The organism is Delftia sp. RIT313 (genome assembly GCF_000632165.1).
GTDB classification, from domain to species: domain Bacteria; phylum Pseudomonadota; class Gammaproteobacteria; order Burkholderiales; family Burkholderiaceae_C; genus Comamonas; species Comamonas acidovorans.
The window spans coordinates 111,768-168,901 of the sequence record NZ_JFYT01000046.1; the positions used below are offsets into that span (position 1 = coordinate 111,768).

Genomic DNA, 57,134 nt, shown 5'->3' on the forward strand with positions numbered 1-57,134 from the left:
GCTGGTGGGGATGGCTGTCCGCGAAATCCTCCAGTCCCACCAGGCGCAGGGCCTCGTCAACGCGGTGCGCCTGGCTGTCCAGCAGTCCGCGTGCCTGCAGGCCCAGGGCCACGTTGCCGCGCACCGTGCGCCAGGGAAACAGCGTGGGGTCCTGGAAGACGACGATGCGCGAGGGATCGGGCTCGGTGATGGCCGTGCCGTCCTGCGCCACGGCGCCGGCCGTGGGCGCGTCCAGCCCGGCCACCAGGCGCAGCAGCGTGGACTTGCCGCAGCCGCTGGGGCCCAGCAGGGCCACGAACTCGCCAGGCCGCACCTGCAGGCTGACCTCGTCGAGCACCTGCAGCGCGCCCTGCCCCTGGCCGAACCAGTGGCTGACGGCCTGCACATCGATGGCCGCGCCGGCTAGGGCCGCCCCGGCGATGGCGGGCGTGGCTGCGGCGTTGGCGGCGTGTTCTGCGGCAATCACCATTTGACGGTTCCCTTCTGCCACGACAGCGTGCGGTCGCGCACGGTGAACAGCAGCGTGATCAGGCCCGAGCACAGCACGGCCATGACCAGCAGCGCCGTGTACATGTTGGCGTAGGCTGCCCAGCCCTGGGCCCACTGCAGATACCAGCCCAGGCCGGCCTTCACGCCCATCATCTCGGCCGTAATCAGCACCGAGAACGAGGCGCCCAGCCCCATGAACAGGCCCACGAAGACCTGTGGCAGGGCGGCCGGGATGGCCACGCGCAGCACCAGGAACCAGGGCGATGCGCCCAGCGTGCGCGCCACGTCGTAGTAGCTCTTGCTGACCGATGCCACGCCCGACCAGGTCAGCACGGCCACCGGAAAGAACGTGGCCAGCGCCACCAGGAACACGGCTGCCGAGTAGCTGGACGGCGCGAAGAAAAAGGCCAGCGGCAGCAGGGCCGAGGCGGGCACCGGCCCCAGGAAGCGCAGCAGCGGATGCACCCAGTAGCCCGCGATGCGCGACCAGCCTATCCACACGCCCGTGAGAAACCCGATCACCGCGCCGAACACGATGCCGTTGAGCAGCAGCCGCAGCGAATACAGCGTGGACAGGCCCAGGCGCTGCCAGTCCTCATGGACCACGTCGATCAGGCTTTGCGGTGGTGCAAAGAAGGGCGGCGGCAGCGCGCCGAGCTTGGCCGTCAGCGTCTCCCACAGCGCCAGCAGCAGCGGCGCCGCCACCAGCCAGGCACCGGCCGGGCGCAGCCAGCGGTCGATGCGCCGTGCTGCCCGTACGGGTCGCACAGGCAGCACGGCCGATGCCAGCAGCAACAGGGCCACGATCAGGGCGGCAATGCCGAACTCCTGCGTGAACGCCCATTCGCTGAAGCCGATCTCCTTGTTGGGCCACAGCAGGGTCAGCATGCCCAGGCCGGCCCAGGCGGCGGCGGCCAGCAGGCCGGTGCGCCAGGGGCCGGCCTTGCGCGTGCCCTGCGCCTGTTCCCGCTCCAGGCCGGGTGCGGCATCCGTGGCGCCCAGGCGCCAGCGTGGTCTTGCGGTGCTCATGCGAGGACGTCCAGCGTGATGTGGCTGGCAAAGCGGCCAGGGTCGGTCTGCTTCTTGAGCACGCCGGCCGTGCGGAAGTCGGCCGCAAAGGCCTGGACCTCGTCGCGCAGCGGCTTGCCGTGCGGATGGTGCTTGAAGGTCAGCTCGGCCAGCAGGCGCTGCAGGTCCTCGACGGGCACCTTGGGCGAGTACTTGGCAAAGATCTTCGCCGTTTCGTTGGGGTTCTCGGCGATGTAGTCCGAGGCCTGGGTCAGCGCGCGCACCACGCTGGCCGCTGCGGGCTTGTTGGCCCGGGCGAACTTTGCGCCTGCGCCGATCACGCAGCAAATGCTTTCGGCGTACTCGTTCTTGGCGCTGTTGCCCAGTTCGAGGAAGGTGCCGGGGTTGCGTTTCTCGATCAGGTAGAGATTCGGGTCGCCGTCGGCAATGGCCTGGATCTCGCCCTTCTTGGCGGCCACATCCAGCAGGTCGGCCGGGTAGACGCGCCATTCGATGTCCTTGTCCACATCCAGGCCGCGCTTGGCCAGGTGGATGGAATAGAACTGCTTGGCCGGGCTGTTGAGGTCGGCCACGCCGATGGTCTTGCCCTTGAGCGTGCTGGGGTCCAGCGTGACGCCGGCCGACTTCAGGCCCACCAGGCGCAGGCAGCCGCCGTGCACGCTGCCGATGAGCTTGACATCCAGCCCCGCCTCCAGCGGCTTGATCCAGCGGTGGATCAGGCCCGCGCCCGCATCGGCCTTGCCCGTGGCCAGCGCCTCCAGCAACTGGTCGGCCGAGCCGCCCCAGTTCAGCAGCTCCACGTCCAGGCCGTTGCGCTCGAAGAAGCCGCGCTCCAGCGCCACGGGAATGGGCGAATGGCAGAAGCTGGCCTGGCTCCAGGCAAAGGTGATCTTCTGGCGCGGCTGCGCCCCGGCGCGGCCGCTGAACCAGGCGGCCGATCCCAGCGCGCCGGCTGCGGCGCCGGCGCGGATCAGGGTGCGGCGCGAGAGCGAGGGCTCGGATGCCTCGGGAGCATCGAGCGCCCCGAAAGCACCGCAATCGGCGCCATGGGCGCAGCGGCTGTCCTGGGTCCTGTCGATCTCGGTCTGGGTCTTGCGGGTCATGGAACTCCCTCCAAAGCAGTTTCGGGACTGCCGATGCTGTCCGCTGAGTGCCGTGTTTCCAACGACGCAAAACGCGCATCCATATGTGCGTGGCAACTAGGAAGGGCGCGGCCCGGCGACATGCGCAAACCGAATAAGCGAACGCGTTTTTCTTCGTAGTGCGCAGGGCGCGGGCTTCGAATAATGGGCTGCATCGACCACTCATACGGAGTCCATGCATGACCTCAGCGACCGGCACCGAGTCCGCCCCGCACGACGCAGCCAGTGATGCGCTGTGGCAGCAGGACACCCAGGCCCTGCACGCCGGCTACCGGGGGCGCGAGCAGCAGCGCAGCGCGGCCGTGCCCATCTACCAGAGCACCTCCTTCGTGTTCGACAGCGCCCAGCACGGCGCCAACCTGTTCGGCCTGGTGGAGGAGGGCGATGTGTACTCGCGCACGGCCAACCCCACGCTGGCGGTGCTGGAGCAGCGCATTGCGGCTCTCGAAGGCGGCGTGGCCGCGCTGGCCCTGGCCTCGGGCATGGCCGCCATCGACGTGGCGCTGGCCACGCTGGCCAGTGCGGGCGACCATGTGGTCGTGGCCTCGCAACTGTATGGCGGCACGCACAACTTCATCGCCCATGTGCTGGCCTCGCGCGGCGTGCAGAGCACGGCCGTGGCCAAGGATGATTTCCAGGCGTTGCGCCGGGCGATAGGGCCGCGCACCAAGGCCGTGTTCGTGGAGTCCGTGGGCAATCCATCGGGCGGCATTGCCGACCTGCGCCAGCTGGCCGACGTCAGCCATGCGGCCGGCGTGGCGCTGGTGGTGGACAACACCGTGGCTTCGCCGCTGCTGCTGCGGCCCTTCGACTGGGGCGCCGACATCGTCGTGCATTCGGCCACCAAGGCCATCGGCGGCCACGGCAATGTGCTGGGCGGGCTGATCGTGGACAGCGGTCACTTCGACTGGGTGGCGCACGCGGGGCGCTACCCGCAGTTCAGCGCACCCGAGCCGGCCTACCAGGGCTTTGTCTTCACCGAGAAATTTCCCGACCGGGCCTTCATCGCGCGGGCCCGTGCCGTGCTGCTGCGCAACTGCGGCGCGGCGCTGGCGCCGCACAGCGCCTTCCTGCTGCTGCAGGGCCTGGAGACGCTGGGCCTGCGCCAGGAGCGCGCCAGCCGCAACACGCTGGCCGTGATCGATTTCCTGCAGCGCCATCCGTTGGTGGAGCGCATACACCACGCCAGCCAGAGCGGCCACGCCGACCACGCGCTGGCCCTGCGCCAGCTGCGCGGCGGGCATGTGCCGGCGCTGCTGGGCTTCGAGCTGCGCGGCGGCCGGCCGGCGGCGCGCGCCTTCTATGACGCGCTGCGCCTGTTCCTGCGCCTGGTCAACATCGGCGACAGCAAGTCGCTGGCCGCCATTCCTGCCGAGACCACGCACAGCCTGCTCAGCGACGACGAACTGGCGCGCGTGGGCATTGCGTCCGGGCTGGTGCGCCTGTCCATCGGCATAGAGCATCCGCAGGACCTGCTGGCCGACCTGGCGCAGGCGCTGGACCAGGCGCAGGGCCATGCGGTGTTGGCTGCCGAACGCGAACAAGACCGCGAACAAAACAGCGAGCAAGACCGCGATCAGCGCCTGGCGGCCTGAGCGCCCCTTCCTTCCCACTTCCCTGGCAGCACAGCATGAGCACCTTGACAGCATCCACTCTCGACGCGCCCGCCGCCAAAGCGGCAACCCCGGCCCTGCCCGTCATCGATCTGCAGGCTCTGCGCGACCCGGCCACGCAGGCCCAGGCGCTGCGCCAGCTGGCGCGCACGGCACGCGACACCGGCTTCTTCTACCTGGAAGGGCACGGCATAGGGCGGGACGCATGGCAGGGCATACAGCGGCGCGCCCGCGAATTCTTTGCGCAGCCGCTGGCCGACAAGCAGGCGCTGGCCATTGCCAACACGCGGCACTTCCGGGGCTATACGGCCGTGGGCATGGAGATCACGCGCCAGCGGCCCGACCAGCGCGAGCAGATCGACCTGGGCGAGGAGTCGCCCGAGATTCCCGCAGGCCCCGGCGTGCCGGACTGGAAGGGGCTGCAAGGCCCCAACCAGTGGCCGCAGGCCCTGCCCGGGTTCCGCGAGGAAGTGCTGGCCTGGCAGGCGGCAGCGCATGGCGTGGCGCTGGAGCTGCTGCGCCACTTCGTGGCCGCGCTGCAGCTGCCCGAGGGCGCGCTGGACGCCCTGGTCAGCGGCCTGCCTGCGCACCGCATCAAGATCATCCACTACCCGGGCAGCGAGCTGGGCGCAGCAGGCCAGGGCGTGGGCGCGCACAAGGACGGTGGCCTGCTGACACTGCTGCTGCAGGACGAGGTGGGCGGGCTGCAGGTGGAGACGCCGGCCGGCTGGGTCGATGTGCCGCCGCGCGACGGGGCCTTCGTCATCAACATCGGCGAGATGCTGGAGCTGGCCACCAACGGCTATCTGCGCGCCAACGTGCATCGCGTGCTGGTGCCGCGCGCGGGCGTGCAGCGCTACTCCATCGCCTACTTCCTGGCGCCGCGCCTGGACCTGGGCCAGGTGCCGCTGCTGACCCTGCCGCCCGAGCTGGCCGTGCTGGCCACGGGGCCGCAGAGCGACCCGGACAACCCGCTGTTCAGCCATGTGGGCGAGAACGCGCTCAAGGGCCGCGTGCGCTCCCACCTGGATGTGGCCCAGCGCTTCTATCCCGAGCATTTCGCCCGCCTGCAGGCCCAGGCCCGCGCGGCCGGCCGTGAGTTGCACCCTGGTGCCTATTGATTCTTGAAAGGACTGTGCGATGGACAAGCGAGTATTTCTGCGGGGACTGGCGGCGGGGGCCTCGGTGGCGGCGATGTCAGGCGCCATCCGGGCCGCGCAGGCCGGCCCGCTGCGCGTGGGCGTGCGCGGCGGCGTGGACGAGGAAATCTGGGAGGTGGTGACCCGCGTGGCACGCGAGCAGGGGCTGCAGGTCAAGCCCGTGGTCATCAGCGGCGCGGCCAGCCCCAACGAGGCGCTGAACAACGGCGACATCGAGGCCAACTCCTTCCAGCACGTGCCGTTCCTGCGCGACCAGAACCAGCAGCGCGGCTACAGGCTGGTGGCGGCGGGCGACACCTACATCTCGCCCATCGCCTTCTATTCGAAAAAGCACAAACGCCTGGCCGACCTGCCCGCTGGCGCGCGCCTGGGCATTCCCAACGATCCCAGCAACCAGACGCGCGCGCTGGTGGTGCTGCAGGACCAGGGCATCCTGAAGCTGCGCGAGGGCTTCGACCCCTTCAAGGGCACGGCGGGCCTGGCCGACATCGTCAGCTACCAGAAGAAGGTGCAGCTGGTGGAGGCCGCCTCGGTGGTGCTGGCGCGCTCGCTGGACGATCTCGATGCCTCGGCCATCGTCAACAGCTTTGCCTACCAGGCCGGGCTCATCGCCACGCGCGATGGCATTGCCGTCGAAAGGCGCGAGCGCAATCCCTACGTGAACATCATTGCCGTGCACGAGCGCGACCGCGCTGCACCCTGGGTCGCGGCCCTGCTGCGCGCCTACCAGTCCGAGCCCGTGCGCCAGTTCATCGTGAGCAGGTACCAGGGCTCGGTGCTGCCGGCCTTCTGAGGCGTGTAAGGCAATGAAGGTGGAACAGGCGGCGGCCGGCGAGCCCCATGCAATCGATGCGCTGCAGCGGCCGCACATCGTCTTCGAGGGCGTGCGCAAGCACTACCCGGGCACGGGCACGGGAAGGAGCGCGGGCGAGCCCGTGCACGCACTGCAGGCGCTGAGCTTCGAGGTGGCGCGTGCCGAGGTGTTCGGCATCATCGGCCGCAGCGGCGCCGGCAAATCCACGCTGCTGCGCACCATCAATGCGCTGGAGCGGCCCAGCAGCGGCCGCGTGCTGGTGGACGGCACCGATGTCGCCACGCTGGACGAGGACGCGCTGGTGGCGCTGCGCCGGCGCATCGGCATGATCTTCCAGCACTTCAACCTCCTGTCCTCGCGCACGGTGTACGAGAACGTGGCCCTGCCGCTGCAGGCCGCAGGCTGGCGGCCCGCGCTCGTGCGCGCGCGGGTGGATGAGCTGCTGGCCCTGGTGGGGCTGGCGGACAAGAGCGGCGCCTATCCGGCCCAGCTCTCGGGCGGGCAAAAGCAGCGCGTGGGCATTGCACGCGCGCTGGTGCACGAGCCCGAAATCCTGCTGTGCGACGAGGCCACCTCGGCCCTGGACCCCGAGACCACGCAGTCCATCCTGGAGCTGCTGCGCGAGATCAACCGCAAGCTGCGGCTGACCATCGTGCTCATCACGCACGACATGGCCGTGATCCGCGAGGTCTGCGACCGCGTGCTGGTGCTGGACCAGGGCCGGCTGCAGGAGATCGGCGAAGTCTGGAAGCTGTTTGCGGCACCGCGCTCGGAGGCGGCGCGTGCGCTGCTGCGGCCGCTGCGGCAGGCCTTGGCGGCCGACCTGGAACTGGTGGCGGCGGCCGATGGCCCGGAGGCCGTCGCCGTGCTGGCCATCGGATGGGCCGACGGCGGCAGCCAGCAGGGCCTGCCGCTGGCGCAGCTTCAGGTGCTGGGCCCGCGTGCCCGCTTGCTGCAGGGCGGGCTGGACTGCATGCGCGGGCGTTCGCAGGGCCGCCTGCTGGTGGGCGTGCCGGTGCAGGATCTGCCGTCGGCACCCTCGCCGCTTTCACCGCTCTCACCGCTCTCACCCCTTTCACCGGCCGCGCTGTCTTCCCTTCAACAGGCGCTGGGCGCCGATTCACTGCAACTGCTTGGCCATGTCCCTGCCCCCGCTCGATAAATACCTGCAGGCCTTTCTGGAAACCCTGCTGATGGCGGGCGCGTCCTCGCTGATCGCCATCGTTGCCGGGCTGGCGCTGGCCATCGTGCTGCACACCACGGCGCCGGGCGGGCTCTATGCCAGGCCGCGGCTGTACCGGGGGCTGTCGGCGGCGGTGAACATCGGCCGGGCCATTCCCTTCATCATCCTGCTGGTGGCCCTGCTGCCGGTGACGCGCGCCATCGTGGGCACCACGCTGGGCACCTGGGCGGCGGTGGTGCCGCTATCGGCCAACCTGATTCCGTTCTTTGCGCGCATCGCCCAGGTGAGCCTGGGCGAAGTGGACGGCGGCCTGGTGGAGGCGGCGCGCGCCATGGGCCTGCGCCGCCCGCAGATCGTGCGCCAGGTGCTGCTGCCCGAGGCGCTGCCGGGCCTGATCGGCGGCATGACCGTGAGTGTGATCGCCATGGTCAATGCCTCGGCCATGGCGGGCGCCGTGGGGGCGGGCGGCCTGGGCGACCTGGCCATCCGCTACGGCTACGAGCGCTATGAGACGCGCGTGATGTTCGAGGTCATCGTCATCCTGGTGGCCCTGGTGTCGGTGCTGCAGTTCGGCGGCGAGTGGCTGGCGCGCCGTGCCGACCACCGGCGTTCGATCTCTTGAGATGATTTAGAAATAACAGACTGAATTTTTATTATTTTTGGTTTTTTCGACTTGTCTCGACAATGGCCTGCAGCAGCATTCGGGCTGCTGATTCTTTTCCGAGACGCTTCGATGACCCACACCACACGCCCCGCCTGGCCTTCCCCTCTTGCCGGCCGCACTGCCATGAAGCCGGGCGTGGCCATCGTCTGTGGCGTCCACCATGTCCAGCTGTCCTTCCCGGCGCGCGCCCAGGCGGCCATGGAGCGCTTTTATGGCGAAGTGCTGGGCCTGTCTGCCCTGACCGTTGCCGGGCGTCCGGGCCTGAGCTTTCTGGCCGGCGGGCAGCGCATCGATCTGGTGCCCTACAAGGGGCAGTCCGGCGGCACCGAGCGCGCGGCGGGCAACCTGGTACACCTGGCGCTGACGGTCAGCGACGTGGATGCGCTGCGCCAGCAGTTGCTGGTGCACGGCGGCCTGGCGCTGGAGGTGGCGCCCGTGAGCGAGGGCCGGCGCTGCTATGCGCGCGACCCCGCAGGCAATCTGATCGAGCTGCTGGAGCTGCCCCGCGAGGCAGCGGCCGATGCCCCGGATGAGCCGGCCGTGGCCTGTTCGGCCTGAAGCCTCTCGCCGTTCCCCTCTCTCTTTCCTTCCTGCTTTTGCCTTCCACAGGCCCGGGCCGCACCGGCCCCGGGCGGAGCCTTGCCCATGAACTTCCAGCAACTGCGCTATGTGCGCGAAACCGTGCGCCGCGGCTACAGCCTGACCGAGGTGGCCCACACGCTGCACACCTCCCAGCCCGGCGTGAGCCGGCAGATCCGCGAACTGGAGGAAGAACTGGGCGTGGAGATCTTCATCCGCGCAGGCAAGCGGCTGACCGGGCTGACGCCGCCCGGCGAAGCGCTGCTGCCCATCGTCGAGCGCCTGATGCTGGAGGCCGACAACCTGCGCCGCGTGGGCGCCGACTTCAGCGCCAGCGAGCAGGGCCGGCTGTCGATTGCCGCCACCCACTCCCAGGCCCGCTATGCGCTGCCCCACGTGGTGCGTGACTTCCGCCAGCGCTATCCGCAGGTGCGCCTGCACCTGCACCAGGGCTCGCCCGAACAGGTGGCGCAGATGCTGCGCAGCGGCGAGGCCGACATCGGCGTGGCCACCGAGGCGCTGGCCGGCTATGAAGGCCTGGTCGCGCTGCCCTGCTACCGCTGGACGCATGGCGTGGTCGTGCCGCCCGGCCACCCGCTGCTGCAGTCGCAGCATGCGCTGACGCTGGAGGCGCTTTCGCGCTTTCCCATCATCACCTACGAGCAGGGCTATACGGGCCGCGCCCACATCGACGAGGCCTTTGCGCGCGAGGGCCTGGAGCCCGACGTGGTGCTCACGGCCATGGATGCCGACGTGATCAAGACCTATGTGGAGCTGGACATGGGCGTGGGCATCGTCGCCTCGGTGGCGCTGGATGCCGAGCGCGACCAGGGCCTGCGCACGCTGGACGCCGGCCACCTGTTCGAGGTCAACACCACGCGGCTGGGCCTGCGCAAGGGCGCCTGGCTGCGCGGCTATGCCTATGCCTTCATCGAGACCTTCGTGCCCACGCTGACGCGCGAGGTGGTCGAGCAGGCCGTGCGCCAGGGCGTGGAGCCCGAGTAGGCAGACGAAGGGGGCCGGCCTCAGGCCGGCTCGCGCGCCATCTCCAGCAGGGTGTCGCCGGTCACGCGGTAGCGGATCCACTCGGTCTGGGGCAGGGCGCCCAGGCGGTCGTAGAACTCGATGGAGGGCAGGTTCCAGTCGAGCACGCTCCACTCGAAGCGGCCGCAGTCCTTCTCGACGGCGATCTGCGCCAGGCGGCGCAGCAGCGCCGTGCCCGCGCCCAGGCCGCGCGCCTCGGGCGTGACGTAGAGGTCTTCGAGGTACAGGCCGTGGCGGCCCTGCCAGGTCGAGTAATTGAAGAAGTAGACCGCAAAGCCCACGGGCTGGTCGCCATGCAGGCAGATCAGGCCGAAGACGGCGGGGTTGTCGGCAAACAGGGTGCGCTTCACATGCTCTGGCGTGGCCAGGACTTCATGCTCGGCTTTTTCATAGACGGCGAGTTCGCGCACGAAGCGGACGATGAGCTCGGCGTCATCGGGGGTGGCGGGTCGGATCTGTAGGGTGGTAGTCATTCAAACGCGGGGGAACACGGGAAACACGGTATTGCGGCGCAAGATGGCGCCGCAATCTCCGGTTTTAGCCGATTTTCGCGCCCGTGTCCGCCAGGGGCTGTTGCACCGGAAGGGGCAGGAACTGGCGCAGGATCTGGAAGTGGTCCTCGAAGAACGCGCTTTCCATGGCGGGCAGGTCGCAGACGGCCACCCAGCGCGCCAGTGCCGCATCGTCGCCGCCCTGCACGGGCGGCAGCGAGGGCAGCACGCCCAGGTCCAGGTAGTGCACATGGGTGATGGTGCGCCCGCGCAGGCTGCGGTCGGGGTGGTCGAAGACCTGCACGGACTGCAGGGCGGCCTGCAGATCGGCCTCGCTGAGCGTGGAGCAGGTCTCCTCGCGCAACTCGCGCAGGCAGGACTGCCACAGCGTGTCGCGCGGCTCCAGGAAGCCGCCCGGCAGGGCCCACAGGCCCAGGCCCGGGGCATGGCCGCGGCGTATCAGCAGGATGTGGTCCTGTTGCGCGTCTTCGTGCGGCACACGGCAGCGCAGCAGTGCGTCCACGGTCACGAAGACGGGCGGGTAGGGCGCCGCAGCCCAGGCCTGGCGGTACCGGGCCAGCATGCGCCATTCCTCGCACATCTGCGCATGGACGGGCGTGGTGGCCCAATGCCGCAGGAACTGCAGGGTGGCGGGAGGCACCTGGGCGGCCAGGGCCTCGAAGTCCACGCCGGATTCGCCGAAGTAGATGTCGCGCAGCGGCGTGGCGTCGAACTGGCCCAGGCGCGGCAGGCTGATCAGCTGCCAGCGCGGAAAGCGCGCAAGGTAGCCGCTGGTCGCATCCTTGAAATGGCCGACCAGGGCCACGCTGGCGCCTTCGGGCACGCAGGACTGCACGGCCTGCTGCACGGCCTGTACCCACAGCGGCTCGTTGTAGTAGTCGCGCACGGGCACGCAGTGCAGGCGGGCCGCGTCCGCGGGCGGCAGCGCCTCGCGCAGCATCTGCGCGCGTTCCTGCCAGCTGAAGGGGTTCTTGGGATTGGGCGCCTGCCAGGCGCTGCCCAGCACGACGACGATCTGCTCGGCACGCTCCAGCGCCGCACGCAGCAGTGCCATGTGGCCGTTGTGCAGCGGCTGGAAGCGCCCGATCAGCACGGCGGTGTGCACGCGCTCGCTGGTGGCCGGGGTTTCGGTGGGGGCGTCCATGGCGGCAGTCTCTTGCATAAACAGGCTCGGTGGCTTCACTCTGGCTTCATTCGTAGTGGGCGGCAATGGGCATCTGGCGGCCCGTGCCGAAGGCGCGCGGGCGCACGCGCAGTATGGGCGGGGCCTGCCGGCGCTTGTACTCGCTGCGGAAGATCATGCGCTTGACGCGGTCAACCAGCTCGGCCCCGCCGGGTTGGCCCAGCAGCTGGGTCACAAAGCGCTCGGCCGTGCCGTATTCGGCGGTGGACAGGTGCCGGCCCTCGATGGCGTATTTGAGGATTTCGTCCAGCACCGCATAGGGCGGCAGGCTGTCCTCGTCCTTCTGGTCGGGCGCCAGCTCGGCCGAGGGCGGCTTGTCGATGATGGCCTGGGGAATCAGCTCGCGGCCGGCACTGCGGTTGATGTGGCGCGACAGCTCGAAGACCTCGGTCTTGTACAGATCGCCCAGCAGGCCCAGGCCGCCGTTGGTGTCGCCATACAGCGTGCAGTAGCCCACCGAGATCTCGGACTTGTTGCCCGTGGTCAGCAGCAGGTGGCCGAAGGCGTTGGAGTACTCCATCAGCGTGGTGCCGCGGATGCGTGCCTGCAGGTTCTCCAGCGGCAGGCCCTGCAGCGGCTGGCCGAAGCTGGCCTCGAACTGGCGCGCATAGCCGTCGACCAGCTCGCGGATCGGGTGCTCGTGCAGCGTGATGCCCAGGTTGCGGCACAGGATCACCGAGTCATCGACCGAGCCGCTCGACGAAAAGCGCGAGGGCATGGTGACGGCCACCACGTTGTCCGCGCCCAGGGCCTCGGCCGCCAGGGCCAGGGTCAGCGCGCTGTCGATGCCGCCCGAGCTGCCCACCACCGCGCGCGTGAAGCCGCAGCGGCGCGCATAGTCGCGCAGGCCCAGCACGATCTGGCGGCGGTAGAACTCCATGGTGGGCAGGCCTTCGGCCGTCACGCTCATGCAGGGCTGGCCGGCCGCGTCGAGGAAGCGCCCGTCGTCGAACTGCAGCGTGCGCAGGTCTTCGACAAAGCGCTCGGCCTCGAAGACCACGCCGCGCCCGGGCTCCACCGCGAACGAGGCGCCGTCGAACACGATCTGGTCCTGGCCGCCGATCTGGTTCACGTAGAGGATGGGCAGGCCGTGGCGCGTGGCCGCCTGGCCGAAGATCTCGTGGCGCTGCTCGCGCTTGCCCAGGTGGCTGGGGCTGGCGTTGATGCTGACCACCAGGTCGGGGGCGGCGTCGGCCATGCGCGCGAAGGGGTTGGTGGCGTAGTCGGCCCCGGCGTCGTTCCAGCCGTCCTCGCACACCAGAAAGCCCACCTGGGCCTGGCCTATGCGCAGCACCTTGGCCGCGTCGGGGCCGGGCTCGAAGTGGCGGCGCTCGTCGAAGATGTTGTAGGTGGGCAGCAGCTGCTTGTCGTAGCGCAGGCGCACGGCGCCGTCCTTGAGCACCAGCAGGCTGTTGTGCAGCGGCTTGCCGGGCCCGCTGGCGCGCGTGGGTGCGCCGATGACCCAGTGCAATTGCGGCCACTGGCGCGTGGCCTGCAGCAGCTGCTGCAAGCCTTGCTCCAGGCGCTCGCGAAAGGCGGGCTCGTCCAGCAGGTCGCCAGGGTAGTAGCCGCACAGCGACAGCTCGGGAAAGACCAGCAGGTCGGCCTGCTCGTGCGCGGCGCGGGCAGCGGCCTCGGCCATGCGGGCCACGTTGCCGGCGATGTCACCGACGGTGGGGTTGAGTTGGGCAATGGTGATGCGCAGCATGAATGGAGCCTTGGCGGTGTCAGGCGGTGTCAGACGGCGACAGGCTGGGCCAGGCCGAAGACCTGGCGCAGATAGGCCAGATAGGTTTCGTCGTTGCACAGCGTCTTGCCCGGCGAGTCCGAGATCTTGGCCACGGGCTGGCCGTTGGCGTGGGTGAGCTTCATCACGATGTTGATGGTCTCCAGCCCCATGTCGTTGGTCAGCCGCGTGCCGATGCCGAAGCCCAGCTGTATGCGGTCGGCAAAGCGCTGGTACAGGGCCAGGGCCGTGTCCAGGTCCAGCCCGTCGGAGAACACCAGGCGCTTGGCCTGAGGGTCTATGCGCAACTTCTGGTAGTGGGCGATGGCCTTCTCGCCCCAGGCATACGGGTCGCCCGAGTCGTGCCGCAGCCCGTCGAAGAGCTTGGCGAAATACATGTCGAAATCGGCCAGGAAGGCATCCATGCCTACGGTGTCGGTCAGGGCCACGCCCAGGTCGCCCCGGTACTCCTGCACCCAGTCCTCCAGCGCGGCGATCTGGAAGTCGCGCAGGCGCACGCCCTGGGCCTGGTAGCTCTGCAGGTACTCATGGGCCATGGTGCCTATGGGCACGATGCCGAAGTCGCGCGCCAGCAGCACGTTGGACGTGCCCTTGAACCACTGCGCCGTCTGCGTGGCAAAGGCCTGGACCACCTCGCGCTGCCAGGCGCCCGAGAAGCGCCGGCGCACGCCGAAGTCGAACAGCTCGAAGGGATTGCGCAGCCTGGCCTCGCAGGCCAGGTGGCGCAGGCGCTCGATCTTGCCGGCCAGGCGCCTGCGGCCTTCGGCCAGCGCCGCCTCCGCGTCGAAGCGCCGGAAATACAGCTCGTTGACGATGGCCAGCACATAGATCTCGAAGCCCATCACATGGACCTGGGGGCCCTTGGCCTCGATGTGCAGGGTGTCGCCATCGGCCCAGGTACGGATAAAGGCGCGCTGGAACTGGAAGATGCGCAGAAAGTCGATGAAGTCGCTCTTCATGAAGCGCAGCCCGCCCAGGTAGGCCAGGTCTTCGGGCGTGAAGCGCAGCGCGCACAGGGCGTCCAGCTCGCGCTCCACCTCGGGCAGCAGCTCGGCCAGCGGGAAGGCCGTCTTCGTGCGGCAGACGAATTCGTACTCGGCCTCGGTCTGGGGATTGCGGTGCAGCATGGCCTGCCACATCGTGAATTTGTAGAGATCGGTGTCGAGCAGGCTGGTGATGATGGGAGCCATGGTGCGATGCTGGGGAAACAGGAAAGGGGGCTGCGCGCGGGACGGCGGTCCGGCCCCTACAGGTGGAGTTCTTGGCTGGAGGCCAGCCGCAATCCGCGGGCCTGCATGGCTGCCAGGAAATCACGGTGCGCGGACTCGAAGCCCGGCACCGGGCTCATGGCGTCGTGCATCAGCACGATGCGCTCAGGATGGGGAAGGTGCTCGACCAGATGCTCGACCGTGGAGCGCACGCAGTGACTGCTCGCCTCGCCTGCGACCACCAGCAGCCCGGCGCGGTCCAGCCGCTCCAGCAGGCCGGTGTTCAGCAGGGTCGCCGGATCGGCAGGGTCCGGCACCTCGGCCTGCAGGGCGCTGTAATGCTCGGTCCAGGGATTGAGCCCCTTGAAAACGTTGTACACGGCGCGCTGGCGCTGCTGCTGCCAGTCGCCGCAGGCCGCCAGCACATCGGCATGGATACCGTGGCCCCAACTGCCCACTTCGCAGTGCACGGGCCAGACCATCAGCGTGTAGCGGCTGTTGGCTTCGAGTGCATCCAGATAGTCCAGGCTGCGCTGCAGCGCCCCGGCGTTGCGCGGCCGGAACACCCCCGCCCGCACCTGCGCCGCCGTGATAGGGGTGAACGGCGCCACATCGCCGCTGTCGTCGCCATCGCCCTGTTGCCAGAAAGCCGGATGGGCAATGTCGTAGCGCTGGTGCGAGTCCAGCGTCACCGTGATGGCGTCAATTCTCGCCCCCTCGCGCCGTATCCAACCTGCAAGCCGCTGCATGTCGGCATGGGCGCCCGCCACGGGAAGGCTGGGACGTTGCCCGCCAGGACACCAGTCGTCAGGCAGATCGCAGAAATCGTTCTGGGGGTCTATGACCAGGAGCTGGGTGGTGGAAGATGGCATATATGAGGGTGCACGCAAGCAACAGTGCTTGGCAGGTGCATCAGGTCAATGCTTCAGTGTAGTGCTGCAGGAACCTCGTCTGTCACCAAGGCTTGATCCTGCCGCTTCTGCAGGAGCTGTGAAATACGGCGCCACATCCCTGTCAAGGCCAGGGCGAAACGAGAAGGGGAAGCGACTTCGGAACATGATGCGGAACCTACAATGGGAGGTTTTACGTATTCCCTGGGTGGTTTGGACCGTTTCATACGGCAATAGCGCTGGTTTCGGGCGTGCCCTGCATCAACCGAATGCGTTCATTCGGTAGCTTTTGATTATCAATATGGCTTCCCTTCAGGTAACAACGACTTTCATGGGCATAGGGTTGGCCGCGCTGATCCTGTACCTGATTCGGCGCGACCACCTCTATCTCATGCACGGCCTGTTCTGGGTGGTCGTTGCCGTGGCTGCCGTCGTGCTGGGCGTCTGGCCCGGGATGATCAACCGCCTGGCAGCGGTGCTGGGCATCAGCTATCCACCGGCCATGCTGCTGCTGCTGGCCAGCATCGTCCTGCTCATCAAGGCCTTGCATGCCGACATGGTCAACACCCGCATCGAGCGCGATGTGCGGCGGCTGAACCAGCGGTTGGCAATGCTGGAGGCCGATGCTGAAAATCTTCGTCACGCTTCTTCTGACTCCTCGTCCTCATGACCTCTCCTCTGCTTCCCGTTATTTTGTGTGGGGGCTCCGGCACCCGGTTGTGGCCGCTCTCGCGTGAAACCTATCCAAAGCAGTTCCTGGCACTTGGCGGTGACGGGGTATCCATGCTGCAAGACACAGCGAAGCGATTGGATGGTGTGGCCTCCCATATCCCGAAGGCCCCTCCTATCGTGATCTGCAATGGCGAGCATCGCTTTCTGGCTGCTCAACAGTTGCATGAAGCAGGTATCGAAGGAGCCAGGCTGGTGCTGGAGCCTGTGGGCCGCAATACGGCTCCTGCGTTGACACTTGCCGCCCTTGTGGCAGAGCCGCACGCGGTAATGCTCGCAATGCCCGCTGACCATGTGATGAACAATCTGACCCAGTTGCATGAAGCTGTGCAGACAGCGTGGCAACTGGCCAAGGACGGGGCCATGGTGACCTTCGGCATCGTGGCCAATCGCCCGGAAACAGGTTACGGCTACATCCAGAAGGCTCAGGCGATTGAAGGCCACGCAGCCTTTGCCATCATGAGCTTTGCTGAGAAGCCCAGCCTGGAGGTGGCACAAACCTACCTTGAAAGCGGCAACTACCTGTGGAACAGCGGACTGTTCATGGTCCGCGCGGACCAGTGGCTGAAGGCCATGGCCGCACTGCAGCCTCAGATGCTGCAGGCCTGCCAGGCTGCCATCGAAAAAAGCTGCCAGGATCTGGACTTCATCCGTCCCCACAGCGAAATCTTCGCCAGTTGCCCCGCTGACTCGATCGACTATGCGGTCATGGAGCACTTGCCTAGCAATCATGACCTGGGGATTCCCGCTCGCGTGGTGCCCCTGGATGCCGGCTGGTCCGACCTTGGCGCCTGGGATGCCTTGTGGGACGTGCTGCCGCGTGATGCCCAAGGCAACGCTCACGCGGGCCAGACGTTGGCAATCGATACGAAGAACAGCTTGCTGTTTTCCGAGACATGCCTTGTGGCTACTGTGGGAGTGGACAACATCGTCGTGGTGGAAACCGCCGATGCCATCCTGGTGGCGGATAAGCGCCGGACACAGGATGTCAAGAAGATCGTGGCTGAGCTGAAAGCTCAAAAGCGCAAGCTGGCCTCCTCGCATCGCAAGGTGCACCGTCCCTGGGGCTGGTACGACAGCATCGACAGCGGCGAGCGCTTCCAGGTCAAGCGCATCGTGGTCAACCCCGGTGCGCAGCTCAGTCTGCAGATGCACCATCACCGGGCAGAGCACTGGGTGGTGGTCAAGGGAACGGCGGAGGTGACAAATGGAGACAAGACCTTCCTGCTGGCGGAAAACGAATCCACCTTCATCCCGTTGGGCCATACGCATCGCCTGGCCAACCCCGGCAAGGTTCCGCTGGAAATCATTGAAGTCCAGTCGGGCAGTTATCTGGGGGAAGACGATATCGTTCGATTCGAGGATACCTATGGCCGATTAGCGACGGCATTGGAGAGTAATTGAGTATGCCAGGCCTTGCCATGCTACGAGCCCTATGGGTGTATCGCGGCTTTGTATGGAGCAGCGTCATGCGGGAATTTCATGGGAAATATCGTGAGTCGCTGCTGGGTGCGTTCTGGTCAGTGGCCAATCCACTGACCATGATCATCATCTATACCGTGGTGTTTGGTCAGCTCATGCGTCCGACGCTTCCAGGGCATGAGCAGATGCCGTTTGCTTTCAGTATTTATTTATGTGCAGGAGTGGTCACCTGGAATCTGTTTGCGGAGATGCTCGGTCGATTGAATGGCGTATTTCTTGAAAATGGAAATCTGATCAAAAAATCCAATTTCCCGAGAGTTTGCCTACCTGTCATTGTTACGATTTCCGCACTTATAAATTTTGGTATTGTCTTCGGATTTTACTTAATATTTTTGATGATTATTGGACATTGGCCAGGTTGGGCCATATTGGCATTTCTACCCTTGCTTTTGCTTCAGTTGTTGTTTACCTTGGGATTGGGGATATTCCTTGGTACGCTCAATGTTTTCTTTCGTGATGTAGGGCAATTCACCGCCGTGATCTTGCAGTTTTGGTTCTGGCTTACACCAATAGTTTATACATTGCCCGCATTGCCTGAAAAATTCCGCAGATTGATTCAATACAATCCCATGCAGGCTCTGATATCAGCATATCAGGATATTTTCCTTGCCAAAGCTATGCCAAATCTGCTTTCATTGCTTCCGTTGGTAGGCTTTACGGTGATATTTCTGCTGCTCGGATCGTATTTTTTTCTCACCCGCTCGGGTGAACTCGTGGATGAACTCTGATGGAAATCTTAGTCGTTTCCAATGTGGGAAAAGCATACAAACGCTATGCAAGAAAATGGTCTCGTGTGCGTGAATGGCTGACTGATAAGCCAAATCATGAGAAAAATTGGGTTTTGCGCGATCTCAATTTCAGCGTTAATCGCGGAGAGTCTGTAGGTATTTTGGGTGTCAATGGTGCTGGTAAAAGCACTTTGTTGAAAATCATAACAGGAACCACTCAACCAACAACGGGCTCCGTCACTATTCATGGCCGTGTTGCCGCATTGCTTGAGCTTGGCATGGGTTTCCATCCTGATTTTACTGGGCGGCAGAATATATTCATAGCTGGTCAATTGCTGGGTCTGCGTTCCGATGAAATTGCAGCAAATATGAATAATATAGAAGCATTTGCCGAAATTGGTGACTATATAGATCGACCAGTAAGAACATATTCCAGTGGAATGCAGATGCGATTGGCGTTCAGTGTTGCGACCGCTGTAAGACCTGATGTGCTTATCGTAGATGAAGCGTTGTCCGTGGGAGATGCGTACTTTCAGGCAAAGTGTTTCCAGCGCATTGCGTATTTCAAGGAGCAAGGCATGACATTGCTCCTCGTATCCCACAGTCCGGGTGATGTTGTCAAACACTGTGAGCGCGCCATTCTTCTCAAAGATGGTCGCATAGAACAGGATGGTTCCTCCCGGTCGGTAACAAATGTGTATCTCGATGAGCTATTTGGTAGAAAAAAGGACATCGGGACGCAATCATCGGTGGTAGCTGAGGATTCTGCGCAGAAATTGGTGAGCGGTGGAAATCTTGACGTTTTTCATACACGTCCTGGATACCATAAACAAGAACATCGCTGGGGGCACGGTGGTGCCGTTATCCTGGATTATATATTTTCATCTAATGGGGAAGATTATTCTTCAAGGTTAGAAAGTAATTCTGTCACAGACTTTTATTTTAAGGTTAGATTTGAATCGGATTTTGATAGTGTCGTTCCTGGGTTCCTGATAAAGACCTTGGAGGGAATTTTCCTGTATGGGACCAATTCCTTTGTTTCCACTGGAGAAGAAGAGAGTATTTCCGTCTCTGCTGGTGAGATCAAGATATTTCAATTCTCACTGCCGTTGTCGCTCAATGAAGGACACTATATGGTGTCTTTTGGTATTTCATCTGGCCTCCCTTTGCAAGAATTGACTCCTCTTGATCGTCGCTATGACGCTCTGATGATCAACATTGGGCGTCCACAGAAGTTCTGGGGAATTGTTGATTTGAAAGCCTCTTTCCATTGCCATGAATCGAAATCGGAGGCATTTGTCGCATGATTGAGCAGCTTGTATCGCGACTCCCAGAAATTTATCAGCCTATATTTGGGCATCCAGAATTATCAGGGCAGGTGTCTCGTCCTTGCATAGATAGACTGGCCAAGATAGTGCAAATCCATGATGGATTATGCCATGTACTTGGTAGACAGCTAAATGTACTTGATCTCGGGTGTGCGCAAGGTTATTTCAGTCTTAGTTTGGCCAAACAAGGCGCTAATGTCTGTGGCATTGATTTTCTTGATAAAAATATAGATGTCTGCAACGCCTTGGTAAAAGAGAACCCAGGGTTGCAGGCTAGATTTGAAACTGGCCGTGTGGAAGATGTTGTGGACCGGCTGGAATCAGGTCAGTATGACTTGGTTCTGGGTCTTAGTGTCTTTCATCATATTGTTCATGAAAAGGGAATTCCTACAGTTAAGGCCCTATTGGAGCGTATTGCAGCTCAAAGCGGGGCTTTGATTGTTGAGCTGGCATTGCGGGAAGAGCCGCTGTATTGGGCGTCGACGCAGCCTGATGATCCATATGAGCTAATAGAGGGGATAGCATTTGTGCATGAAGTGGCTCGTTATGCTACTCATCTCGCTCCAATCCCACGGCCACTATTCGTTGCCAGCAGTCAATATTGGATTCTTGGCGACAAGGCAGAAAAATTTGAAGATTGGGCCTGCGATCCACACGCTTTGGCGAATGGAACCCATCAAGGTAGTCGCCGCTATTTCTTTGGTAAAAATAACTTCTTGAAAACATATCGAATTAATCATTCGAGAGGCGAATTCAATAGGTCTGAATTTAACAAAGAGGTTGAATTCATAAGTAATCCCCCTGCAGGGTTTCTTGTTCCGAGATGCCTATATGTAGGGGAGAATGAAAGCACCGCATGGATTGTCACGGAGCGGCTCCAGGGTGAGTTACTGTTGGATTTTTTGCGCAAAAACGTAGATTTTGATCGAAAAGCTCTGTTGATTGCTGTGCTGGAGCAATTGTCTATATTGGAAAGCTCTGGGCTCTATCATAATGACGTGCGCGCCTGGAATATAATAAGAAGAGAAGACGGTGTTGTCTATTTAATCGACTGTGGCTCTATAACTTCCGAAGCGCGGGATTGCGTATGGCCAAGCAATATTTTTCTTTCCTTCTTTATTTTTGTGAAAGAAGTTGCTACGGGGTTAGTAGAAAATCCGAATGACAGTTTGCGGGAAATTTCCATTAGCCCATTTGGTCTGCCGCAGCCCTACCGTGCATGGGCTGAGGGAATATGGAGATTGCCGCCATCCGAGTGGTCCTTTGGGAAAATGTCTGAAACACTGTCGGATTTGAAAATAGATAATCTGCAAGTCCTTGCCTTGCAAGATTCTATGAGTATATGGATGAGGGCTATCGAAGATGCGATACAGGAACAAAAGGTATTAAATAAGCGTATTGCATCCAGATCGGATGACGATAAGCAGCGGCTATATGATGAAATTAAAAAGATCATCGACGCCCAGGCGGCAGAGATAAAAGGTGTAAGTGATTCCTTAGCAAAGTTCGAGATATTTTTAAGAGGCCAAATTCCGGAGATAGGTATTCTTCAACAGCGTATTGCCGGTACGCAGCAGCAATTTGAAGATGCTGAGGTAAAGCTTAGTGCCATAAAGCAAGAATCTGGCGAATTTGAGCGACGTGCCATTTTTGCGGAAAAAAGTGTCCAAGAACAAGCCAAAAAAATTGATGAACTTTCGGTAAGTTCCCATTATTGGTGGGAGCAATGCAATGTTTTAAAAGAGAGTTGGTCTTGGCGTATTACAGCACCCTTGCGATGGATGGCTTCCGGTCGTATTTCCGTCGTGATTAATCAGGCGTTTCGTAAGGTTGCAAACGGTTTTGTCCGAAAATCAATTATTCTCTTCCGCAAGCCTCTATCCTGGTTGATGGCACTTGTACTGCGCTATCCTCAATTGAGCTATCGCATAAATCGTTGGTTGCTGAATGAATATCCGGCACTACACCAGCAATTGCTTGGTGCGGCAAGACGCGATGGTGTAGTTTCTCCAGCTTCTGACCATCCTTCTCTGCCAAGGATGGTTGCAAGTCCTAGTGGCGAGCATCTGGTGAACGTCTCTCCATATGCCTGTCAGATATATATGGATCTTCAAACGGAAATTAAAAAAACAAAAGGGACGATTGATGCGAATTGTAATTGATATGCAGGGGGCTCAGACTGAGAGCCGATTTCGCGGTATTGGCCGTTATACGCTTGCCTTCTCCCTGGCAATCGCAAGAAATCGCGGAAAAAACGAAGTAATTTTGGCGCTGAATGGCATTTTTCAGGAGTCAATAAATACTATACGCGCAGCATTTGAGGGCGTACTGCCCCAAGAGAATATCCGTATCTGGAATGCGCCTGGACCGGTTCGAGACGACTCCGATGAAAATCAGAATCGTCGTGAAGTCGCTCAACTAATTCGTGAAGAATTTTTGCTTTCATTGCGGCCTGATATTATCCATGTGTGCAGCCTCTTTGAGGGATATGGAGATGACGCGGTTACCAGCATAGGGCTTTTCGACAAAAAAACAAAAATTAGTGTAACTGTTTTTGATTTTATTCCGCTACTGCACTCTGATCAATACCTTTTGCCGAATCAGAGCTATAAGAGTCATTATTTTAGGAAAATTGACTCCTTACGCAAGGCTGCGTTATTTCTCGCTATCTCGGAATCTTCAAAAGAAGAAGCATTGACTAATATGAATTTGCGAGAGGCCGTGGTGTTGAACGCCAGTCTCGGAGCCGATGCTATTTTTCAAGTCAGAGAAATCAATACTCTTGACGCGAAGTCATTGCAAGAAAAAATCGGAATCACTCGACCTTTTGTTTTGTACACAGGTGGGGCTGATGAACGAAAGAATTTAAAGCGTTTGATTGAAGCTTGGTCTTTACTTCCCACTGAATTGAGACAGCATCATCAGCTGCTTTTTGCAGGACGTATGCCAAGTGGTTTGATGCTCGAACTACGGGATGCTGCAAAGACATATGGATTGGCTTCAGATGAGTTGCTATTTAGTGGGTATGTGGATGATGAAGAGTTAGTCAAACTTTATAATCTTTGCAAATTATTCGTCTTTCCCTCTCTGCATGAAGGATTTGGTCTTCCTCCACTAGAGGCCATGGCATGTGGAGCTGCTGTAATTGGATCTAATAGCACAAGTATTCCAGAAGTCATTGGACTAGAAGCAGCCCTATTTGACGCGTCTGATGTCATGGATATACAGCGTAAGATCAGTGAAGTGCTTGTGGATGAAAATTTTTTAAAGAGTTTGCGCCAGCATGGATTGATTCAATCCAAGAAATTCACCTGGGATCGTTCCGCCGAATGTGCTATGAAAGCCTGGCAGGATGAATTGAATAAAAAAGACAGCCAACCAGAATATCCGTATACACGCGTTGATCTTCTGAGTTCGATTGCTCCCTTTCTGGGCGCGGCAAAAAATGAAGAGTTGCTGCGTTTGGCAACACAGATTGCAGAGAATCGGGCTGCTGGAGATGAGCGTCAGCTATTCTTGGATATTTCCGAACTTTGTAAAAATGATGCGGCTACTGGTGTTCAGCGCGTTGTACGAAGCTATCTGCTTCATCTCTTGAATAACCCTCCACCGGGATTCCGGGTGGAGCCTGTTTATGCCGTGATCGGAGAGAATTATCGCTACGCGTATTCCTATTCTGCAAACGTTCTGGGTCGACCTGCACCAATTGAGCAAGATCCACTTTTGAGATGGCAGCGTGGAGATATTTTTTTTGGTTTGGACATGCAACACCATGTTCAGCTCGAGCAAGCCGATTTCTATTCTCAACTAAGGAGAAATGGGGTCGTTGTAAAATTTCTTGTTTATGACTTGCTTCCAATTCAGTTGGCAGATTTGTTTCAGGCAAACGAATTGAAAATATTGCATGAGCAATGGCTGGAGATGATTGCGTCTCAGGATATGGCGATATGCATTTCCAAGGCTACAGCCAATGCCTATAAAAACTGGATAAAAGAAAAAAATATCCTATGTAATCCCGCGCTTGTCATTGACTGGGTACACATGGGGGCAGATATTGATGGCTCTCTTCCTTCCAAAGGAATTCCAAAAGATGCCCAAAGTGTTTTGCAAAAACTGAAAACTCGCCCAACTTTCCTTTCTGTATCCACACTTGAGCCACGTAAGGGGCAAGCGCAGATTTTGGATGCAGTGGAAAAATTATGGGCTGAAGGTGAAGATGTCAATTTGGTCTTTGTTGGTCAACTGGGATGGAAGGTTGAATCACTGGCTTCGCGCCTTAAATGTCATTCACAGAATGGTCAGCGACTTTTCTGGCTTAAAGGCATTAGTGATGAGTATTTGGATCAAATATATGCATGCAGTACTTGCTTAGTTGCAGCTAGCCTCAACGAGGGTTTTGGTCTACCACTTATTGAGGCCGCACGCCATGGTATTTCCATTGTTGCAAGAGATATCCCTATTTTCAGAGAGGTTGCAGGAGAAAATGCTCATTATTTTGAAGGCTTGACTGGTGATCATCTTGCTTCTTCTTTAAAGATATGGTTGAGAGATCATAAAAATGATGACTTCCCGAAATCTACGGCTATAGAGTGGCTGTCTTGGAGTGACAGTACAGCGGTACTCAAGAATAAACTCGTTCACGAAAACTACAAGCGAAAGCAGTTGTTAGTAGATGTTTCCGAGCTAGTTCAGCATGACGCCAGAACAGGCATTCAACGAGTTGTCCGAGCCATTCTTGGTGAGTGGCTACGCAATCCACCAGAAGATTACCGAATCGAGCCGGTGTATGCAACATCGAATCAGGGGTACCGCTATGCTCGCATATTCACCTCGAAATTTACCGGTCAATCGGATAGGAACTTGGTAGATGAGGTTATAGATTATTCGCCAGGAGACATATTTTTCTCGCTTGATCTTAATCATCATATTCCTAGAATACATCAGTCTTATTTGGAAAAGTTATATGCATCTGGGGTTGATGTTCGTTTCATGGTTTATGACTTGCTGCCAATTCAATTCCCACAGTTCTGGGATCAGAAAAACAGCATCTATGAAATCGTAGAAGATTGGATGCTAGCAATTGCGAGTTTTGGCGGAGTGGTGTGCATTTCCCGGACAGTGGCTGAAGATATGGAAGAGTGGATTAATAAAAAGGCTATTCGCCGCAGTCGCTCTTTCAAAATTGACTGGTTCCATCTGGGCGCTGATGTTCATCACTCTCTCCCAAGTCGAGGTTTGCCACACAATGCAAATAAGGTTTTGGAATTACTTCGTAGTCGTATCAGTTTCTTGATGGTCGGTACGCTCGAGCCTAGAAAAGGGCATCGCGAAGTATTGGATGCATTTGAGCAGCTATGGGATGCTGATGTTGATGTGAATCTGGTCATCGTTGGAAAAGAGGGCTGGATGGTAGATACTTTTGTAAAGCGTCTGCGTGCACACTCAAGATTAAACAAAAAATTATTTTGGTTAGATGAAGCCAGCGATGAATATTTGGAAGAAATTTATAATAGCAGTGCATGTTTAATAGCGGCATCGTACGGAGAAGGATTTGGTCTGCCACTGATTGAAGCAGCTCAACACAATCTTCCCATAATTGCCAGAGATATAAAAATATTCCGTGAAGTCGCGGGTGACCATGCATTCTATTTTGGTAGAGAAGGTTCTGAGAATTTGATGAAATCCTTGGAGGCTTGGTTAGATTTATATTGGGCGAAAAAACATGTGTTTGCCAATAAAATGCCTTGGATGACTTGGAAGGAGAGTGCAGGGAAGTTATTGGAGATCGTGAAAAATGTGGGTTGAAAAAATAAAAAAGATACACGTTTTCCTTTTTTCTTTGACATGTTATTACTTAATTCATAGACTGACTGATTTATTTCCTGTCAACGGTGGTGCTGGATTTGATGGGTCAGTTTATCTTGAATACATATTGAAGATAGCTGCCGGTGTAGATATACACAATGATCCGTACCGGCTGATGAGAGTTTCAGGATTCATTCCAGCCATTTTTATGGCTTACCTTGGTTTGGGAGTGCGTGAATTAATTCTGTTTCAGGCTATATTGAATTCTGTCATGTTGGCTATGGGGGCCGCTATTTTTTTTAGCACGTGCCAACAGTTGACAGGAAAAAAAACTGAATCATTAATTGCGACGGGCACATTATTTTTTAGTTGGCCATATCTTGTGATGCCAATTTATTATCCAATTTTGAGTGACCATATTGCATTGCTTGCTTCCATATTGGCTCTATGGGCGTGGGCGAGATCTTCTTGGGTTCTTTTGTGCGTAATCATATTTTTTTCGGTATGGTTAATGCCAGGTCTTTTTATTGTTCCCTTATTGTTGCTGGCTTTTCCTCGAGAGGGCGGTGATTTTAATATGGGGCAGGTTTCCCGAAATAGTGTTATTCGCAGTGTTTTGTTTTGTATTTTTCTAAGTGCTTCTGGATATTCTATTTATCGCCTGAATGGATTGTCTAATTCTGAAATAAATATGCATCCTCCAGGGTTTGATATTGGAATGGATGATTTAAAGGCGTGGTCTATTGTCCTTGTGGGTGTACTGATGGCTTGCACCGCATTTTCATGGTCATGGATTTTTTCTAGAAAGGAATTTTGGAAATTGATTTCTGTGAAACAATTAATGCTGGGACTGTGTATTGTTGCCTTGGGTATTATTTCCATAAACGCGATTATTGATTGGAGTTCTGGAAATCAAGGCCCTCCATTGTTCTATTTTCTGTTGCTGCAAGCCTCGGCGGCCCCTTTGAAGCCAATAGTGGCTCATTTCTTGTACTATGGACCCATATTTATTATGGCCTTGTGTTTTTGTCTTTTTTTGAATTATAAAATAAAGAGTAGAGCTGAGTTTTCTTTGCTCGTTGCGATTTCTGCGTATCTTCCATTGCTTATTTTTGGATCAGAAAGCCGCCAATGGATTGCTATATTTCCCGTTGCAATAACTTTCTTGATTCTTGTTGAGAAGAGAGTGAGGGTGCTTTTGCTTTTACTTGCTGGTGCACTTCTTCTTTGCTCTCCGGCGATTTTTTTAAAATCAGAAATAAATGCGGCAGTACTTAGCGGTTCAAATTATCTTAGTAATGAGTGGCAGTTGTATTTTGGACGTCAAGGGCCCTGGATGTCGCCTCGAATTTATATAATTGGTTTGATTTCGATGCTTACGTTCTTTGTGAGCTACGTAGCTGTGAGTCGGGATAAGACATAATTTAGTATATTTTTTACGGACGGAACATGGTATGCAAATAAACAATCTTTCTGAGAAGATAAACGCCTATGAGGCAAAGATCAAGGCGGCAACAAGTCGTGTAATAGATAGTGGTTGGCTTGTCTTGGGTCCTGAGGTCAAACGATTCGAGAATTTGTTCGCTGAGTACCTTGGTGCGCAATACTGCGTTAGCTTAGCTAACGGGACAGATGCCATTGAACTTTCCTTGAGAGCGCTGGGGGTGGAAAGCGGCGATATTGTTGCGACAGTTGCAAATGCTGGAATGTATACCACGACCGCACTCCTAGCGATTGGCGCTATTCCATTTTTTATTGACGTGGATCTCACGACAAGAAACACGACCCTCAAAGAGGTTCAAAGAGCACTTGATGCTGGAGTGAAAGCAGTCGTTGTCACTCATCTTTATGGCCGTGCAACGCCAGAAATCAAAGAGATTGCACAGCAGTGTGCATTGCATGGCGTTCCATTGCTGGAAGATTGCGCTCAATCGCATGGTGCATCCATTGGTGATCAGCGAACTGGTACCTTCGGTGATGCCAGTAGTTTTAGCTTTTATCCCACCAAGAATCTAGGGGCCCTGGGAGATGGAGGGGCTGTAGTTACCAACCGGAACGATATTGCTGAAAAGGTCGCGCGGTTACGCCAGTATGGTTGGTCTTCTAAATATTGTGTTGAATATGGGGGGGCTAGAAATAGTCGCCTTGATGAGATTCAAGCTGCTATATTGGCGGTATTTTTGCCAGACTTGGATGCTGCCAACGAACGCAGACGTCATATTGCCAAACGATATTCTTTAGAGATTAAGCACACAGAAATAACCTTGCCACCTATAGGTAGTGCTGATTATGTCGCTCACTTGTATGTTATTCAAAGCAGCAAACGAAATCTACTGCAGGCATATTTGAAGGGTTTCGGTATATCGTCAGATATACATTATCCAATACCAGATTACCGCCAACCTTTATTTAAAGATAAATTCGCAGAAATAGGGCTGAAGAATACTGAGAGACTTTGCAGTGAAATCTTGACCTTGCCATGCTATCCAGAAATGAATGATTCATTGGTGGACCAAGTTATTTCTGCGGTCAATGCGTGGGAAATATGAAATATACGGTAGTTATACCCGTTTATAAAAATGAGGCTTCGATCCCAAGATTGCTAGAGGTCTTGTCAGATATGGGGCATCAACTTGGCAGGCAGATGGAGGTTGTTTTCGTTGTCGATGGCAGCCCAGATCAGTCATTTGCGATGCTCAAAGCATCTTTGCATCAGCTCGATTTCCCTGCACAATTGCTGCTTCATTCGCGTAATTTTGGATCATTTCCGGCTATCAGAAGCGGGCTTGCAGTTGCAAGGGGAGAATATTTTGGAGTGATGGCAGCTGATCTACAAGAACCTCCCGAACTATTGATCGCATTCTTCGTCGCGCTGGCGAATGAGGAATATGATGTAGTTATTGGTACGCGTGAGAGCCGCAACGATCCATATTTTTCGCGGATAGCTTCCGGGATATTTTGGTCTTTGTATCGGAAGATGGTCGTTCCCGATATGCCGGAAGGTGGAGTTGATGTGTTCGGATGTAACCGTGCATTTCGCGATCAGTTACTGAAATTGGAGGAATCTCGTTCATCATTGATTGCGCTTATCTTCTGGCTTGGATTTCGAAGGAAGCTGGTCAGTTATGAGCGCTTGATACGCCAAGAAGGGAAATCAAGCTGGACTCTGAAAAAGAAGATTGACTATATGATGGATAGTATCTTCGCCTTTACCGACTATCCTATTAGGTTATTGATTCGTATTGGCGTGCTTGGCTGTATTATGTCAATGGCTTTAGGTGCTGGTGTATTTATTGCTCATGTATCTGGGCGCATCAATGTGCCTGGCTATGCGGCCACCATGCTTGTGGTTTTGTTTTTTGGCATGCTTAACCTTCTTGGGCTGGGACTTGTCGGCACCTACGCATGGCGGGCATATGAGAATAGCAAACAACGTCCGCTTGCCGTGGTGGCATTGAATATATCGAATAGCAGGGAAGGAGCGCTCTCATGGTGAATAGTGAGTCCATTGAAAGATCGTTCTTCTATTCGCCCTTTAGCTTTATAAGAGGTGTGGCTGACCTTGGCGAAGAATGGCTTGATGAATTGAAGGCTGCGACAGAGAGGGGGGGGATACAGCGATTTGTAGATGTGTCTGGTATTGTAATATTCTTCAAGACATTGAAATGGGATAGCGATTTTTTTGGGATTCCTTTCTTTAAAGTGGAATTTGTAGATTTCCCCGAAAAATCAGATCTCCAGTTGCTTCAAAATTCTTTTTCAAATTTCCGTAAATGGATAGCTTCTTCAAATTCGGAGTTCTACATATTTGCTGAAATTCCCTGTGAAGACACTGGTGTTGTTGCAGGGATGACTGGGGCGGGTTGGAGGCTAGTAGAAACTAGGGTTACTTGTTTTCGAGACGATTTGCAGAAATTTTCTTTTCCTAGAAGAAGCTCAGTTCGCAATGCCTCGTTATTAGATATCAGTGCCTTACGCAAAGCTGCTGTTGACGCGGTAAATCATTATGATAGATTTCATGCTGACGATTTTTTTTCCGAGAAAGAATCCTCGGATTTTCTTGGAATATTTATAGAGAACTCTGTCAAAGGTTTCGCAGACGAAGTTATTGTCCCCTCCGAAGGAGAGGCAAATGCATTTCTTACGGGAAACTATGTTGTATCGCCTTTATCTCTTTCTAGGAAGAGAATTGGAAAGATGGTTTTGTCTGCCGTGACCGGCGAGCGAAAAGGTTGGTACACCAGGCTGATTTCCGAACTGAGCTATAAGTTCAAGGATAAAGGTCTGGATACTGTTTTCATGACAACGCAAGCAACTAACCGTGCTGTTCTGAAAGTTTGGGCTCACCATGGCTATCAATTTGGACGGTGCTCTCACATCTTCTCTACATATTCAAGAATTAAATAAAAATATGCCAATATCAACCTTTTCAGTAGTCCATGTAGGTGCCATTGTTCCTGATTCCGTAAATTTGGGGGATTTTGTATCTGTTCACGCTGGTGCATTGTTGGCGGAGAACTGCACAATTCATGGATTTACTCAGATATGGTCTGGCACAAAAATTGGAGAAAATACGTGTTTCGACACAGGTGTTTCTTTAGAAAGGCCAGATGATAAAAAGAATTTAGGAATTTCATTCGGGGCCAATTGTCAAATAGGGGCTGGTGCCGTAATCCGTCAAGGGCTCAGCATCGGTGAAGGAGCCATTGTTAGACCTGGAAGTGTCATTGAGCAAAATGTGCCTCCCTACGCAATTGTGTCTGGTGTCCCTGCTCGGGTTTTAGGCTATCGAGAAAGTCAGTTGGAGAGCTCAGCGAATTTTGCATTTCCAAAAGCAAACTTCCCAGCAAAAGAGTCTGTTGAATCGCTGGGTGTTGGAGGTGTGACATTGCATACATTGAAGAAGGTATGTGACCCCAGAGGAGATTTGTCGGTTGGAGACTTCGCCAAGAATATCCCATTCGATCCAAAAAGATATTTCCTGGTCTTCAACGTGCCTAGCGAGAAGACTCGCGGCGAGCATGCCCATTACGAATGCCATCAATTTCTAATTTGCGTTAAAGGAAGTTGTGCTGTAGTTGCTGATGATGGTTTATCTCGACGGGAAGTGTTGCTGAGCTCTCCGGAGATGGGCGTTTATCTTCCGCCCATGACTTGGGGAATTCAATATAAATATTCCAACGATGCAGTATTACTTGTTTTTGCATCCCATTACTATGATTCCGCGGACTATATTAGAGATTACTCTGAATTTGTTGAAGCTGTCCGCCGACAGGGGCGCTAATGTTGAACTGGATAAGAAATAAAAATATCCAGCGTTGGCTGATTTTTGTCGTTGGAGGAGGCATTAATACTGGATTCACATATTTTTTATATCTGCTGCTAAAGCTGATGCTTGCTTATCAGTGGGCATATGCTATATCTTACGTGTCAGGTATTTTCTTCTCTTATTGGTTCAATTCTGTTTTTGTTTTTCGATCAACCTTGTCATGGAAAGGCATTTTTGCGTACCCTTTGGTCTATGTTGGACAGTATTTGGCATCAGCTTTTTTTCTAGCGGGACTCGTTGAGTACTTGGATGTAAGCCAAAATATTGCACCTATCCTTGTGGCAATCGTGCTGCTTCCCATTACCTATTTGTTGTCGAAGTTATTGCTGGGAAAATCAAGTTCCAGAAGAACTCCAAGATGAGTCGTATCTTTATGAAACTAGCTAACACCACTGGTACTGAAGGACAATCTTCGCCATGGAAAGTTTTTTCCTCAGAATGGCCGTGGTGGACTTGCGGCTTCATTATTTCATTTTTTTTGGCCAGTCTTCTGATGACGGGATGGCCTGAGGGAATTTTTCCTAATCTGTCTTACCCCTATACATATTCCGGCGATGGCTTGAGCCATTCCTGGATGACCTTGAGGGCGATAGAGGGATGGGTCTTTGAAAATGATCGAAGCGGTTATCCGTTCGGTTCTTCTTTTTTTGACTACCCTGGCTCGGATTTTGGGAATTTGGGGGTTTTGAAGATTCTTGGATGGATTACTGGAGAGTATCACTCTGCAATCAATCTATTCTTCCTGCTCAGTTTTTCCATAGTATTTGTCTCTTCATTTTGCGTTTTGCGTGCTTTTGGCTTGCGTCAGTTATTGGCAGTATGCGCCTCTCTGTTGTTTTCTTTTTTGCCATTTCATTTTCTCAGGTTGGGTCATTTATTTTACCTCTGGTATTTTGTTGTTCCTTGGTTTTTTTATATTTGCTTTATCTTGTTTTTTCGTGCCGATGAAACATTTGCTTCCTCGACGTTAATCAGAAAAAAAATGTTCTTATGGTCGACCATAATCGTGTTGGCCAGCTTTGGCGTCTACTACGCACTCTTCGGTGTTCTGATGCTGGGCATCGTTGCACTTTCCGTTGGAATAAGAACGAGTAGCATGCGAAAAATGGCCCCAGCCCTGTTGGCCGCGGTTATTATCACAGTGGGCGTCATCATAAATGTGGCTCCTAATATAGTCTATAAGAAGCAAAATGGAACGAATACCGAGGTGGCTGTGCGCTCTCCGTCGGAAGCAGAGGTATATGGATTCAAGCTGATGCAGCTTCTTATGCCACGACCCGGGCATCGCAGCGAATATCTTGCAAGTTTATCGGCTACTTACGGCCGTGACTATCCTTTGGTTAATGAGAATTCAACGGCATCTCTGGGACTCGTTGGTTCTTTAGGTTTTATTTTTGTATTTTTTATCATGCTTGCCAGATTCTCTGGAAAAGCGGTGGACATCAGGCTGTCATTTTTATCATTGATCGTCATTTTTCTTTTTCTTTTGGGGACGATTGGTGGGCTTGGTGCAGTTTTTTCTGCATTTTTATCATCCTCCATTCGTGGGTGGAACCGGATTAGTGTTTTTATTAGTTTTGGGGTGATTGCAGTTTTTTTTCTGGTTGTTCAGAATTTTATAGAAAGAAATTTTTCTCCTAGACGTTCAAGTTTTGTAATATCTTTTTTGGCTTTTGGTCTATTGATTTTGGGTATGTTCGATCAGACAACGCCAGCGTGCCATTCCTGTAATGAGAAAACAAAATTAGCTTTTGAAGCTGATAGGAATTTCATTGAGAAAATAGAAGGTATGCTTCCTGTCGGCGCTGCTGTTTATCAATTACCATATATGCCATTTCCAGAAGTCGCTCCGAAAAATAGGCTGCACACCTATGATCTGGCTGCTGGCTTTCTGCATTCCAAGAGCTTGCGTTGGAGCTATGCCGGCATGAAAGGTCGAGAGGGAGATCTTTTTTACAGAGCTCTCGCTCAGGAGTCTATTGAGAAGCAGATTGATGTGATTAGTCGACTGGGATTTTCCGGCGTGTATATAGATCGGCGCGGCTTTGACGACAACGGAGACTCTTTGATAGCTCGACTGACTGTGTTGTTGGGCGGAGCACCTTCTCTGCAACGAGCGGATGGAGAGATAGTTTTTTTTAAGCTGAAATCTAATATAATAAAAAATACTCAGGGACTGAGTGCGGCAGCGATTTATAAAATCGCTGGATTCACTGTGGATCATTTGGGCGCGCGCTATGCGGCCAGTTTATCCGAGGGAATAAATTTCACCAAAAATAATTGGCCTGAATTTCTACGTGATGTTAAAGGTGTTTCTGGATCGGAGCCTTGGGGGCGTTGGTCGGATGCGAATTTACATTCGAGTGTGGAATTCCATTTTCTTGATCCTCTCCCGAATCAATTTGATTTGATTTTATATGCCAAGCCTTTCGGGCGATCGGGTACGCAAGAAATTACTGTCCGAGTTGGAAAAAAAGAATATCATATAATTCTTAAACCAGAAGGTGGAGAGATACGTGTTCCTGTGAACTTGCTTGGAGAGCGGGTGGATTTGTTGGAATTCATTCCCAATAATCCCGTTTCACCGTATAAGTTAGGGATGAGTGCAGACTCGCGAAAATTGGGTATAGGCTTTGTTTATTTGAAATTTCAATATAATTAGAGAAATTTCTGACGATTATTTGAAATCTAGTCGAGGAGAGTTTTTCAATGAAACGTGCAATTGTTACAGGAATTACAGGACAGGATGGCGCATATCTTGCTCAGTTACTTCTAGAAAAAGGGTACAAGGTTTTCGGCACCTTTCGTCGTACCAGTTCCGTTAACTTCTGGCGTATTGAGGAGTTGGGGATACAGAACCATCCCAACCTGAATTTGGTTGAGTACGATCTGACGGATCTGTCTTCCAATATTCGTTTGCTGCAAGCGACTGAAGCCTCCGAGGTCTACAATTTGGCCGCTCAAAGCTTTGTTGGCGTCTCTTTTGAGCAGCCAGTGACAACGGCGGAGATCACCGGACTAGGTGCTGTGAATTTGCTGGAAGCTATTCGTATCGTCAATCCAAAGGTACGCTTCTACCAAGCCTCTACTTCCGAGATGTTTGGCAAAGTTCAAACCATTCCTCAACATGAGTCCACCCCGTTCTATCCACGCAGCCCCTACGGCGTAGCCAAGCTGTATGCGCACTGGATGACGGTGAATTACCGTGAGAGCTACGGTATCTTCGGCTCCAGTGGTATTTTGTTCAACCATGAGAGCCCTCTGCGCGGTCGCGAGTTCGTCACCCGCAAGATCACCGATTCCGTGGCCAAGATCAAGTTGGGCAAGCTGGATGTTCTGGAGCTGGGCAACCTGGATGCCAAGCGCGATTGGGGATTCGCCAAGGAGTATGTGGAGGGCATGTGGCGCATGCTTCAGGCCGATGAACCCGACACCTTTGTTCTCGCTACAAATCGTACCGAGACTGTGCGCGATTTCGTCAGTATGGCTTTCAAGGGTGCTGGAATTACCGTGGATTTCAAGGGAGAGACCGAGAATGAAACGGCCGTGGACGTGGCAACGGGAAAGACGGTGATGCGTGTCAATCCTAAGTTCTATCGTCCCGCGGAAGTGGAGCTTTTGATTGGTGATCCTGCCAGGGCCAAGGAAAAATTGGGCTGGGCGCCAACCACAACCCTTGAAGAGTTGTGCCAGATGATGGTTGAGGCTGATTTGCGCCGTAATCAAGCCGGATTTTCTTTCTGACAGATTGGACCGGTAATTTATGAATCAACAGCAAAGCGGCGCAAACAAGCGAGCCCTGGTGACCGGAGCTGCCGGCTTCACTGGACGTTATCTTGTTCAAGAGCTCGAGCAACATGGTTGGGAGGTTTGGGGGGTGGGGCACGCTCCTCAACAAGGCCTTGCCAATTATCGGGTTGCCGATCTTGAAGAATATGCTCAGTTGCATTTGGCTGTGCAGGAAATTGCACCGCACGCTGTTTTCCATTTGGCGGCTATCGCCTTCGTGGGTCATGGTTCGCCGCTGGATTTTTATCGCGTCAATGTGGGAGGATCCCGCAACCTGCTTCAGGCGCTTGCGAGCCTGAAGCAAGTGCCGGAGAGCGTATTGCTCGCCAGTAGTGCCAACGTCTACGGCAATACGGCAGAAGGAAAGCTGAGTGAGGCAACGCCCCTGAGTCCAGCCAATGACTATGCAGTAAGCAAGTCGGCGATGGAGATGATGGCCCGGCTGTGGATGGATAAATTGCCCATTGTGATAACAAGGCCGTTTAACTACACCGGCGTTGGGCAATCCAGGGATTTCCTTATACCCAAGATCGTGGATCATTTCCGTCGCAAGTCACTCCAGATCGAGCTGGGCAACCTTCAGGTCTGGCGTGATTTTTCCGATGTGCGCGATGTGGTGCGCGCCTATCGTTTGCTGGCCGACAGACGGGTGACCGGCACCGTGGTCAATGTGGGTTCGCAACAACTCAATTCTCTGCAAGAGGTACTGGAAAAATGTGTTCGACTGACGGGGCACGAGATGCAAGTCCAGGTTAATCCAGCCTTTGTAAGGGCGAATGAAGTCAAGACCTTGTGTGCAGACACATCAAGACTTGAGGCTCTGATAGGAGACAGGCCGCTGACACCTTGGGATGAAACGCTGCACTGGATGCTTCATGACGGTTTGTGAGGCGTTGTGATGGGTTTGGACGTGATTCTGGCCACCGATGTTCTCAGCCCGCCGCTGACTGGTATTGGCCGATACAGTTATGAACTGACAAGGCGCCTCGCTAGCCATTCGGACGTGGAACGCTTGCGTTACTTTGCAATGGGGCGTTGGGTTGCTGATCCGTTGTCGGGTCTCGACCAGCCTGTCCATGAGCGGGCGACCTTGCGTACGCGCCTTGCTGCCAACCGCTTAGCGGTCCGTGCCTACCAAGCCTTGACGCCGGCCATTTATGGCTGGCGTCTACGGGGGAACAGGCATGCGGTATATCACTCTCCGAATTACGTCGTGCCTCCGTTCGATGGCGCGGCCGTTAGCACCGTTCACGATCTCTCGCATGTGCTGCACCCTCAGTTCCATCCAGCAGCACGTGTCGATTTCCTTAATCTTGCATTTGGTGCCAGCATGAAGCGCACGCACCATGTGATCACTGATTCGGAGACGGTCCGACAAGAGTTTCTTGAGCGCTATGACTGGGCTCCCGAAAATGTGACTGCAATAGGTCTGGGCGTCGATCCGGTGTACCGCCCCAGATCACGAGAAGAGGTTGAACATGCGCTGGCGCAATGGAATCTGCGATATCGCGAATATTCGCTTTATGTCGGGACGATCGAGCCCCGTAAGAACCTGGAGCGGCTACTGAGAGCATATGGCAGCTTGCCTCTTGAACTACGGCGCGGTTTTCCCTTGGTAGTGGCTGGGTCGAAGGGCTGGAACTCCGACGAGATGCATCGGCAGATGGCCGTAGCCCACGACGAGGGGTGGATGCACTATCTGCGCTTTGTGGACCAAGCTCAGCTGCCCTTGCTGTATGCCGGAGCGCTATTGTTTGCCTATCCATCGTTGTATGAAGGATTTGGCCTGCCGTTGGTTGAGGCGATGGCCAGCGGAGTGCCGGTTCTGACCTCCAGCACGTCGTGCATGCCGGAAATTACGGCAGGAGCGGCCCGTCTGGCCGATCCGATGCAGGTGGAAGACATCGCGTATCAGCTAAGGGCTTGCCTGAGCGATACCCAGTGGCAGGATTCAGCACGGGCCAAGGGGCTGGTTCGGGCCGCACAGTTTTCCTGGGATCGGTGCACGGAGCAGACTGTGAGCGTTTACGCGCGGGTGCGCCGCCAAATCGAGGGCGGATAGAGCTAGCCAGGCCGGCTCTTGCCATGAGCGATGCTCAACAGCGAAGACACTGCCACATAGCGCACCGCGTTACCCCATGACTGGAAGATTTTCGATCTGTTGACTCTGGCCGTGTGCAGAGGTAGTGCCACCTCTGCAATATTCAAGCCTTGCCTGCGCATGAGCAGCAAAGTCCCGATGTCCTGGTAGTCGAGCATGGTGGCTTCGGTGGAGGTCGCCACCTCCAGCGCCTGCCGGTTGTACAGCCTGAATCCAGAAACGAAATCCCGCAGGCCAAAACCTGTTAACCAGCGGAACCATTGCCACGCGATGCGGCGCACCAGGCTGTTGCGCTCGGCGAAGTAGGCTACGACCATGTCCGCCTGCTGGCGTTGTGCCAGCAGCGTGGGCAGCTCCTCCACCTCATAGCGACCTTCAGCGTCGATGGTGACGACGGTCTGGAACCCATGGGTCTGCGCGTAGCGCAGGCCGGTTTGCAGGCTGCCCCAATTTGTCATTGCCAGCAAGGGGCGCAGTACCCTTGCTCCGCATTGCTCGGCTTCATGGCAGGTGGCATCTGTGCTGCGGTTGTCCACGACGAGGACGCTGGCCTCGACCAATGCATGCACGCGACGTATGAGATGCGCAATCTCGGCTTGATTGTTGCGCGTAGAAATGACAACCAGCAAGTCCTGGCGTGCTCTTGCCGGGCGAGTGTCGGGTGCCAGGCTGCGGTAGTGGCGCGCCACGCTTCGTTCACAGGGGCCGATGCTGAAAAACCGATGCAAGGCCTTGTGGCCCGATTGGCCCAGCCGCCGCCTGAGGGCCGTGTCGTGCTGCAGGCGAGCAATGCTGCTGCGCCAGGCATCAATGTCTTCAAACGGTACATGCAGGCCGGCGTGCGAGTGGGCGACTACCCAGGGCATGCCCGAACCGGGAAGGTCAGTTACCAAACAGGGCTTGCCGTGCAGCATGGCCTCCAGCAATACGATGCCGAAAGCTTCCGTACGTTCGCGCGAGGCAAGACAGAAGATGTCGCACTCTGCAAACAAGGCATGTTTTTCCTCGTCCGATACCGAGCCCACCAGTCGCACACTGGCCTGTCTGCCCTCGGGAGTGCATTGGCGTATCAGCTCTTCCAGGGGTGCTCGCAGCTCGCCTTCTCCCGCAATCAGCAACTCCACGCTTGGCATGGCCGAGACGGCTCGGATCAAGGTCTCGAAGCCTTTGTAGTAGGTCAGCCGCCCGATGGACAACAGGCGCAGCCGGGTGTCGGGGCGCCAGCCTTGGCCGTGCTGCAGCGATGCTGGTGCAGGAATGGTTTCGAGGTTCAGGCCCAGCGGAACGATCTCGCATTTGCTGCGCCAAGTGCGCAGGGCATTGCTGGCCTCAAGATAGGGTGGCGACGTTGCGAATACCTGTTGGGCGCGTTCCAGCAAGGCCTGCTCGAACGGCCGGTACAGCATGTAAGCCAATGCCACGGACCACTTGATGTTGGACACCACCACATCGGAGTGCCAGTGGATGACCCAGGGCACGCGCCGCGCGATGGGCAGGGTCAGTGCCCAAAGCGCCGAGTTGTTGGGCAGATGCAGGTGCAGTACGTCGGGCTGAATGCGTTCGATGGCGCGGCCCAGTGCGCGCCGGAATCCCATGGCCATGGGGGCATAGACCAGATTGAATTGAACGGGCACGCGTTCCAGCCAGGCGGGATCATCCGGCTCCGGATCACCATGGACCAGGGCATGCGCATCGACACCCTGGCGTCGTTGCTCGTGTATCAGGTCGGCCAGAAAGACTTCCATGCCGCCCCGGTAGGGAGGGAAGAATTTACCGACGTGAAGTATGCGCAGGGCCATGGCGGACAGCGCCTACTTCGTCGTCTGAGGCTTTGCGGTAGCCGGGCTCAACTGATTGCGGACCTGCCGGTACTGCGGATTCTGTGGCTCCAGGCGTATTGCCTGGTCCAGACTCTTCAGTGCTTCCGGCAGGTTGCCCAGGCCGTGATAGGCCATTGCACGCCCGTAGAAAGCGGGCGCGCTGGGGCTGCGAGCAACCAGTGGTTCCAGCAGCTCTTTGGCTTGCGCACTATCACCCTGGCCGACAAGGGCCAGCCCCAAACCGACGATCAGGCGAGGGGCGTTTGGCGAGGTCTGCAGCAGAGTTCGGAAGTCGTCAGCTGCAACTTTGTATTGCTGCACACCTATGGCCGCCTCTGCGCGTTTCAGGCGCAGGGTCTGCTCCATTTGCTTGGCGTTGGCACTGTCTTCGGTGGGCTCGCCCAGGGCGCGTGAGTATTCCTCGAATGCTGCGCGCAACTGGCCTGTGGCCATCAACGCTTCGGCTTTCTGGTAGTACAGGGCTTGGCCCTTGAAGCCTTTGGCCTGGGCTGCGGCAAACGCATTGAGGGCTTCGGGGAATTTCTTTTGCAGGGACAGAACGGCACCCATATTGAACAGCGCATTGCCTCCCAAGTCTCCAAGGGCGTTGGCCGTGGCGAAGTCCTGCAGCGCCTGGTCGAGCATGCCCTTGTCTGCGTGTGCTGTTCCGACGTTCAAGAAGGCACGGCCGCGTCCCACGGCATTGGCGGGGGCTTTTTTGTCGATTTTTTCAGCGGCATCGGCCCAGGATGTGCCTACATCTTGAAGAGAGAGCACGCGCTCGAAAGCCATGGCTCCGAACACCAGCCCGATGACGATGCCTGCGATGTAGATGGTGCGTGGTTTGACCCCTGTCAGCGCAATGGCCGCCAACCCAGGAATGGCCACCGCCCACAGGTAGCTGCGATACAGCACCAAGGGGTCCTGCAGCCAGACTGTGGCGAATTCCGTCACGTACCAGAGCAGGGGAAACAAGAGGCAGAGCGCTACCAGACCGATGACTCCGGGGCGCTTGAGCAAGGCCCAGATCGAGCAAGCCAGCAGGCCCAGGTAGCCCAGCGCGCCAACCAGATGCCAGATTGATCCGAAGCTGAGAGGAAAGGCCGGTCGTAGATCAATGGACATCCATCCCACGTAAGGAGCGATCCACAGAAGGCCATAAGCAAAGAAAAGGGCCGCCTCGTTGAAGATGCTCAAGGGATAGATCTGAGAGGCAATCCCAGGCCGAAGGGCTTCCAACTGCTTTGCGTAGCCCTGGGATTGCTCATCGAAAACCTGCCCCAGCAGTTGGCCGAAAAAATGGAATATCGCTGCCGAAGAAATTGCCAGCAGTACCAACGCGACGCCAATGATGGCCAGGGAGGCCTTCAGGCCCGGGCGCCGTACGAAGATATAGAGCGGCACGACCATGACAACCGTCAGAAAGGCATGCTCTTTTGAGAGAACGGCAAGTACATAAAGGACCAGTGCTGCCACATGCCAGATGGCTCTTCCGGATCGAAGGCCGCGAACGAATGCCCAGCATGCCAGCACCGCGAACAGCGTTGCCATGACGATGGAGCGCTGCACCAGGTATCCAACGGCGTAGACCGCGACAGGGTTCAGTGCAAAAAGGATCAGGCCCAACTGCAGGGCTGCATCGCGCGATGCGAGGAAATGGGGCTGCTCCTCGATGTCATGCGGAAAGCGCGTCTGCGTCAGCAGGGCCTTGAACAGTGCATACAAAGCCGCCACGGTCGCGAGATGCAAGGCGATATTGAAGACGCGCTGCTTCCACCAGCCGGCTCCAAAGAGCTGTTCGATCCAGACGAAGCTGCCATACGACAGCGTGCGCTGCTTGAAATCCAGCAGGCTGCCGTAGTTGCCGAAGATCGTTCCATCCGTCAGGCGCATATCGTCGAACAACAGCCCGTTGTTCAGGCCGGGCAGGTAAACGCCCAATATGGCCAGCAAAAGAAGGGCACTGAACCAGTAGATCGCTTTGGGGGAGGCAGCCATTGCTTCTTGTCTTGTCTCGGATGTGGCAGAGCTTGGATGGGTTGGCCTTGCAAATGGCCTCTCATGGGAAAAGCGCAGGCAGTTTAACAGCCGTGAAACCCGGTTACTGCGCCTGCTGCGCAAGTGATGTGAGTGTTGTGAGAAGGCCTGCGATGAAAAAAGCCCCATGTCGCGGCAGGCGTGGCATGGGGCTGGGAGGCCATCAGGTGGGGCTAGTGCCCCTGGCGTTTTGCTTACAGGCCGGCTGCAGCGCGCAGCACGGCTGCCTTGTCCGTCCGCTCCCAGGTGAACTCGGGCTCTTCACGGCCGAAGTGGCCGTAGGCGGCGGTCTTGCTGTAGATGGGGCGCAGCAGGTCCAGCATCTGGATGATGCCCTTGGGGCGCAGGTCGAAGTGCGCGGCCACCAGCTTGGCGATCTCGGCATCGGGGATGACGCCCGTGCCTTCGGTGTAGACCGTGATGTTCATCGGGCGTGCCACGCCGATGGCGTAGGCCACCTGGATCTGGCACTGGCGTGCCAGGCCGGCGGCCACGATGTTCTTGGCCACGTAGCGCGCGGCGTAGGCGGCGCTGCGGTCCACCTTGGTCGGGTCCTTGCCGCTGAAGGCGCCGCCACCATGGGGGCAGGCACCGCCGTAGGTGTCGACGATGATCTTGCGGCCGGTCAGGCCGCAATCGCCCTGGGGGCCGCCGACAACGAAGCGGCCCGTGGGGTTGATCAGGTACTTGGTGTCCTGCAGCCACTCGGAGGGCAGCACGGGCTTGATGATTTCCTCGATGATGGCTTCGGTGAAGCTGGCCTTCATCTTTGTGGCGGTTTCCGACTGGTCTGGGCTGTGCTGGGTGGACAGCACCACGGTGTCGATGCTGTGGGGCTTGCCGTCCACGTAGCGCATGGTCACCTGGCTCTTGGCGTCGGGGCGCAGGAAGGGCAGGCGGCCGTCCTTGCGCAGTTGGGCCTGGCGCTCGACGAGGCGGTGCGCGTAGTAGATGGGCGCGGGCATCAGCTCGGGCGTCTCGTCGCAGGCGTAGCCGAACATCAGGCCCTGGTCGCCGGCGCCGGTGTTGAGCTCGTCATCGCTGGCCTTGTCCACGCCCTGGGCGATGTCCTGGCTTTGCTTGTCGTAGGCCACGAGCACGGCGCAGCCCTTGTAGTCGATGCCGTAGTCGGTGTTGTCGTAGCCGATGCGCTTGATGGTGTCGCGTGCGACCTGGATGTAGTCGACGTTTGCGCCGGTGGTGATCTCACCTGCCAAAACCACCAGGCCCGTGTTGGTCAGCGTCTCGGCCGCAACGCGGCTGTACGGGTCTTGGGCGAAAATGGCGTCCAGGATCGCGTCAGAGATCTGGTCAGCCACCTTGTCCGGATGGCCTTCAGAGACGGATTCCGAGGTGAAAAGAAAGTCGTTCGCCATATGAATAAACTCCTTGGTTGCAGCTTTTTTGCTGGGCGCTGCCCAAGCTGCAGGAGCTCTGGCGAACGCTTTAGCAGAAATTGTTTAACGTCGCTCTGCAAGTTGCTCAGTTAACTCAGCGACACCCATCATTTTAATGCCATCCCTGTTCCGACTGTTTGCTGCACTGCCTTTGTGGCTATTGCACCCCCTTGGCGCGCTCATGGGCTGGGTGGCGTTCGCCGCTTCGGCCACGTACCGGCGCCGCTTTCTGGCCAACGCCCGGCAGGCCGGCTACGGCCTGGGCGCCGTGGCGCCGGCCGTGGGACACGCGGGGCGCATGGTGGCGGAGCTGCCGCGCATGTGGATGGGCAGGCAGCCGAGCTGCGAGATGCACAACGAGGAATGCGTGCGCCGGGCCTACGCGGCCGGGCACGGCATCATCTTTCTGACGCCGCACCTGGGCTGCTTCGAGCTGTCAGTGCAGCATGCGGCGCGGCAATGGTCGGCCGAGCATGGCGAGATCACCATTCTCTACCGCCCCGCGCGCCAGCCCTGGCTGGCCCGCGTCATGGAGACGGCGCGCAACCGCCCCGGCGTGCAGGCTGTGCCGACCACGCTGGCCGGCGTGCGCCAGATGATCAAGGCGCTGCGCAAGGGCGCGGCCGTGGGGCTGCTGCCAGACCAGGTTCCGCCCGAGGGGCAGGGCGTCTGGTCGCCGTTCTTCGGCCGTGATGCCTATACGATGACGCTGGCGGCGCGGCTGGCGTTGCAGACGGGGGCCGCGGTGATCGTGGCCCGTTGTGAGCGCTTGTCCTGGGGGCGGGGCTATGCGCTGTATCTTGAGGAGTTGCCCGTGCCCTTGTCCGAGAATCTGGAAGCTGCGGTGCAGCAGATCAATGAGGCGATGGAGCAGACCATCCGCCAATGCCCGCAGCAGTACCTGTGGGGTTATGCGCGCTACAAGCAGCCGCGCCGTGAAGCACCTGCTGGCGAGGTGGGTGCATGAGCGGGCGCATCGGCGTGTGGCTGATGCGGTCGCTGGCTTGGATGCCGCTGCCGTGGCTGCGGGGTCTGGGTGCGTTTCTGGGGCGTGTGCTGTTCGTGCTGGCCGCGCCGCGCCGCAAGGTGGCGCTGCGCAATCTTGCGCTGTGCTTTCCCGAGCTGACCGAGGCGCAGCGCGTGGACCTGGCGCGCAGCAACTTCATCGTCTTTTGCCAGACCTGGCTGGACCGCAGCTGGCTGTGGGCCGCGCCGCGCGAGGTGGTGGCCGAGCGCGTGAAGCTGCAGGGCGCCGTGCATGAGCTCGATGGCGATACGCCCACCATCCTGTTCGCGCCGCATTTCTACAGCATGGATGCGGGTGGCCTGGCGCTGCCTCTGCACACCACGCGGCCCTTCACCTCGATCTTCTCCACCCATCCGGACCCTGCGGTCGATGAGTGGTTCATGTCAGGGCGCCAGCGCTTTGGCGACGTGCGCATGCTCAACCGCGCCGACGGGGTCAAGCCCATCATCTCCAGCCTGCGCAAGGGCGGGCTGCTGTATCTGCTGCCCGACATGGACTTCGGCCGCAACGACTCGGTCTTCGTGCCCTTCTTCGGCGTGAACGCGGCCACCATCCCCTCGCTGTCGCGCTTCGCGCGCCTGGGCCGGGCCAAGGTGCTGGGCATGTATACGCGCATGACGCCCACGGGCTACGTGGCCGAGATCACGCCGGCCTGGACGGACTTTCCCACCGACGATGCCGAGGCCGACACGGCACGCATGAACCGCGAGCTGGAAGCGGCGATTCGCACCATGCCCGACCAGTACTACTGGGTGCACAGGCGCTTCAAGACCCGGCCCGAGGGCGAGCCTTCGGTCTACTGAACGGGGCGGGACAGGAACTGCTCCAGCGCTTGCCGCACCGCATCGGGCTGCTCGTGCACGACCCAGTGCGAAGTGCCTGCCAGGTGCTGCACCGTCAGGCGCGGCACCCACGGCTCCAGGCCTTCGACCAGGGCAGGTTGCAGCGCCGGGTCGCTGTCGCCCCAAAGCACATGCGTGGGCACGCCGATGTCCAGCATCTCGGGCGGCAGTCTCAGGTTGCGCAGTGCGACGGCTGAGTCCGGATCTTCGGGCCGGGGCGGCACCAGGGGACTGGCGCCGTAGTAGTGGCAGGAGCCTTGCACGCCCAGGTCCCAGTGCTCGCGGTAGCGCTGCTGCAACTGCGGCGTGAGCCAGCCGGGCAACTCGCCCTGCGGTGTGCGGAAAAATCCCAGCATGCGCTGCCAGCCGTTGTCGGCCAGCAGGGCGGGCGCGTCGGGGCGGCGCAGGAAATGCATGTACTGGCTTGCGGCCTGCTGCACGGGGTTGTCCAGCAACTCGCGCAGAAAGGCGCCTGGATGCGGGGCGTTGAGGATCATCAGCCGCTGCATCAGCCCGGGATGGCGATTGGCCAGACCCCAGGCCAGGGCACCGCCCCAGTCGTGGGCGATCACGCAGGCTGCGGGTGCGCCAGGGCTTTCGATGGCGATCAGCGCCGCCAGATCCTGCAGCAGGTGCTTGGCTTTGTACTGCTCCACGCCGGCCGGCTGGCTGGAATGGCCAAAGCCCCGCAGATCGGGTGCGACGCAACGCCATTGCGTGCCGAACTGCTCCAGCATGCCTTCCCAGATGAAGCTGCCCTCGGGAAAGCCGTGCAGGAACAGCAGCAACGGCCGGCCGGGTTCGCCGCTGACGCGGCAGTGCAGATGGATGCCGTGAGGCAGCTCGCGAATGCAGGTGGTCACCATGTTGCGCTCCTTGCGGGGCGCTGGCTACACGAGCGCCTCAGGGCGCTAATCTTGGGGGCTGTCGCTCTCGCCGGGCGTCGCGGCTGCGACGGCCGCCTGCGGTGCAGCCACGGCCGGCTGGGCCAGCCCTTCGGGATGGCTCCAGTGCCACAGCAGCTGGGCCACCTCGTCCACACCCTGCTTCTTGAGCGCGGAGAACATGCGCACCTCGCCACCGCCGGCATTGAGCCGCGTGATGGACAGCACCTTGGCCTGCTCGGCGCGCGTGAGCTTGTCGGCCTTGGTCAGCAGCACGAGGAACTTCAGGCCCTCCTGCACGCGCGGGCGCAGGGCATCGAGCAAGGCTTCGTCGAGTTCGGTCAGGCCCAGTCGCGGATCGCACAGCAGCACGATACCCGTCAGGCTCTCGCGGCTGACCAGATAGTTCAGCATCACGCGCTGCCAGCGCTGCTTGTCCGTGCGCGACACGGCGGCGTAGCCGTAGCCGGGCAGATCGGCCAGCACGGCGTCGGTCACGCCCTGTTTGCCCAGGGAGAACAGGTTGATGTGCTGCGTGCGGCCGGGCTTCTTCGAGGCGAAGGCCAGCTGCTTTTGCTGCGTCAGCGTGTTGATGCAGGTGGACTTGCCGGCATTGGAGCGGCCCACGAACGCGATCTCGGGCACATCGACCTTGGGAAGATGGTGCAGTTGCGCAGCCGTCGTCAAAAAGCGCGTCGTGTGCATCCATCCCATGGCGAGCTTGGGATCGATCAGGGAGGAAGTGGGGGCGGCATCGGCAGCCGGCGCAGCAGGATTCATGGTGTGGTCAGTCTCTCGGGGCCTCATTGTAGGTTCCCCCATGATTCAGCGTTTCTCACGGGCCATATGCCAACTGCGTGGCGCCATATGCAGGCGCGGCGCAGGAAGCTGGCGCTGTCAGGCGAGAGACGCCGAGCAAGAGCCGCCTCGCGGCGAGGGCGTCGTCCCCCTCCCTCGCGTAGCGAGTAGAGAGGGGGAAGGCGCGCAGCGCCTCAGGGGGAGCCTCAAACCTCCTCGCTCCAGCAAAACCCATCCCGCGCAATCATCGCGCTGGCCGCGCTGGGCCCCCAACTGCCAGCCGCGTAGCCGCGCGGCCCCGAGAGATCGTTGCGCCAGTGCTGCAGTATGGGTTCCACCCAGCGCCAGGCCTGTTCCTGCTCGTCGCTGCGCACGAACAGATTCAGCCGCCCGGCGATCACGTCCAGCAGCAGGCGCTCGTAGGCGCCCACGCGCTTGGCGCCGAAGCGCTGATCGAAGTCCAGGTTCAGGTGCACGGGGGCCAGCGAAGGCTCGGCCTGCTGCTGGGTGGCGCCCTGGGCCAGCAGGTGCAGCTCCAGGCCGTCCTTGGGCTGCAGGTTGATGACCAGGCGGTTGGCTTCGGACAGGGGCGAGCGGAAGATGGGATGGGGCACGGGCCGGAAGTTCACGACGATGCGCGCATCCCTTCCTGCCAGCCGCTTGCCGGTGCGGATGTAGAAGGGCACGCCGGCCCAGCGCCAGTTGCAGATCTCGGTGCGCAGGGCGACGAAGGTCTCGGTCTGGCTGCCGGCCGCCACGCCTTTTTCCTGCTGGTAGGCGGATACGGGCTGGCCCTGGCTGGCGCCGGCCAGGTACTGGCCGCGCACCACGTGCTGGCTCAGGGTTTCCGGCGTCCAGGGCCTGAGCGACTGCAGCACCTTGAGCTTTTCGTCGCGGATGGCATGGGCCGATGCGTTGATCGGCGGCTCCATGCCGATGGCGCACAGCAGCTGCAGCGCATGGTTTTGCACCATGTCGCGCAGCGCGCCGGTCTGGTCGTAGAACGCGCCGCGACTTTCCACGCCCAGTTCCTCGGCAATGGTGATCTGGATGTTGGCAATGGTCTCGCGCCGCCACAGCGGCTCGAACAGCGCATTGCCAAAGCGCAGCGCCAGAAGGTTCTGCACAGAGGGCTTGCCCAGGTAGTGGTCTATGCGGAACACCTGCTCTTCGCGCAGGACCTTGCGCAGCGTGGCGTTGATGGCCTGGTTGGAGGCCAGGTCGTGGCCCAGCGGCTTTTCCAGCACCACGCGCGTCTGCGGGCCATTCAGGCCCACGGCGGCAATCTGCTCGCAGACCGTGGTGAACAGGCTGGGCGCAGTGGCCAGGTACATCACCACCGTCTCGGCGCCGCGCGTGTTCAGCGCCGTGGCCAGGCGCTCGTAGTCGGCAGGTTGCGACAGGTCCATGCGCAGGTAGTGCAGCAGGGCCGCGAAACGCGAGAACTCCTCTGGACTGGGGCGCTTGGACAGTTCCACCTTTTCGAAGCGGCCCTGGATGAGCGCGCGGTACTGGTCATCACTCAGATCATCGCGACCCACGCACAGGATGCGTCCCCCCTCGGGGAGGGTGCCATGGCGGAACGCCTGGAACAGCGCGGGCATGAGCTTGCGCCATGCGAGATCACCCGTGCCACCGAACAAAACCAGATCGAAACCCATGCTGTCTCCACAAGTTGGTGTGTCTATTTTTTGGTAACTTGGTTACCGAAATTTTGAAGAATCGGATAAATTATAGGAAGGTATTGAGGTTTTGTTCCAGAGATGTGTTGTCGATTTGGTAATCGGATTACTTTCATCCCATGCTGTCCGTCATTCCCCAGCCCCCGCGCTGCGACCATGCCACTGTCTGGCCTGAGCTGCACCACCATGCCTTGGCCCTGCGCAAGGGCTTCGATCTGCGCCACGCCTTTGCCGATGATCCCGGCCGGTTCGCGCACTTCAGCCAGGAGGCGCCACACTGTTTTGCAGACCTGTCCAAGAACCTCTGGGATGCACCGGCCGAGGCGCTGCTGTTGCGTCTGGCGCGCGAGTGCGCAGTGGAGCAGCAGCGCGATGCCATGTTCGCCGGCGAGCACGTCAACGGCAGCGAGGGCCGCGCCGTGCTGCATGCGCTGCTGCGCTGCCCGCGCGGCGAGTCGCCGCCGGGCCTGGCATGGGCCCTGGCCCAGGTGCACGAAACGCTGGATGCCATGCTGGCCTATGCCGAGCGCGTGAGGGCCGATGCCGGCATCACCGATGTGGTGTGCATGGGCATCGGCGGATCAGGCCTGGGGCCGCAGATGGCCGTGCAGGCGCTGCAGGGAATGTGCGATGCACGGCGGCGCCTGCACTTCGTCTCGAACGTGGATGGGCATGAGCTGCAATCGGTGCTCGATGGGCTGCAGCCGCGCAGCACGCTGTTCATCGTGGCCTCCAAGGTCTTCAACACGCAGGAGACGCTGACCAATGCGCGCAGCGCACTGCAATGGTTCCATGCGCAGGGCGGTGAAGATGTGGCGCGGCATTTCGTGGCGCTGACCACCAATGCCTCGGCGGCTGCGCAGATGGGCATCACCACCACTTTCGGCTTCTGGGACTGGGTGGGCGGGCGCTATTCGCTGTGGTCGGCGATCGGGCTGCCCGTGGCCCTCGCCGTGGGAGCTGCGGCATTCCGCGACCTGCTGGCCGGCGCGCATGCCATGGACCACCACTTCCGCACGGCACCGCTGCAGGCCAACCTGCCCGTGCGCCTGGGCCTGCTCGATGTCTGGAACCGCAATCTGCTGGGCTTTGCCAGCCGCTGCATTGCGCCCTACCACGCAGGCCTGCGGCGCCTGCCGGCCTATCTGCAGCAACTGGAGATGGAGAGCAATGGCAAGCGCGTGGACCGCCAGGGCCGGCCGCTGGCGCTGGGCTCAGCCCCCGTGCTCTGGGGCGAGCCTGGTACGGATGGGCAGCATGCCTTCTTCCAGATGCTGCACCAGGGGACGGACATCGTGCCGCTGGAGATCATCGCCGTGCAGCGGCCGTCGCACGGCCTGCAGGGCCACCATGAGCAACTGCTGGCCAACGCCCTGGCCCAGGCCCAGGCCTTGATGCAGGGGCGTTCCTGCGATGATGGCCATCGCCACTTCCCGGGCAACCGGCCCAGTACCTTCGTACTGCTGGATGCGCTCACGCCGGCGGCGCTGGGTGCGCTGATCGCCCTGCAGGAGCACCGCGTGTTCGTGGCGGGCGCGCTGTGGGGCCTCAACAGCTTCGACCAGTGGGGGGTGGAGCTGGGCAAGCTGCTGGCGCGCGACCTGCAGCAGCGCCTGGCCAGCGGGGATGTGGCGCAGCTCGATGCATCGACCGCAGGACTGCTGCAGCGCATGCGGGCCTGACGCCCCTGGCAACACGTTGCCGGGGCTGTGCAGGCTCAGGCTTCGCGGAAGCTGTTCACCGGCAGGCCCGGCACATCGACACGGCACTCCATCAGTGCGCCGGCAGGCACCTGCGCCGATCGCTCCGGATCGGGCCGGCCGTGTCCGGCCGAGGTGATGTACAGCGTGCGCAGGTCCTCCCCCCCAAAGCAGACCATGGTGGGGCAGCGCACGGGCGTGTCCAGGCGCTGCAGCACATCGCCCTCGGGGCTCAGTTGCAGCACGCAGTCGCCTTCGTACATGGCCACCCAGTAGTTGCCCCGGACGTCGACGCTGGCGCCGTCGGGGCGGCCGCCATAGAGCCTGCCCTCGGCCTTGGGCGCGAAGGCCTTCCACAGCGAGCGCGTGCCCAGCGTGCCGGATTCCAGGTCGAAGGCAAAACGGTCTATGCGGTGGGCTGGCGTGTCTGCCCAGTACATCCAGTCGTCATCGGGGCTGAATGCCAGGCCGTTGGCCGTGGTGCAGTCGCCTGCCATGCGCTGAACAGCGTAGCCTCCGGCGCCGTCCGCACGCAGGCACCACAGCGCGGCATCGGGCGCCGTCTTGGGCGAGAACAGTGACCCCGCCCACAGCCGCCCGGCGCGGTCGCAGCGCCCGTCGTTGAGCCGCAGCTGCTGCGGATCATGGTCCAGGCGGGCGATCATTTCGGTGTGTCCCGTGGCGGTGTCCAGGAGGCCGAAGCCATCGCGCAGCCCCACCACGATGCGGCCCCGGTCCGTGGGAGCGCAGCAGCCCGGTTCGCTGGGCGTGGCCCAGCTGCGGTGCAGGCCTGTGGCGGGCTCCCAGGAATGGATGTGCCGGTCCTGGATATCGCACCAGTAGAGCCGGTGTTCCTGCGGGTGCCAGAAGGGGGACTCGCCGAGTGCACTCGGTGGAACAGGGATGCGCTGCACGGCCATGGTCTGCCTCGGAGATGCGGATGAACGGAATTCTAGGAGGTCGGGACGCACCGCAGCAGCGGCAAATGGTTTGATGCATCGGCTTAGGGATATCACCGGCTTGGCTGCGCATAAAAGTATTGAAAGGCGCATCTGTCGTACCAGTCCAGGCACGAGGCCGTCGCCACAATGCCTCATCCGCAGCCGGGATGGGAGGCGCGGTGATCCAGCATTCGAAGACCAGGGAACAAGGAGACAAAAATGCACAGCTTGCTCAAGGCCAGCCTTACATGGGCCATGGCCACTGCCGCAGCGGGCGCACTCGCCGGCACCGAACTCGTGATCGCCACCGTGAACAACGGCCACATGATCGAGATGCAAAAGCTCACCCCCCGGTTCGAGAAGGCCCACCCCGACATCACGCTCAAATGGGTGACGCTGGAAGAAGGCGTGCTGCGCCAGCGCGTGACCACCGACATCGCCACCAAGGGCGGCCAGTTCGATGTGATGACCGTGGGCATCTACGAGGTGCCGATCTGGTCGAAGAAGGGCTGGCTGCAGCCCATTGCCACCGATGCCGCCTATGACGCGGCCGATCTGCTGCCCACCATCCGCGAAGGCCTGTCCTACGAAGGCAAGCTCTATGCCTCGCCCTTCTATGGCGAAGGCTCCATGCTCATGTACCGCAAGGACCTGGCGGACAAGGCGGGTTTTCAGATGCCCGACAAGCCCACCTGGGAGCAGGTCCGGGAGTTCGCCTCCAAGGTCCACGATCCCAAGGCCGGGGTCTACGGCATCTGCCTGCGCGGCAAGCCGGGCTGGGGGGACAACATGGCCCTGATCACCACCATGGCCAATACCTTCGGCGGCCAATGGTTCGACATGCAGTGGAAGCCGCAGATCGACACACCCGCCTGGAAGAAGGCCGTGGGTTTCTATGTGGACCTGATGAAGGCCTATGGCCCCCCGGGCGCCTCGGCCAACAGCTTCAATGAGAACCTGGCCCTGTTCAACGAGGGCAAGTGCGGCGCCTGGGTGGATGCGAGCATCGCCGCCTCCTTCGTGAGCGACCCCAAGCAATCCAAGGTGGCCGACAAGGTGGCCTATGCGGCTGCACCCGTGGCCAGCACGCCCAAGGGATCGACCTGGCTGTGGACCTGGAACCTGGCCATTCCCTCCAGCTCGAAGAAGGCCGATGCGGCCCAGGTCTTCGTGAAGTGGGCCACCTCCAGGGAGTATGTGCAGTTGGTAGCGCAGGAGCACGGCTGGCGTGCCGTGCCCACAGGAACGCGCCAGTCCACCTATGCCAATGCCGAGTTCCAGAAGGTGGCGGGCTTTGCCGCAGCCGAGAAGCGGGCCATCGACAGCGTGAGCCTGACCGATGCGACCGAGCCCAAGTCGCCCTATGCCGGCGTGCAGTACGTCGCGATTCCAGAGTTCCAGGCCATTGGCATTGCCGTGGGACAGCAGATGAGCGCCGCACTGTCGGGCAAGGTCACGGTGGAGCAGGCGCTCAGTACCTCGCAGACGCTGGCCGAACGCGAGATGAGGAAAAGCGGCTACTACAAATGAGGGCCGATAGGACTCCCGACAGGGCGGCGTCCGCCAGGCGCCTGCTGCCCCGCGCCCTGATGGCGCCCGCCGTGGCCGTGCTGCTGTGCTGGATGCTCGTGCCCTTGTTGATGACGATTTATTTCTCGCTCGTCAACTACAACCTCATGCAGCCGGGCGAGCACCGCTTCGCCGGCTGGGGCAACTACGCCTTCTTCATCACCGATCCGGACTTCCTGCCCGCCGTGTGGAACACGCTGAACTTCCTGGCCAGCGTGGTGCTGATCACCCTGGTGCTGGGCGTGCTGATCGCTTTGCTGATCAACGAGCCGTTTCCGGGGCGCGGCGTCGTGCGGGTGCTGCTGATCTCGCCGTTCTTCGTGATGCCCACGGTCAATGCGCTGCTGTGGAAACACATGATGATGAACCCGATCTATGGCGTGCTGGCCAGCCTGTGGAGGGCCTTCGGACTGCAGCCCGTGGACTGGCTCACCGAGATGCCGCTGCTGTCCGTCATCGTCATGGTGTCCTGGCAATGGCTGCCCTTCGCCTGCCTGATCTTCATCACCTCGCTGCAGTCGCTGGACCGCGAGCAGATGGAGGCGGCGCGCATGGATGGCGCCAACGCCCTGCAGCGCTTTTACTACCTCACGCTGCCCCATCTGGCGCGGCCCATGGCGGTGGTGGTGATGATCGAGATGATCTTCCTGCTCAGCGTGTTCGCCGAGATCGCCATCACCACGGCGGGCGGGCCCGGCAACGAGAGCACCAACCTGACCTACCTGATCTACAAGCAGTCGCTGATGAACTTCGACGTGGGCGTGGCCTCGGCCGGTGCACTGTTTGCCGTGGTGCTGGCCAACATCGTCTCCCTCTTCCTGATCCGCATCGTCGGCAAGAGCCTGGACTGAGGGCATGATGAAAACAAGTTCCTCCACCCTGGTGCGCGCCGCTGCGGCATGGGCCGTGGCACTGCTGCTGTTCTTTCCGCTGGCCTGGCTTTTCCTGACGGCCTTCAAGACGGAACTGCAGGCCATTGCCGTGCCGCCGCTGTTCGTGTTCGAGCCCACGCTGGCCAACTTCGGCGAAGTGCAGCAGCGCAGCGACTACCTGCTGTATGCGCGCAATTCGCTGATCACCAGTCTGGCCTCGACCCTGATCGGCCTGGCCATCGCCGTGCCTGCTGCCTACTCCATGGCGTTCTTTCGCAGCCGCCACACGCGCGACGTGCTCATGTGGATGCTCTCGACCAAGATGATGCCGGCCGTGGGGGCCCTGCTGCCCATCTATGTGCTGGCGCAAGGGGCGGGCTTGCTGGATTCGCTCACCGTGCTGGTCATCGTCTTCACGCTGTCCAACCTGCCCATCATGGTCTGGATGCTCTACAGCGCGCTCAAGGACATCCCCAACGAGATCCTGGAAGCGGCGCGCATGGATGGCGCAGGCCTGTGGGCCGAGTTCCGCCATGTGGTGCTGCCGCTGGCTGTGGGCGGCATTGCCTCCACCGGGCTGCTGTGCCTGGTGCTGAGCTGGAACGAGGCCTTCTGGTCGCTGAACCTGAGCAGCGCCCGGGCCGGCACGCTGGCCACGCTGATCGCCTCGTATGCCAGCCCCGAAGGGCTGTTCTGGGCCAAGCTCTCGGCCGCTTCGCTGATCGCCATCGCTCCCATCGTGGTGTTTGGCTGGTTCAGCCAGAAGCAACTGGTGCAGGGCATGACCTTTGGTGCCGTCAAGTAGCCGTCCGGCATCCATTTCGCGGCTTTGTGCTGCACAAGGAAAACCATGGCCTATCTGCAACTTCAGGACATACGCAAGCGCTTCGGAGAGGCGCAGATCATCCGCGGCGTGGACCTCGCCATCGAGCGCGGCGAATTCATCGTCTTCGTCGGGCCTTCGGGCTGCGGCAAGTCCACGCTGCTGCGCCTGATCGCCGGGCTGGAGAGCATCACTTCGGGGCAGCTGCTGCTCGACGGGCGCGACATCACGCATGCGCCATCGGGCGAGCGCGACCTGGCAATGGTGTTCCAGAGCTATGCGCTGTATCCGCACATGAGCGTGTACGACAACATGTCCTTCGCGCTGCGCCTGGCCGGCGTGCCGAAAGAGGAAATACGCCGAAAGGTTGGGCAGGCGGCCGAGACGCTCAACCTCACGCCCTATCTGGAGCGCAAGCCGCGCGATCTGTCGGGCGGCCAGCGTCAGCGCGTGGCCATAGGCCGGGCCATCGTGCGTGCGCCCAAGGTGTTCCTGTTCGACGAGCCGCTGTCCAACCTCGATGCGGCGCTGCGCGGCAACACGCGGGTGGAAATCCACAAGCTGCACAAGGCGCTGGGCGCCACCACCATCTATGTCACCCATGACCAGGTCGAGGCCATGACCCTGGCCGACCGCGTGGTGGTGTTGCGCGATGGCTGCATCGAACAGGTGGGCGCACCCCTGGCGCTCTACGACCATCCGGCCAACCAGTTCGTTGCGCAGTTCATCGGCATGCCGTCGATGAACCTGATCGCCGCCGGGGCACTGCCCGTGTTCTCCGGGGCCACGCAGGGCCGCCTGCCCGCCGACGGCACGCTGGGCATACGCCCCGAGGCCTTGCGCGTGGCCAGAGCGCAGGTCGCAACCGATGCCGCTGCACAGAGACAGGTCATGGGCCGCGTGGACCTGATCGAGGCCTTGGGCGCCGACACGCTGATCCATGTCAGCGTGGGCGGGGCGCAGCTCATTGCGCGCCAGGCCGAGCGCACGCCACTGGCCGTGGGCGACGCGGTGTCCGTCGCGCTGGACACCGGCTGCGCACTGCACCTGTTCGACCGCCAGGGACGCACGCTGGCAGGCGCCTGAGCGCTTCGCTCCGAGAGGCTGCCCGGCGCAGTCATCCTTTCTTCCTCATCTCCCTCTGGTCACCATGAACGCGATTGTTCCGCATCTTTCCATACCCACGGTGCTGCACCTGGGTCTGGGTTCCTTTCACCGTGCGCACCAGGCCGCCTATCAACAGCGGCTGATCGATGCAGGGGACACGCAATGGGAGCTGGTGGGGGCCAACCTGCGCTCCGACATGGCGCAGACGCTGGAGGCGCTGGTGCGGCAGGGAGGGGCTTACACACTGGAGACGATTGCGCCTGGCGGATCGGTGCGCTACCAACGCATCGAGGCCCTGCGCGAAGTGATCCCCCATGCGCCCGGGCTGGCCGCCGTGATCGCGCGCGGAGCCAGCCCCTGCACACGTGTCATCTCCCTCACCGTGACCGAGGCTGGCTACTACCTCGATGGCAGCGGCGTGCTGGACACCGGCAGCCCGGAGCTTGCGGCCGACATCGGCCGCATGCGCCAGGGGCAGGTCGGAGAGACGATCTATGGCGTGCTGTGCGCCATCCTGCAGTTGCGCCGCTGTGCTCATGCCGGCCCGGTCACACTGCTGAGCTGCGACAACCTGCGCCACAACGGCGATCGCCTGCTGGCCGGCCTGCTGGCCTTCATGCAACTGGCGCAACTGCAGGAACTGGCCGAGTGGGCAGGGCACAACATCAGCTGCCCGAATGCCATGGTCGACCGCATCACCCCGCGCCCGCCGCCGGAGCTGCGCGAGCGCGTGCAGGCTGCGACGGGCTGGGACGATGCGGCCGCCGTGACGGCCGAAAGCTTTTCACAGTGGGTGATAGAGGACCGCTTCGTCGCAGGCCGCCCATCCTGGGAGCGCGTGGGCGTGGAGATGGTGCCTTCCGTGGCCCCCTACGAGGAGGCCAAGATCCGCATCCTCAACGCCAGCCACAGCTGCATTGCCTGGGCCGGCACGCTGGCGGGCCTGCGCTTCATCCACGAAGGCAGTGCCGTGCCGGCGATACGCCAGATGGCATGGGACTATGTGACGCAGGACGTGATTCCCTGCCTTGCAACACCCGGAAAGGCATCGGCCCTGGACCTGCCGGCCTACCGCGACACCGTGCTGGAACGCTTCGGCAACCCTGCGATACGCGACACCAACCAGCGCGTGGCGGCCGACGGCTTTGCCAAGATCCCGGGCTTCATCGCGCCCACGGTGCGCGAGCGCATCGCGCAGGGCGCGTCCATGGATGCCGTGGCCATGCTGCCGGCGCTGTTCCTGGTTTTTCTGCAGCGCTGGCACCATGACACACTGCCCTATGCCTACCAGGATCAGGCCATGGACCCCGCAGTGGCACACGCCATCTGCGCCGCCACCGACCCCGTGGCCGCGCTGTGTGCCGAAGTGCCCTTGTGGGGTGAGGCCGCGGGCCATCCGCATCTGGTGGAGGCGGTCCGCCGTGCCACAGACCGTGTCCATGCTTTTGTCCAACAGGCAGCGAGGTAGAACGCATGCGCATAGCCATCGCGGGCGAAGCCCTGATCGATTTCACCGCCACGGGTGGCCTGGCCTTCCAGGGCCATGAAGGAGGCGCGCCCGCCAACTGTGCCGTGGCCGCCGCTCGGCTCGGGCAGGCCACGGGCTTTGTCTCGCAACTGTCGCGCGATCTCTTCGGCGAGCGCCTTTTCGCGCACCTGCAGGGCAACGGCGTGGACATGCGCCTGGTGCAGCGCTGCGATGCGCCCAGCACGCTGGCCTTTGTCGAGCATGCGCAAGGCACCAACCGCTATGCCTTCTATACGCAGGCAACGGCGGACACGCTGTGGGCACCTGCCGAGCTGCCCGAGTTGCCGCCCGAATGCCGCTATCTGCAGTTCGGCTCCATCGCATTGCTGCACACCCCTGTCGGGCCGCGCATCCTGGACCTGGTGGCGGCTGAGCGCGGACGGCGCATCATCGTCTTCGACCCGAACGTGCGGCCCACGCTGATCCGCGATACCCAGGCCTTCCGGCGCGACTGCCTGGGCTGGCTGGCCCAGGCAGACCTGGTCAAGCTCAGCGATGAGGACCTGGCCTTTATCGCGCCCGGCGTTCCGGCGCTGGAGGCCGCCGGGCGCTGGCTGGCGCTGGGTCCCCGGGCCGTGGTGCTCACGCGCGGAGCGGCCGGCGCGACCTTGCTGCGTGCAGGACAGGCGCCTGTGTCGGTGCAGCCGCCGGCCGTGCAACTGGTGGATACCATCGGCGCGGGCGACACCTTTGGCGCGGCGCTGTCGGTTGCGCTGCTGGAGCAGGGAGTCGAGCAGCCGGGCCAGTTGCAGGAGCTGCCCGAGAGCGCGTGGCGCCAGGTGCTGCGCTTTGCCGCAACGGCCGCAGCGCTCAACTGCACGCGCGCCGGTGCCCAGCCGCCCCGGCGCGCGGAACTCGATGCCGCGCTGGCAGCCCATTGCGGTGGTTAGCCGCCGCTGGTGATACTGTTTGCCCATGGCCTCTCTAGAAACCTTCACGCCGCCATGACCAGTCCACGCCGCCGCACACCCCGCCAGCGTCACCCTGAACTGGAGCGCGATTTCGTGCGAACGCCCGCGCTGGGCTATGAGGATATGGAGGGCAGCGGCCTGGTGCGCTGCCTGGCACATGGTTTCCCAAGCCCCCTGGTGCGCTGGCATTTCCATGAGGAGTACGAGCTGCACCTCATCACCGACACCTCGGGCCGCGCCTTCGTGGGAGACTGGATAGGCCCCTTCGAGCCCGGCCACCTCGTGCTGTGCGGCCCGCGCTTGCCGCACAACTGGATCTCGTTCGATGCGCCAGATGGGGGCTCGCCTGCACGCGATTACGTGATCCTTTTCAACCACGACCCCATCGCCCGTGCGGCCGAGCAGATCCCGGAGATGCGCGAGGTGCTTCAACTGCTGGACCGTGCGCGCCATGGCATCGAGTTCTTCGGCTTGGCCCAGACGGCGCGCGCGCACTGGGATGCGGTCAGGAGTGCGCGCGGAATGCGCCGCTTCACGGCCTTTTGCGCGCTGCTGTCCGATCTGGCCGAGTGCACTGATTACCGGCTGCTGTCAGCCGTGCAGATGCAGGGCGCCCAGGGCGAGGCTCAGGTGGATCAGATCAACGAG

Annotated in this window: 48 protein-coding genes (2 of these 48 cut by a window edge); 33 read left to right on the forward strand and 15 right to left on the reverse strand. The window is 59.4% G+C overall.

Annotated elements, in window-relative coordinates:
* The 3 genes in view from BW39_RS13055 to BW39_RS13065 are tightly spaced (each overlapping or abutting the next) and all read right to left on the reverse strand, a layout consistent with a single transcriptional unit that may run on beyond the window.
* A protein-coding gene (locus BW39_RS13055; protein WP_043822160.1) for an ABC transporter ATP-binding protein crosses the window boundary here: on the reverse strand, positions 1-469 show its 5' portion. 353 nt of this gene lie to the left of the window's left edge; only the first 469 of its 822 coding nucleotides appear in the window; the start codon lies at positions 467-469; its stop codon lies beyond the left edge, outside the window.
* On the reverse strand, positions 463-1,518 hold the full coding sequence (locus tag BW39_RS13060; protein ID WP_043822163.1) for an ABC transporter permease: 1,056 nt from the start codon (positions 1,516-1,518) through the stop codon (positions 463-465). The genes BW39_RS13055 and BW39_RS13060 overlap by 7 nt, the downstream gene beginning before the upstream one ends.
* Entirely contained in the window at positions 1,515-2,621 is a 1,107-nt protein-coding gene (locus tag BW39_RS13065) for an ABC transporter substrate-binding protein (RefSeq protein ID WP_012207415.1), read from the reverse strand. The genes BW39_RS13060 and BW39_RS13065 overlap by 4 nt, the downstream gene beginning before the upstream one ends.
* Before the next feature lie 218 nt (positions 2,622-2,839).
* Here BW39_RS13065 and BW39_RS13070 point away from each other — a divergent pair, with 218 nt between their 5' ends.
* From BW39_RS13070 to BW39_RS13100, 7 genes are all read left to right on the forward strand, one after another.
* Positions 2,840-4,255 (forward strand): O-acetylhomoserine aminocarboxypropyltransferase/cysteine synthase family protein, encoded by a 1,416-nt coding sequence (locus BW39_RS13070; protein ID WP_043822166.1) that lies wholly within the window; start codon positions 2,840-2,842, stop codon positions 4,253-4,255.
* 35 nt (positions 4,256-4,290) lie between these two features.
* Positions 4,291-5,394 carry an isopenicillin N synthase family dioxygenase gene (locus BW39_RS13075; protein ID WP_043822168.1) on the forward strand — a complete coding sequence of 368 codons (1,104 nt, stop codon included), beginning with the start codon at positions 4,291-4,293 and terminating at the stop codon, positions 5,392-5,394.
* Between the two features lie 19 nt (positions 5,395-5,413).
* Positions 5,414-6,226 carry a MetQ/NlpA family ABC transporter substrate-binding protein gene (locus BW39_RS13080; RefSeq protein ID WP_013800723.1) on the forward strand — a complete coding sequence of 271 codons (813 nt, stop codon included), beginning with the start codon at positions 5,414-5,416 and terminating at the stop codon, positions 6,224-6,226.
* A gap of 13 nt (positions 6,227-6,239) precedes the next feature.
* Positions 6,240-7,409, forward strand: coding sequence for a methionine ABC transporter ATP-binding protein (locus tag BW39_RS13085; RefSeq protein ID WP_043822170.1), 1,170 nt, complete (start codon positions 6,240-6,242; stop codon positions 7,407-7,409).
* Positions 7,387-8,052 carry a methionine ABC transporter permease gene (locus BW39_RS13090; RefSeq protein ID WP_013800725.1) on the forward strand — a complete coding sequence of 222 codons (666 nt, stop codon included), beginning with the start codon at positions 7,387-7,389 and terminating at the stop codon, positions 8,050-8,052. The genes BW39_RS13085 and BW39_RS13090 overlap by 23 nt, the downstream gene beginning before the upstream one ends.
* 111 nt (positions 8,053-8,163) lie before the next feature.
* Positions 8,164-8,652: a VOC family protein gene (locus BW39_RS13095; RefSeq protein WP_012207409.1), complete on the forward strand. Its 489-nt coding sequence runs from the start codon at positions 8,164-8,166 to the stop codon at positions 8,650-8,652.
* Positions 8,653-8,739: 87 nt separating this feature from the next.
* Entirely contained in the window at positions 8,740-9,678 is a 939-nt protein-coding gene (locus BW39_RS13100) for a CysB family HTH-type transcriptional regulator (RefSeq protein WP_043822171.1), read from the forward strand.
* A gap of 20 nt (positions 9,679-9,698) precedes the next feature.
* Here the strand turns inward: BW39_RS13100 and BW39_RS13105 are convergent, their stop codons facing one another.
* From BW39_RS13105 to BW39_RS13125, 5 genes are all read right to left on the reverse strand, one after another.
* Positions 9,699-10,190: a GNAT family N-acetyltransferase gene (locus BW39_RS13105; RefSeq protein WP_034397032.1), complete on the reverse strand. Its 492-nt coding sequence runs from the start codon at positions 10,188-10,190 to the stop codon at positions 9,699-9,701.
* Positions 10,191-10,254: 64 nt separating this feature from the next.
* Positions 10,255-11,373, reverse strand: a complete 1,119-nt coding sequence (locus BW39_RS13110) for a bifunctional nicotinamide-nucleotide adenylyltransferase/Nudix hydroxylase (protein WP_043822341.1) — start codon at positions 11,371-11,373, stop codon at positions 10,255-10,257.
* A 46-nt stretch (positions 11,374-11,419) separates the two neighbouring features.
* Complete coding sequence (locus tag BW39_RS13115; RefSeq protein ID WP_043822172.1) at positions 11,420-13,120, reverse strand: NAD+ synthase; 1,701 nt, start codon at positions 13,118-13,120, stop codon at positions 11,420-11,422.
* A gap of 29 nt (positions 13,121-13,149) precedes the next feature.
* Positions 13,150-14,349 (reverse strand): nicotinate phosphoribosyltransferase, encoded by a 1,200-nt coding sequence (gene pncB / locus BW39_RS13120; protein ID WP_043822174.1) that lies wholly within the window; start codon positions 14,347-14,349, stop codon positions 13,150-13,152.
* Positions 14,350-14,405: 56 nt separating this feature from the next.
* Positions 14,406-15,239, reverse strand: coding sequence for a cysteine hydrolase (locus tag BW39_RS13125; protein WP_043822175.1), 834 nt, complete (start codon positions 15,237-15,239; stop codon positions 14,406-14,408).
* Positions 15,240-15,558: 319 nt separating this feature from the next.
* Here BW39_RS13125 and BW39_RS13130 point away from each other — a divergent pair, with 319 nt between their 5' ends.
* The 16 genes from BW39_RS13130 to BW39_RS30370 are packed head-to-tail and all read left to right on the forward strand — an operon-like array spanning position 15,559 to position 36,509.
* Complete coding sequence (locus tag BW39_RS13130; protein ID WP_034397028.1) at positions 15,559-15,927, forward strand: DUF2304 domain-containing protein; 369 nt, start codon at positions 15,559-15,561, stop codon at positions 15,925-15,927.
* Complete coding sequence (locus tag BW39_RS13135; protein WP_043822176.1) at positions 15,924-17,390, forward strand: mannose-1-phosphate guanylyltransferase/mannose-6-phosphate isomerase; 1,467 nt, start codon at positions 15,924-15,926, stop codon at positions 17,388-17,390. Before BW39_RS13130 ends, BW39_RS13135 begins: the two co-directional genes overlap by 4 nt.
* 2 nt (positions 17,391-17,392) lie before the next feature.
* Positions 17,393-18,196, forward strand: a complete 804-nt coding sequence (locus tag BW39_RS13140; RefSeq protein ID WP_043822178.1) for an ABC transporter permease — start codon at positions 17,393-17,395, stop codon at positions 18,194-18,196.
* Positions 18,196-19,503, forward strand: a complete 1,308-nt coding sequence (locus BW39_RS30340) for an ABC transporter ATP-binding protein (RefSeq protein WP_081816195.1) — start codon at positions 18,196-18,198, stop codon at positions 19,501-19,503. The genes BW39_RS13140 and BW39_RS30340 overlap by 1 nt, the downstream gene beginning before the upstream one ends.
* The gene (locus BW39_RS30345) at positions 19,500-21,686 is read left to right on the forward strand and encodes a methyltransferase domain-containing protein (RefSeq protein WP_081816205.1); all 2,187 of its coding nucleotides are present in this window, start codon (positions 19,500-19,502) and stop codon (positions 21,684-21,686) included. The genes BW39_RS30340 and BW39_RS30345 overlap by 4 nt, the downstream gene beginning before the upstream one ends.
* Positions 21,670-25,329, forward strand: a complete 3,660-nt coding sequence (locus tag BW39_RS31010) for a glycosyltransferase family 4 protein (RefSeq protein WP_161786986.1) — start codon at positions 21,670-21,672, stop codon at positions 25,327-25,329. The genes BW39_RS30345 and BW39_RS31010 overlap by 17 nt, the downstream gene beginning before the upstream one ends.
* Positions 25,319-26,752 carry a hypothetical protein gene (locus BW39_RS31015; RefSeq protein ID WP_152547230.1) on the forward strand — a complete coding sequence of 478 codons (1,434 nt, stop codon included), beginning with the start codon at positions 25,319-25,321 and terminating at the stop codon, positions 26,750-26,752. The genes BW39_RS31010 and BW39_RS31015 overlap by 11 nt, the downstream gene beginning before the upstream one ends.
* A 31-nt stretch (positions 26,753-26,783) precedes the next feature.
* Positions 26,784-27,878 (forward strand): DegT/DnrJ/EryC1/StrS family aminotransferase, encoded by a 1,095-nt coding sequence (locus tag BW39_RS13155; RefSeq protein WP_043822182.1) that lies wholly within the window; start codon positions 26,784-26,786, stop codon positions 27,876-27,878.
* The gene (locus BW39_RS29795) at positions 27,875-28,825 is read left to right on the forward strand and encodes a glycosyltransferase family 2 protein (RefSeq protein WP_052155329.1); all 951 of its coding nucleotides are present in this window, start codon (positions 27,875-27,877) and stop codon (positions 28,823-28,825) included. The genes BW39_RS13155 and BW39_RS29795 overlap by 4 nt, the downstream gene beginning before the upstream one ends.
* On the forward strand, positions 28,819-29,736 hold the full coding sequence (locus BW39_RS31020; RefSeq protein WP_152547231.1) for a hypothetical protein: 918 nt from the start codon (positions 28,819-28,821) through the stop codon (positions 29,734-29,736). Before BW39_RS29795 ends, BW39_RS31020 begins: the two co-directional genes overlap by 7 nt.
* The gene (locus tag BW39_RS30360; RefSeq protein ID WP_081816196.1) at positions 29,678-30,613 is read left to right on the forward strand and encodes a WxcM-like domain-containing protein; all 936 of its coding nucleotides are present in this window, start codon (positions 29,678-29,680) and stop codon (positions 30,611-30,613) included. Before BW39_RS31020 ends, BW39_RS30360 begins: the two co-directional genes overlap by 59 nt.
* Entirely contained in the window at positions 30,613-31,020 is a 408-nt protein-coding gene (locus BW39_RS29800) for a GtrA family protein (RefSeq protein WP_081816197.1), read from the forward strand. Before BW39_RS30360 ends, BW39_RS29800 begins: the two co-directional genes overlap by 1 nt.
* Positions 31,017-33,320 carry a DUF7024 domain-containing protein gene (locus tag BW39_RS13160; protein WP_200871512.1) on the forward strand — a complete coding sequence of 768 codons (2,304 nt, stop codon included), beginning with the start codon at positions 31,017-31,019 and terminating at the stop codon, positions 33,318-33,320. The genes BW39_RS29800 and BW39_RS13160 overlap by 4 nt, the downstream gene beginning before the upstream one ends.
* Positions 33,321-33,367: 47 nt before the next feature.
* Positions 33,368-34,402: a GDP-mannose 4,6-dehydratase gene (gene gmd, locus BW39_RS13165; RefSeq protein WP_043822185.1), complete on the forward strand. Its 1,035-nt coding sequence runs from the start codon at positions 33,368-33,370 to the stop codon at positions 34,400-34,402.
* A gap of 19 nt (positions 34,403-34,421) precedes the next feature.
* Positions 34,422-35,336: an NAD-dependent epimerase/dehydratase family protein gene (locus BW39_RS30365; protein WP_081816198.1), complete on the forward strand. Its 915-nt coding sequence runs from the start codon at positions 34,422-34,424 to the stop codon at positions 35,334-35,336.
* A 9-nt stretch (positions 35,337-35,345) separates the two neighbouring features.
* Positions 35,346-36,509, forward strand: coding sequence for a glycosyltransferase family 4 protein (locus BW39_RS30370; RefSeq protein WP_081816199.1), 1,164 nt, complete (start codon positions 35,346-35,348; stop codon positions 36,507-36,509).
* Between the two features lie 2 nt (positions 36,510-36,511).
* Here BW39_RS30370 and BW39_RS13185 read toward each other — a convergent pair whose 3' ends face one another.
* The 3 genes from BW39_RS13185 to metK all read right to left on the reverse strand — a co-directional run bounded on the left by BW39_RS13185 (position 36,512) and on the right by metK (position 41,781).
* Positions 36,512-38,347 carry a glycosyltransferase gene (locus BW39_RS13185; protein WP_043822191.1) on the reverse strand — a complete coding sequence of 612 codons (1,836 nt, stop codon included), beginning with the start codon at positions 38,345-38,347 and terminating at the stop codon, positions 36,512-36,514.
* Between the two features lie 12 nt (positions 38,348-38,359).
* Entirely contained in the window at positions 38,360-40,366 is a 2,007-nt protein-coding gene (locus BW39_RS13190) for a tetratricopeptide repeat protein (protein WP_043822192.1), read from the reverse strand.
* Positions 40,367-40,599: 233 nt separating this feature from the next.
* Positions 40,600-41,781 (reverse strand): methionine adenosyltransferase, encoded by a 1,182-nt coding sequence (gene metK, locus BW39_RS13195; protein ID WP_012207402.1) that lies wholly within the window; start codon positions 41,779-41,781, stop codon positions 40,600-40,602.
* Positions 41,782-41,917: 136 nt separating this feature from the next.
* On the opposite strand from metK, the gene BW39_RS13200 reads away from it, so the two are divergent.
* Together BW39_RS13200 and BW39_RS13205 are read left to right on the forward strand one after the other, a co-directional pair.
* On the forward strand, positions 41,918-42,769 hold the full coding sequence (locus BW39_RS13200; protein ID WP_081816200.1) for a lysophospholipid acyltransferase family protein: 852 nt from the start codon (positions 41,918-41,920) through the stop codon (positions 42,767-42,769).
* Complete coding sequence (locus tag BW39_RS13205; protein WP_016450956.1) at positions 42,766-43,632, forward strand: lysophospholipid acyltransferase family protein; 867 nt, start codon at positions 42,766-42,768, stop codon at positions 43,630-43,632. Before BW39_RS13200 ends, BW39_RS13205 begins: the two co-directional genes overlap by 4 nt.
* Here the strand turns inward: BW39_RS13205 and BW39_RS13210 are convergent.
* The 3 genes from BW39_RS13210 to zwf form a co-directional block, all read right to left on the reverse strand.
* Positions 43,626-44,537, reverse strand: coding sequence for an alpha/beta fold hydrolase (locus tag BW39_RS13210; RefSeq protein WP_043822197.1), 912 nt, complete (start codon positions 44,535-44,537; stop codon positions 43,626-43,628). The genes BW39_RS13205 and BW39_RS13210 overlap by 7 nt on opposite strands.
* Before the next feature lie 45 nt (positions 44,538-44,582).
* Positions 44,583-45,335: a ribosome biogenesis GTP-binding protein YihA/YsxC gene (gene yihA, locus BW39_RS13215; RefSeq protein ID WP_043822200.1), complete on the reverse strand. Its 753-nt coding sequence runs from the start codon at positions 45,333-45,335 to the stop codon at positions 44,583-44,585.
* A 224-nt stretch (positions 45,336-45,559) separates the two neighbouring features.
* Complete coding sequence (gene zwf / locus BW39_RS13220) at positions 45,560-47,014, reverse strand: glucose-6-phosphate dehydrogenase (RefSeq protein ID WP_043822202.1); 1,455 nt, start codon at positions 47,012-47,014, stop codon at positions 45,560-45,562.
* 140 nt (positions 47,015-47,154) lie between these two features.
* Between zwf and pgi the strand changes: the two genes are divergently transcribed.
* Positions 47,155-48,717: a glucose-6-phosphate isomerase gene (gene pgi, locus BW39_RS13225; protein WP_043822204.1), complete on the forward strand. Its 1,563-nt coding sequence runs from the start codon at positions 47,155-47,157 to the stop codon at positions 48,715-48,717.
* 35 nt (positions 48,718-48,752) lie between these two features.
* Here pgi and BW39_RS13230 read toward each other — a convergent pair whose 3' ends face one another.
* Positions 48,753-49,655, reverse strand: coding sequence for an SMP-30/gluconolactonase/LRE family protein (locus tag BW39_RS13230; RefSeq protein WP_043822206.1), 903 nt, complete (start codon positions 49,653-49,655; stop codon positions 48,753-48,755).
* A 240-nt stretch (positions 49,656-49,895) separates the two neighbouring features.
* Here BW39_RS13230 and BW39_RS13235 point away from each other — a divergent pair, with 240 nt between their 5' ends.
* The 7 genes from BW39_RS13235 to BW39_RS13265 form a co-directional block, all read left to right on the forward strand.
* The gene (locus BW39_RS13235) at positions 49,896-51,206 is read left to right on the forward strand and encodes an ABC transporter substrate-binding protein (RefSeq protein ID WP_043822208.1); all 1,311 of its coding nucleotides are present in this window, start codon (positions 49,896-49,898) and stop codon (positions 51,204-51,206) included.
* Positions 51,203-52,096, forward strand: coding sequence for a carbohydrate ABC transporter permease (locus tag BW39_RS13240; protein WP_052155331.1), 894 nt, complete (start codon positions 51,203-51,205; stop codon positions 52,094-52,096). The genes BW39_RS13235 and BW39_RS13240 overlap by 4 nt, the downstream gene beginning before the upstream one ends.
* A gap of 7 nt (positions 52,097-52,103) precedes the next feature.
* The gene (locus BW39_RS13245; RefSeq protein ID WP_012207392.1) at positions 52,104-52,922 is read left to right on the forward strand and encodes a carbohydrate ABC transporter permease; all 819 of its coding nucleotides are present in this window, start codon (positions 52,104-52,106) and stop codon (positions 52,920-52,922) included.
* Between the two features lie 45 nt (positions 52,923-52,967).
* Entirely contained in the window at positions 52,968-54,026 is a 1,059-nt protein-coding gene (locus BW39_RS13250; RefSeq protein ID WP_034397011.1) for an ABC transporter ATP-binding protein, read from the forward strand.
* A gap of 64 nt (positions 54,027-54,090) precedes the next feature.
* Positions 54,091-55,515 carry a D-arabinitol 4-dehydrogenase gene (gene dalD, locus BW39_RS13255; protein ID WP_043822212.1) on the forward strand — a complete coding sequence of 475 codons (1,425 nt, stop codon included), beginning with the start codon at positions 54,091-54,093 and terminating at the stop codon, positions 55,513-55,515.
* Positions 55,516-55,520: 5 nt separating this feature from the next.
* Positions 55,521-56,465: a carbohydrate kinase family protein gene (locus BW39_RS13260; protein ID WP_043822213.1), complete on the forward strand. Its 945-nt coding sequence runs from the start codon at positions 55,521-55,523 to the stop codon at positions 56,463-56,465.
* Positions 56,466-56,519: 54 nt separating this feature from the next.
* Positions 56,520-57,134: the 5' portion of an AraC family transcriptional regulator gene (locus tag BW39_RS13265; RefSeq protein WP_016450966.1), read on the forward strand. The gene runs 318 nt beyond the window's last position; 615 of the gene's 933 nt are visible here — the first part of the coding sequence; it begins with the start codon at positions 56,520-56,522; the stop codon falls past the right edge of the window.

What these genes read in the sequence shown, in the direction of transcription:
- BW39_RS13235 (WP_043822208.1), top strand. Translation starts at nt 49,896, where the DNA reads ATGCACAGCTTGCTCAAGGCCAGCCTTACATGGGCCATGGCCACTGCC.
- BW39_RS13250 (WP_034397011.1), top strand. Translation starts at nt 52,968, where the DNA reads ATGGCCTATCTGCAACTTCAGGACATACGCAAGCGCTTCGGAGAGGCG.
- BW39_RS13245 (WP_012207392.1), top strand. Translation starts at nt 52,104, where the DNA reads ATGAAAACAAGTTCCTCCACCCTGGTGCGCGCCGCTGCGGCATGGGCC.
- BW39_RS13065 (WP_012207415.1), bottom strand. Translation starts at nt 2,621, where the DNA reads ATGACCCGCAAGACCCAGACCGAGATCGACAGGACCCAGGACAGCCGC.
- BW39_RS13105 (WP_034397032.1), bottom strand. Translation starts at nt 10,190, where the DNA reads ATGACTACCACCCTACAGATCCGACCCGCCACCCCCGATGACGCCGAG.
- BW39_RS13190 (WP_043822192.1), bottom strand. Translation starts at nt 40,366, where the DNA reads ATGGCTGCCTCCCCCAAAGCGATCTACTGGTTCAGTGCCCTTCTTTTG.
- BW39_RS13130 (WP_034397028.1), top strand. Translation starts at nt 15,559, where the DNA reads ATGGCTTCCCTTCAGGTAACAACGACTTTCATGGGCATAGGGTTGGCC.
- BW39_RS13125 (WP_043822175.1), bottom strand. Translation starts at nt 15,239, where the DNA reads ATGCCATCTTCCACCACCCAGCTCCTGGTCATAGACCCCCAGAACGAT.
- BW39_RS13080 (WP_013800723.1), top strand. Translation starts at nt 5,414, where the DNA reads ATGGACAAGCGAGTATTTCTGCGGGGACTGGCGGCGGGGGCCTCGGTG.
- metK (WP_012207402.1), bottom strand. Translation starts at nt 41,781, where the DNA reads ATGGCGAACGACTTTCTTTTCACCTCGGAATCCGTCTCTGAAGGCCAT.
- BW39_RS31020 (WP_152547231.1), top strand. Translation starts at nt 28,819, where the DNA reads ATGGTGAATAGTGAGTCCATTGAAAGATCGTTCTTCTATTCGCCCTTT.
- BW39_RS13200 (WP_081816200.1), top strand. Translation starts at nt 41,918, where the DNA reads ATGCCATCCCTGTTCCGACTGTTTGCTGCACTGCCTTTGTGGCTATTG.
- BW39_RS13100 (WP_043822171.1), top strand. Translation starts at nt 8,740, where the DNA reads ATGAACTTCCAGCAACTGCGCTATGTGCGCGAAACCGTGCGCCGCGGC.
- BW39_RS13095 (WP_012207409.1), top strand. Translation starts at nt 8,164, where the DNA reads ATGACCCACACCACACGCCCCGCCTGGCCTTCCCCTCTTGCCGGCCGC.
- BW39_RS13205 (WP_016450956.1), top strand. Translation starts at nt 42,766, where the DNA reads ATGAGCGGGCGCATCGGCGTGTGGCTGATGCGGTCGCTGGCTTGGATG.
- BW39_RS30365 (WP_081816198.1), top strand. Translation starts at nt 34,422, where the DNA reads ATGAATCAACAGCAAAGCGGCGCAAACAAGCGAGCCCTGGTGACCGGA.
- BW39_RS30340 (WP_081816195.1), top strand. Translation starts at nt 18,196, where the DNA reads ATGGAAATCTTAGTCGTTTCCAATGTGGGAAAAGCATACAAACGCTAT.
- yihA (WP_043822200.1), bottom strand. Translation starts at nt 45,335, where the DNA reads ATGAATCCTGCTGCGCCGGCTGCCGATGCCGCCCCCACTTCCTCCCTG.
- BW39_RS13155 (WP_043822182.1), top strand. Translation starts at nt 26,784, where the DNA reads ATGCAAATAAACAATCTTTCTGAGAAGATAAACGCCTATGAGGCAAAG.
- zwf (WP_043822202.1), bottom strand. Translation starts at nt 47,014, where the DNA reads ATGGGTTTCGATCTGGTTTTGTTCGGTGGCACGGGTGATCTCGCATGG.
- BW39_RS13240 (WP_052155331.1), top strand. Translation starts at nt 51,203, where the DNA reads ATGAGGGCCGATAGGACTCCCGACAGGGCGGCGTCCGCCAGGCGCCTG.
- BW39_RS13115 (WP_043822172.1), bottom strand. Translation starts at nt 13,120, where the DNA reads ATGCTGCGCATCACCATTGCCCAACTCAACCCCACCGTCGGTGACATC.
- BW39_RS30345 (WP_081816205.1), top strand. Translation starts at nt 19,500, where the DNA reads ATGATTGAGCAGCTTGTATCGCGACTCCCAGAAATTTATCAGCCTATA.
- BW39_RS13110 (WP_043822341.1), bottom strand. Translation starts at nt 11,373, where the DNA reads ATGGACGCCCCCACCGAAACCCCGGCCACCAGCGAGCGCGTGCACACC.
- BW39_RS29800 (WP_081816197.1), top strand. Translation starts at nt 30,613, where the DNA reads ATGTTGAACTGGATAAGAAATAAAAATATCCAGCGTTGGCTGATTTTT.
- BW39_RS13140 (WP_043822178.1), top strand. Translation starts at nt 17,393, where the DNA reads ATGCCAGGCCTTGCCATGCTACGAGCCCTATGGGTGTATCGCGGCTTT.
- BW39_RS13160 (WP_200871512.1), top strand. Translation starts at nt 31,017, where the DNA reads ATGAGTCGTATCTTTATGAAACTAGCTAACACCACTGGTACTGAAGGA.
- BW39_RS13060 (WP_043822163.1), bottom strand. Translation starts at nt 1,518, where the DNA reads ATGAGCACCGCAAGACCACGCTGGCGCCTGGGCGCCACGGATGCCGCA.
- BW39_RS13230 (WP_043822206.1), bottom strand. Translation starts at nt 49,655, where the DNA reads ATGGCCGTGCAGCGCATCCCTGTTCCACCGAGTGCACTCGGCGAGTCC.
- BW39_RS31015 (WP_152547230.1), top strand. Translation starts at nt 25,319, where the DNA reads ATGTGGGTTGAAAAAATAAAAAAGATACACGTTTTCCTTTTTTCTTTG.
- BW39_RS13260 (WP_043822213.1), top strand. Translation starts at nt 55,521, where the DNA reads ATGCGCATAGCCATCGCGGGCGAAGCCCTGATCGATTTCACCGCCACG.
- BW39_RS30360 (WP_081816196.1), top strand. Translation starts at nt 29,678, where the DNA reads ATGGCTATCAATTTGGACGGTGCTCTCACATCTTCTCTACATATTCAA.
- BW39_RS13185 (WP_043822191.1), bottom strand. Translation starts at nt 38,347, where the DNA reads ATGGCCCTGCGCATACTTCACGTCGGTAAATTCTTCCCTCCCTACCGG.
- BW39_RS13075 (WP_043822168.1), top strand. Translation starts at nt 4,291, where the DNA reads ATGAGCACCTTGACAGCATCCACTCTCGACGCGCCCGCCGCCAAAGCG.
- gmd (WP_043822185.1), top strand. Translation starts at nt 33,368, where the DNA reads ATGAAACGTGCAATTGTTACAGGAATTACAGGACAGGATGGCGCATAT.
- pncB (WP_043822174.1), bottom strand. Translation starts at nt 14,349, where the DNA reads ATGGCTCCCATCATCACCAGCCTGCTCGACACCGATCTCTACAAATTC.
- pgi (WP_043822204.1), top strand. Translation starts at nt 47,155, where the DNA reads ATGCTGTCCGTCATTCCCCAGCCCCCGCGCTGCGACCATGCCACTGTC.
- BW39_RS13135 (WP_043822176.1), top strand. Translation starts at nt 15,924, where the DNA reads ATGACCTCTCCTCTGCTTCCCGTTATTTTGTGTGGGGGCTCCGGCACC.
- BW39_RS31010 (WP_161786986.1), top strand. Translation starts at nt 21,670, where the DNA reads ATGCGAATTGTAATTGATATGCAGGGGGCTCAGACTGAGAGCCGATTT.
- BW39_RS13085 (WP_043822170.1), top strand. Translation starts at nt 6,240, where the DNA reads ATGAAGGTGGAACAGGCGGCGGCCGGCGAGCCCCATGCAATCGATGCG.
- BW39_RS29795 (WP_052155329.1), top strand. Translation starts at nt 27,875, where the DNA reads ATGAAATATACGGTAGTTATACCCGTTTATAAAAATGAGGCTTCGATC.
- dalD (WP_043822212.1), top strand. Translation starts at nt 54,091, where the DNA reads ATGAACGCGATTGTTCCGCATCTTTCCATACCCACGGTGCTGCACCTG.
- BW39_RS13070 (WP_043822166.1), top strand. Translation starts at nt 2,840, where the DNA reads ATGACCTCAGCGACCGGCACCGAGTCCGCCCCGCACGACGCAGCCAGT.
- BW39_RS13090 (WP_013800725.1), top strand. Translation starts at nt 7,387, where the DNA reads ATGTCCCTGCCCCCGCTCGATAAATACCTGCAGGCCTTTCTGGAAACC.
- BW39_RS13210 (WP_043822197.1), bottom strand. Translation starts at nt 44,537, where the DNA reads ATGGTGACCACCTGCATTCGCGAGCTGCCTCACGGCATCCATCTGCAC.
- BW39_RS30370 (WP_081816199.1), top strand. Translation starts at nt 35,346, where the DNA reads ATGGGTTTGGACGTGATTCTGGCCACCGATGTTCTCAGCCCGCCGCTG.